At 48.6% G+C, this 57,521-nt stretch carries 55 protein-coding genes (1 of these 55 running past the window's edge); 18 read left to right on the top strand and 37 right to left on the bottom strand.

Going from position 1 to position 57,521, the window contains the following annotated elements; genetic code table 11:
* Positions 1-616: the 5' portion of a metalloregulator ArsR/SmtB family transcription factor gene (locus H6F72_RS13835; protein WP_190436381.1), read on the bottom strand. It extends 95 nt beyond the left edge of the window; only the first 616 of its 711 coding nucleotides appear in the window; its start codon is at positions 614-616; its stop codon lies off the left edge, out of view.
* A 142-nt stretch (positions 617-758) separates the two neighbouring features.
* Between H6F72_RS13835 and H6F72_RS13830 the strand changes: the two genes are divergently transcribed.
* Positions 759-998, top strand: a complete 240-nt coding sequence (locus H6F72_RS13830) for a hypothetical protein (RefSeq protein ID WP_190436379.1) — start codon at positions 759-761, stop codon at positions 996-998.
* Positions 999-1,080: 82 nt separating this feature from the next.
* Here H6F72_RS13830 and H6F72_RS13825 read toward each other — a convergent pair whose 3' ends face one another.
* The 4 genes from H6F72_RS13825 to coaD form a co-directional block, all read right to left on the bottom strand.
* On the bottom strand, positions 1,081-1,767 hold the full coding sequence (locus tag H6F72_RS13825) for a GDYXXLXY domain-containing protein (RefSeq protein ID WP_190436377.1): 687 nt from the start codon (positions 1,765-1,767) through the stop codon (positions 1,081-1,083).
* Positions 1,767-3,245: a DUF2157 domain-containing protein gene (locus H6F72_RS13820; protein WP_190436374.1), complete on the bottom strand. Its 1,479-nt coding sequence runs from the start codon at positions 3,243-3,245 to the stop codon at positions 1,767-1,769. The genes H6F72_RS13825 and H6F72_RS13820 overlap by 1 nt, the downstream gene beginning before the upstream one ends.
* Positions 3,246-3,451: 206 nt before the next feature.
* Positions 3,452-4,087 carry a hypothetical protein gene (locus H6F72_RS13815; RefSeq protein WP_199299087.1) on the bottom strand — a complete coding sequence of 212 codons (636 nt, stop codon included), beginning with the start codon at positions 4,085-4,087 and terminating at the stop codon, positions 3,452-3,454.
* 17 nt (positions 4,088-4,104) lie between these two features.
* Entirely contained in the window at positions 4,105-4,647 is a 543-nt protein-coding gene (gene coaD / locus H6F72_RS13810) for a pantetheine-phosphate adenylyltransferase (RefSeq protein WP_190436371.1), read from the bottom strand.
* 253 nt (positions 4,648-4,900) lie between these two features.
* Here coaD and H6F72_RS13805 point away from each other — a divergent pair, with 253 nt between their 5' ends.
* Entirely contained in the window at positions 4,901-5,728 is an 828-nt protein-coding gene (locus H6F72_RS13805) for a hypothetical protein (RefSeq protein ID WP_206755440.1), read from the top strand.
* Position 5,729: 1 nt separating this feature from the next.
* Here H6F72_RS13805 and H6F72_RS13800 read toward each other — a convergent pair whose 3' ends face one another.
* Entirely contained in the window at positions 5,730-6,227 is a 498-nt protein-coding gene (locus H6F72_RS13800) for a GNAT family N-acetyltransferase (RefSeq protein ID WP_190436368.1), read from the bottom strand.
* Entirely contained in the window at positions 6,227-6,826 is a 600-nt protein-coding gene (locus H6F72_RS13795) for a tRNA-(ms[2]io[6]A)-hydroxylase (protein WP_370527498.1), read from the bottom strand. The genes H6F72_RS13800 and H6F72_RS13795 overlap by 1 nt, the downstream gene beginning before the upstream one ends.
* A 219-nt stretch (positions 6,827-7,045) precedes the next feature.
* Here H6F72_RS13795 and H6F72_RS13790 point away from each other — a divergent pair, with 219 nt between their 5' ends.
* Positions 7,046-7,939 carry a phosphodiester glycosidase family protein gene (locus tag H6F72_RS13790; RefSeq protein ID WP_190436363.1) on the top strand — a complete coding sequence of 298 codons (894 nt, stop codon included), beginning with the start codon at positions 7,046-7,048 and terminating at the stop codon, positions 7,937-7,939.
* A gap of 56 nt (positions 7,940-7,995) precedes the next feature.
* Here the strand turns inward: H6F72_RS13790 and aroQ are convergent, their stop codons facing one another.
* The 5 genes from aroQ to glyA form a co-directional block, all read right to left on the bottom strand.
* On the bottom strand, positions 7,996-8,445 hold the full coding sequence (aroQ, locus tag H6F72_RS13785) for a type II 3-dehydroquinate dehydratase (RefSeq protein ID WP_370527501.1): 450 nt from the start codon (positions 8,443-8,445) through the stop codon (positions 7,996-7,998).
* Positions 8,446-8,476: 31 nt separating this feature from the next.
* The gene (locus H6F72_RS30250; RefSeq protein ID WP_199295979.1) at positions 8,477-8,608 is read right to left on the bottom strand and encodes a DNA topoisomerase I; all 132 of its coding nucleotides are present in this window, start codon (positions 8,606-8,608) and stop codon (positions 8,477-8,479) included.
* 134 nt (positions 8,609-8,742) lie between these two features.
* Positions 8,743-10,023 (bottom strand): competence/damage-inducible protein A, encoded by a 1,281-nt coding sequence (locus H6F72_RS13780; protein ID WP_199299086.1) that lies wholly within the window; start codon positions 10,021-10,023, stop codon positions 8,743-8,745.
* A 99-nt stretch (positions 10,024-10,122) separates the two neighbouring features.
* On the bottom strand, positions 10,123-11,199 hold the full coding sequence (locus tag H6F72_RS13775) for a glycosyltransferase family 4 protein (protein WP_370527497.1): 1,077 nt from the start codon (positions 11,197-11,199) through the stop codon (positions 10,123-10,125).
* A 73-nt stretch (positions 11,200-11,272) separates the two neighbouring features.
* Positions 11,273-12,556 carry a serine hydroxymethyltransferase gene (gene glyA / locus H6F72_RS13770; protein ID WP_190436358.1) on the bottom strand — a complete coding sequence of 428 codons (1,284 nt, stop codon included), beginning with the start codon at positions 12,554-12,556 and terminating at the stop codon, positions 11,273-11,275.
* A 750-nt stretch (positions 12,557-13,306) separates the two neighbouring features.
* Here glyA and H6F72_RS13765 point away from each other — a divergent pair.
* On the top strand, positions 13,307-13,783 hold the full coding sequence (locus tag H6F72_RS13765; RefSeq protein ID WP_190436355.1) for a Tic20 family protein: 477 nt from the start codon (positions 13,307-13,309) through the stop codon (positions 13,781-13,783).
* 56 nt (positions 13,784-13,839) lie between these two features.
* Here H6F72_RS13765 and H6F72_RS13760 read toward each other — a convergent pair whose 3' ends face one another.
* Positions 13,840-14,628, bottom strand: a complete 789-nt coding sequence (locus tag H6F72_RS13760) for a fumarylacetoacetate hydrolase family protein (RefSeq protein ID WP_190436352.1) — start codon at positions 14,626-14,628, stop codon at positions 13,840-13,842.
* Positions 14,629-14,934: 306 nt separating this feature from the next.
* Between H6F72_RS13760 and rpsF the strand changes: the two genes are divergently transcribed.
* From rpsF to H6F72_RS13740, 4 genes are all read left to right on the top strand, one after another.
* Entirely contained in the window at positions 14,935-15,261 is a 327-nt protein-coding gene (rpsF, locus tag H6F72_RS13755) for a 30S ribosomal protein S6 (RefSeq protein ID WP_190436349.1), read from the top strand.
* A gap of 189 nt (positions 15,262-15,450) precedes the next feature.
* On the top strand, positions 15,451-16,452 hold the full coding sequence (locus H6F72_RS13750) for an NAD(P)/FAD-dependent oxidoreductase (protein WP_190436347.1): 1,002 nt from the start codon (positions 15,451-15,453) through the stop codon (positions 16,450-16,452).
* Between the two features lie 5 nt (positions 16,453-16,457).
* Positions 16,458-16,991, top strand: coding sequence for an Npun_F5560 family protein (locus tag H6F72_RS13745; RefSeq protein ID WP_190436414.1), 534 nt, complete (start codon positions 16,458-16,460; stop codon positions 16,989-16,991).
* Complete coding sequence (locus H6F72_RS13740) at positions 16,991-17,824, top strand: hypothetical protein (RefSeq protein WP_190436344.1); 834 nt, start codon at positions 16,991-16,993, stop codon at positions 17,822-17,824. Before H6F72_RS13745 ends, H6F72_RS13740 begins: the two co-directional genes overlap by 1 nt.
* Here the strand turns inward: H6F72_RS13740 and H6F72_RS13735 are convergent.
* The 4 genes from H6F72_RS13735 to H6F72_RS13720 all read right to left on the bottom strand — a co-directional run bounded on the left by H6F72_RS13735 (position 17,821) and on the right by H6F72_RS13720 (position 22,194).
* Positions 17,821-18,213 (bottom strand): STAS domain-containing protein, encoded by a 393-nt coding sequence (locus H6F72_RS13735; RefSeq protein ID WP_190436341.1) that lies wholly within the window; start codon positions 18,211-18,213, stop codon positions 17,821-17,823. The two genes, H6F72_RS13740 and H6F72_RS13735, sit on opposite strands and share 4 nt — an antisense overlap.
* Positions 18,214-18,536: 323 nt before the next feature.
* Complete coding sequence (locus tag H6F72_RS13730) at positions 18,537-19,460, bottom strand: nucleoside hydrolase (protein WP_190436338.1); 924 nt, start codon at positions 19,458-19,460, stop codon at positions 18,537-18,539.
* A 24-nt stretch (positions 19,461-19,484) separates the two neighbouring features.
* On the bottom strand, positions 19,485-21,617 hold the full coding sequence (locus H6F72_RS13725) for a mechanosensitive ion channel domain-containing protein (RefSeq protein ID WP_190436333.1): 2,133 nt from the start codon (positions 21,615-21,617) through the stop codon (positions 19,485-19,487).
* A 10-nt stretch (positions 21,618-21,627) separates the two neighbouring features.
* The gene (locus H6F72_RS13720) at positions 21,628-22,194 is read right to left on the bottom strand and encodes an FHA domain-containing protein (RefSeq protein WP_190436330.1); all 567 of its coding nucleotides are present in this window, start codon (positions 22,192-22,194) and stop codon (positions 21,628-21,630) included.
* 293 nt (positions 22,195-22,487) lie between these two features.
* Between H6F72_RS13720 and H6F72_RS13715 the strand changes: the two genes are divergently transcribed.
* Both H6F72_RS13715 and H6F72_RS13710 read left to right on the top strand, forming a co-directional pair.
* Positions 22,488-24,464: a tetratricopeptide repeat protein gene (locus H6F72_RS13715; RefSeq protein ID WP_190436327.1), complete on the top strand. Its 1,977-nt coding sequence runs from the start codon at positions 22,488-22,490 to the stop codon at positions 24,462-24,464.
* 173 nt (positions 24,465-24,637) lie between these two features.
* Entirely contained in the window at positions 24,638-27,232 is a 2,595-nt protein-coding gene (locus tag H6F72_RS13710) for a PAS domain-containing sensor histidine kinase (protein ID WP_190436324.1), read from the top strand.
* Here H6F72_RS13710 and H6F72_RS13705 read toward each other — a convergent pair.
* Both H6F72_RS13705 and H6F72_RS13700 read right to left on the bottom strand, forming a co-directional pair.
* Positions 27,229-28,095: a prohibitin family protein gene (locus H6F72_RS13705; protein ID WP_190436321.1), complete on the bottom strand. Its 867-nt coding sequence runs from the start codon at positions 28,093-28,095 to the stop codon at positions 27,229-27,231. The two genes, H6F72_RS13710 and H6F72_RS13705, sit on opposite strands and share 4 nt — an antisense overlap.
* A 111-nt stretch (positions 28,096-28,206) precedes the next feature.
* Positions 28,207-28,755 (bottom strand): methylated-DNA--[protein]-cysteine S-methyltransferase, encoded by a 549-nt coding sequence (locus tag H6F72_RS13700; protein ID WP_190436317.1) that lies wholly within the window; start codon positions 28,753-28,755, stop codon positions 28,207-28,209.
* Between the two features lie 2 nt (positions 28,756-28,757).
* Here H6F72_RS13700 and H6F72_RS13695 point away from each other — a divergent pair, with 2 nt between their 5' ends.
* Positions 28,758-28,955, top strand: coding sequence for a hypothetical protein (locus H6F72_RS13695; RefSeq protein ID WP_190436314.1), 198 nt, complete (start codon positions 28,758-28,760; stop codon positions 28,953-28,955).
* A 46-nt stretch (positions 28,956-29,001) separates the two neighbouring features.
* On the opposite strand, the gene H6F72_RS13690 is transcribed toward H6F72_RS13695, so the two are convergent.
* The 3 genes from H6F72_RS13690 to H6F72_RS13680 form a co-directional block, all read right to left on the bottom strand.
* The gene (locus H6F72_RS13690) at positions 29,002-29,913 is read right to left on the bottom strand and encodes a glycosyltransferase (protein WP_190436312.1); all 912 of its coding nucleotides are present in this window, start codon (positions 29,911-29,913) and stop codon (positions 29,002-29,004) included.
* Between the two features lie 544 nt (positions 29,914-30,457).
* On the bottom strand, positions 30,458-31,639 hold the full coding sequence (locus H6F72_RS13685; RefSeq protein WP_190436309.1) for a hypothetical protein: 1,182 nt from the start codon (positions 31,637-31,639) through the stop codon (positions 30,458-30,460).
* Between the two features lie 427 nt (positions 31,640-32,066).
* Entirely contained in the window at positions 32,067-33,326 is a 1,260-nt protein-coding gene (locus tag H6F72_RS13680) for a DUF4912 domain-containing protein (protein WP_190436306.1), read from the bottom strand.
* 812 nt (positions 33,327-34,138) lie between these two features.
* Between H6F72_RS13680 and H6F72_RS13675 the strand changes: the two genes are divergently transcribed.
* Positions 34,139-34,966 carry a DUF2993 domain-containing protein gene (locus H6F72_RS13675; protein ID WP_190436412.1) on the top strand — a complete coding sequence of 276 codons (828 nt, stop codon included), beginning with the start codon at positions 34,139-34,141 and terminating at the stop codon, positions 34,964-34,966.
* A 46-nt stretch (positions 34,967-35,012) separates the two neighbouring features.
* Here H6F72_RS13675 and H6F72_RS13670 read toward each other — a convergent pair whose 3' ends face one another.
* From H6F72_RS13670 to H6F72_RS13660, 3 genes are all read right to left on the bottom strand, one after another.
* A complete protein-coding gene (locus tag H6F72_RS13670; protein WP_190436302.1) occupies positions 35,013-35,885 on the bottom strand; it encodes a phosphatidate cytidylyltransferase in 873 nt (290 codons plus the stop codon).
* Positions 35,886-36,072: 187 nt separating this feature from the next.
* Positions 36,073-36,675, bottom strand: a complete 603-nt coding sequence (gene cbiT, locus H6F72_RS13665) for a precorrin-6Y C5,15-methyltransferase subunit CbiT (protein ID WP_190436299.1) — start codon at positions 36,673-36,675, stop codon at positions 36,073-36,075.
* Between the two features lie 161 nt (positions 36,676-36,836).
* Positions 36,837-38,363, bottom strand: a complete 1,527-nt coding sequence (locus H6F72_RS13660; RefSeq protein ID WP_190436296.1) for an aminotransferase class I/II-fold pyridoxal phosphate-dependent enzyme — start codon at positions 38,361-38,363, stop codon at positions 36,837-36,839.
* Positions 38,364-38,451: 88 nt separating this feature from the next.
* Here H6F72_RS13660 and H6F72_RS13655 point away from each other — a divergent pair, with 88 nt between their 5' ends.
* Positions 38,452-38,679: a hypothetical protein gene (locus H6F72_RS13655; protein ID WP_242016931.1), complete on the top strand. Its 228-nt coding sequence runs from the start codon at positions 38,452-38,454 to the stop codon at positions 38,677-38,679.
* Between the two features lie 51 nt (positions 38,680-38,730).
* A complete protein-coding gene (gene ychF / locus H6F72_RS13650) occupies positions 38,731-39,819 on the top strand; it encodes a redox-regulated ATPase YchF (protein WP_190436294.1) in 1,089 nt (362 codons plus the stop codon).
* Between the two features lie 180 nt (positions 39,820-39,999).
* On the opposite strand, the gene H6F72_RS13645 is transcribed toward ychF, so the two are convergent.
* Genes H6F72_RS13645 through H6F72_RS13635 form a run of 4 tightly spaced genes read right to left on the bottom strand, consistent with a single transcriptional unit; the run spans position 40,000 to position 41,487 of the window.
* Positions 40,000-40,233 carry a hypothetical protein gene (locus H6F72_RS13645; protein WP_190436292.1) on the bottom strand — a complete coding sequence of 78 codons (234 nt, stop codon included), beginning with the start codon at positions 40,231-40,233 and terminating at the stop codon, positions 40,000-40,002.
* 23 nt (positions 40,234-40,256) lie between these two features.
* Entirely contained in the window at positions 40,257-40,388 is a 132-nt protein-coding gene (locus H6F72_RS30770; RefSeq protein ID WP_255527340.1) for a hypothetical protein, read from the bottom strand.
* Positions 40,382-40,642 carry a hypothetical protein gene (locus H6F72_RS13640; RefSeq protein WP_190436289.1) on the bottom strand — a complete coding sequence of 87 codons (261 nt, stop codon included), beginning with the start codon at positions 40,640-40,642 and terminating at the stop codon, positions 40,382-40,384. Before H6F72_RS13640 ends, H6F72_RS30770 begins: the two co-directional genes overlap by 7 nt.
* A gap of 20 nt (positions 40,643-40,662) precedes the next feature.
* On the bottom strand, positions 40,663-41,487 hold the full coding sequence (locus tag H6F72_RS13635) for an ABC transporter permease (RefSeq protein ID WP_190436287.1): 825 nt from the start codon (positions 41,485-41,487) through the stop codon (positions 40,663-40,665).
* Between the two features lie 140 nt (positions 41,488-41,627).
* Here H6F72_RS13635 and H6F72_RS13630 point away from each other — a divergent pair, with 140 nt between their 5' ends.
* Positions 41,628-42,185 carry a DUF3172 domain-containing protein gene (locus H6F72_RS13630; protein WP_190436286.1) on the top strand — a complete coding sequence of 186 codons (558 nt, stop codon included), beginning with the start codon at positions 41,628-41,630 and terminating at the stop codon, positions 42,183-42,185.
* 128 nt (positions 42,186-42,313) lie between these two features.
* Here H6F72_RS13630 and H6F72_RS13625 read toward each other — a convergent pair whose 3' ends face one another.
* On the bottom strand, positions 42,314-44,695 hold the full coding sequence (locus H6F72_RS13625) for an AMIN domain-containing protein (RefSeq protein WP_190436284.1): 2,382 nt from the start codon (positions 44,693-44,695) through the stop codon (positions 42,314-42,316).
* A 547-nt stretch (positions 44,696-45,242) separates the two neighbouring features.
* Between H6F72_RS13625 and H6F72_RS13620 the strand changes: the two genes are divergently transcribed.
* Positions 45,243-46,430 (top strand): TRC40/GET3/ArsA family transport-energizing ATPase, encoded by a 1,188-nt coding sequence (locus tag H6F72_RS13620; RefSeq protein ID WP_190436281.1) that lies wholly within the window; start codon positions 45,243-45,245, stop codon positions 46,428-46,430.
* Positions 46,431-46,583: 153 nt separating this feature from the next.
* Here the strand turns inward: H6F72_RS13620 and H6F72_RS13615 are convergent, their stop codons facing one another.
* The 5 genes from H6F72_RS13615 to H6F72_RS13595 form a co-directional block, all read right to left on the bottom strand.
* Positions 46,584-47,093 carry a PD-(D/E)XK nuclease superfamily protein gene (locus H6F72_RS13615; RefSeq protein ID WP_190436277.1) on the bottom strand — a complete coding sequence of 170 codons (510 nt, stop codon included), beginning with the start codon at positions 47,091-47,093 and terminating at the stop codon, positions 46,584-46,586.
* 7 nt (positions 47,094-47,100) lie between these two features.
* Positions 47,101-48,030: a DNA adenine methylase gene (locus H6F72_RS13610; protein ID WP_190436406.1), complete on the bottom strand. Its 930-nt coding sequence runs from the start codon at positions 48,028-48,030 to the stop codon at positions 47,101-47,103.
* Between the two features lie 212 nt (positions 48,031-48,242).
* On the bottom strand, positions 48,243-49,433 hold the full coding sequence (gene dnaN / locus H6F72_RS13605) for a DNA polymerase III subunit beta (RefSeq protein WP_190436274.1): 1,191 nt from the start codon (positions 49,431-49,433) through the stop codon (positions 48,243-48,245).
* 612 nt (positions 49,434-50,045) lie between these two features.
* Positions 50,046-51,455, bottom strand: a complete 1,410-nt coding sequence (gene dnaA, locus H6F72_RS13600; RefSeq protein WP_190436271.1) for a chromosomal replication initiator protein DnaA — start codon at positions 51,453-51,455, stop codon at positions 50,046-50,048.
* 334 nt (positions 51,456-51,789) lie between these two features.
* Positions 51,790-52,110, bottom strand: a complete 321-nt coding sequence (locus H6F72_RS13595; RefSeq protein WP_190436269.1) for a hypothetical protein — start codon at positions 52,108-52,110, stop codon at positions 51,790-51,792.
* Between the two features lie 563 nt (positions 52,111-52,673).
* Between H6F72_RS13595 and H6F72_RS13590 the strand changes: the two genes are divergently transcribed.
* Positions 52,674-53,804: an HhoA/HhoB/HtrA family serine endopeptidase gene (locus tag H6F72_RS13590; RefSeq protein WP_370527500.1), complete on the top strand. Its 1,131-nt coding sequence runs from the start codon at positions 52,674-52,676 to the stop codon at positions 53,802-53,804.
* An 88-nt stretch (positions 53,805-53,892) separates the two neighbouring features.
* Positions 53,893-54,432: a peptide deformylase gene (def, locus tag H6F72_RS13585; protein WP_190436265.1), complete on the top strand. Its 540-nt coding sequence runs from the start codon at positions 53,893-53,895 to the stop codon at positions 54,430-54,432.
* A 33-nt stretch (positions 54,433-54,465) separates the two neighbouring features.
* Here def and argS read toward each other — a convergent pair whose 3' ends face one another.
* Both argS and nadC read right to left on the bottom strand, forming a co-directional pair.
* Positions 54,466-56,223, bottom strand: a complete 1,758-nt coding sequence (gene argS / locus H6F72_RS13580; RefSeq protein ID WP_190436262.1) for an arginine--tRNA ligase — start codon at positions 56,221-56,223, stop codon at positions 54,466-54,468.
* 53 nt (positions 56,224-56,276) lie between these two features.
* A complete protein-coding gene (gene nadC, locus H6F72_RS13575; protein WP_190436257.1) occupies positions 56,277-57,158 on the bottom strand; it encodes a carboxylating nicotinate-nucleotide diphosphorylase in 882 nt (293 codons plus the stop codon).
* Between the last annotated feature and the right edge of the window lie 363 nt (positions 57,159-57,521).

The following is a 57,521-nucleotide window of genomic DNA, read 5'->3' as shown; positions in this document are numbered from 1 at the left end:
ACATTTCCAACTCAGAACCACACAGTTTTTGGCACGTTTGAGCAGCCGCACAGATGGGACAATGATTCTCGACTAGCAGCCAACCTCCTTCGGCCTCCAATACCCCAGCCATGTAACCTTCTTGGGTTCGGAGGTGAGCCAGATGTCGCACTGGTTCAGCAATGCCTGCTTGAGCAATCCACTCTTGCCAAGTTGACTCTGCGATCGCTCCTGATATCGCTTCTGGCAGTTTTGTCGCGTAGGTTTGCAATTGGCGACGCATCCGGTCGGCCAATAGTTTTTCTAAACCTGCTGTGCCAAACAAAGTTTCAACCCCTAGGAGCAAGTCAGTCATGAGGTCAGCATGACTGTCAGGAAATAATTGCAGCGATCGCTCTGTTAGTTGCCAAAGCTTGACAGGACGACCCAAGGGACGACGCTCCTCTTGATAAGTTACCCATTGCTCGGCTTGTAGCACCTGTAAATGTTGGCGTACTGCCATCGGAGAGACTTGCAACTGTTCAGCTAGAGTTGTGGCAGTCTGAGCCCCCTGAGTTTTTAGCAGATGTAAGATTTGATCTTTGGCTTTTTGTTTATCCTCCAGTGATTCTGGGGAAGTCGTCGAAGAATGTTTCATAAAGTCTGGATGAAGGCCAATAGGCTTTTAAGCTGAATTTAGAAAAAATGCTTAGATCTCAGTGAAGCTACGATGGAATTCGCCTCTAGAATGGGTAAATTGAGATAGCTCTAGATCAATCTATCAGGTTCAACCTCCATCTATGGGTATAAAAATTAATCGCTCCATCCTCTTTATCGTCACTTGCAGCGCTGTTGGCGTCATTCTAGGAGGAACTGCAAGCTGGGCAGATAGCAATAGCTGTCTCCAGGCTGAAACGCCGACGAATACATGCTTGACTCAGGACCCAACGGTTAAGACGATGGAAGGCATGAGTAGTGGTTTAGTTGCAGGTGCTGGTGCAGCCCTAGGTGCAACTTTCCATCTCAATCGCAAAGATTAACTTCATCACCTTAAGCATTCATGTAGGGAATTTCATAGTGAGGCAGGGCTTCACTATGTTTCCCGTTTGCTAGGACAAGCTATCAGAACTGATAGTGATAGGTCTGCTTTGCAGATGCTTTACCCAAGGTTACCCAAAAACTCAGGGGTACAGCATTGCCTTGAGCATCAACCTTGACCTCCACCACAATCGGTTGCGTGGCTTGGTTCGCTTGCGCCGTATTAATGTTTTGGTTGATGGCATCTCGCTGGTCTTCTGGAATGTAATAGCGCTCTAAGCCGTACTGAACCGTATTATTACTGGTTCGACCTTGGAGTTCTAACCCATCCGGAACCGTATTATTGCCGATTTGACCTCGGAGGATGACCTGATTCTCGACTAAATTAGTGGGGCGATCGCCGCTGATACGAACTGCTCGCCAAGGTGACGGCGGATTAGTACTAGCAACACCCGGAGCTTCTAGCACCAGATAGAAGAACCTAGTCGCAGGCCACTCAGAATTCGCAGATCTTTGTCTCTCAAACTCGCTCCAACCTGGAAGCTGACGCAAGGTATCTACTCGGGAAATGTCATAGCTGAGTGTGACTGAGTAGCCGCGCAACAGGTCATAGGGGTCTACAGGAGCCGTCTTTAGAATTACGGTTCGACCTGTGAGTTGGGTGTGCAGTGATTGAGCTGGAATCGCCAGAATAAGAGCGGCTTGGCATACCAATGGTAGCCAGAATCTCCAGCTCGGCAATGTTCTAGAAGCTGACGGAGTGGGTGCCATCAATTTTCCCCCTCGGTTGGGTTAGGAGTGACTGAGAGCCGTGAATGGGTGCTGAGCGTGCGAATGTAGCGCTCGTACCAGAGACCGATGGCAATAACCCCAAGGCCACACAGTAAGAGCACAAAGGACTTAAAGACTAAGCTGGTGCTGTACTCAAACAACCGACTCAAAGTTTGTAGGACGAACAAAGTCATGCCGAGCCAGAAGTTGCGGCGTTGACCTGAAGCGATTCCCTCCCGAATCAATCCTGCTCCTAGCAAAAACAACAGAACATTCACAGTGAAGGTGGCGATCGCTGGCATGAATTCTCCCCCTTGGGGCAAAAACGGTAGCCCAGCAAGGATGCCAATAAAACTAGCCATCACTGGCGTAGAAAGCTCCAAAGGACGGCGCGGAGAACGTCCCTTGGCTTGGCGAGCTAAGTATAACCACTCCAGCAAGGTGAGTCCTAAGAGCACGGTTACGTTTGCCCACAGCGCATTAAATGTTTCAGGGATTGTGGTGGGGTAGTAAGTAACTTGTCCATCCCAAAACCCGTGAAACGAAAGCCAGTACAGCAGCACACTCAGAAATAGCAGTGCTAAGCTACGCGCGAGCCAATGAAAAGGACGGTGCGTCTCCAAATTGGAAAGTCGATGTTGGCCTCCTTCGGCCCAAAATGTATCATCGTAGGCCCAGAGCAAAGCGGGCGGTAGGGCAAAGGCGATCGCGCTGAGCCAAGGGGTTTCAGCGATTAGTCGGTCATAGTTTAAGCCTAGAACGCTTAAGTTGCCTTCAAAAGCCGAAATCACTGCGATCGCGCCTAGGGCAAAAATGACGCGAGAACGACACCAATAAGCGAGAGGAACGGTAAGCAAAGCAATACAGAGCGGCATGTACTGCAAAAACCAGCGCAGCCAAATGCTACCTAGTTCTAGCGTTCCCCAATTAAAGAATGCTTGCCAGTATCCCAAGCCTAGTAGCAAAATTGCCACGACTCCTAGGGAAGTAAGGCGCAGGCTATAGGCCATCGCCATAACCCCCAAACCCCAAACCAAATACAGTTCATGGCTGGGGCCGTTTACCTGAAACATCTGAGCCATCAGCGCCAAGTTTGCGCCTAAAACTAGAGTGCCGAGGAGTAGTAAGCCTTGGCCGAGCCGTTGCTGCCAGCGCTCCGTACCGAAAGTGTATCGCTGCCGCCAGAGGTAAAATCCAGCGGTATTGACGCCTACGAATAAACTGAGCAACAGCGTCATCTTGACGGATCGGGGCCACTCCTGCCAGTTGGCTGCCACAAAGGTAATGACGGCTAAACCGACTAGAATACTGCCGAGACCAATCAAAACCAGCGTAAAACGATTGCGGGCTGCCGTTTCTAAAGTGTTGAACTGATAACGCTCAGCAATTTGTTGGTATTGAGTCGCATCAATTAAACCATCTCTGCGCCAGTACTCTGCTTCCTGGCGTAGCTGATATCGAAATTTGTCTGAAGGCATAAGAACCTCCTGCTTAGGCTGACTAATAGGCCATAAGCAGTTGAATGACAGCAGGATGCAAGCTAAAGAACCAGACGATGAATTTTTCTAAAATCGTTGCAGTTCTAGCTTGTTTTTACTGTGTCATTAGCAGCCCAATCAACAGACATAGCTAGACCAGATTCTAGACCTCCACAACCCAGGAAACGGATTACTAGAACCTGACGTTAGGAGTTCTTTTTGTTAGAAGGCGTGGCAGGTCGATTGGGCGCAGGGTTGCTGGGGGTTTGCGGCCTCGGGGCAGGGGTTTCTGGGTGCAACTGCTGCCGACCATTGCGAATAATACGGACCATTTCGCTCAATTGCTGCTCCATATCGCCTAGGACGCGATCGGCGTAGACATCTGCACCTTCTTGGATGTCTTCACACTCCGCGATCGCCATTCGTCGCATTTCGTCTAGGTCTTGCTGAGCTTGACGACGCATGCGGTCAATTTCATCCATCGTCTGCTCTTGCATGGCTTCACATTCCTGCTGCACGCGCTGGCGAATTTGTCGGGCTTCCATCTCGGCTTGCCGAATAATGCCTAGCTCATCTAGAATCTGGGCTGCCCGCCGTTCTGCTGCTTCTACGAGTTCTTGGGCATATTGCTCAGTCTGCAACAGAATGTCATCTTTATGCTGCAGCAAATCTTCTGCATCTCGAAAAGCAGTCGGTAAGTTGAGCCGCACCAAATCTAGTTGGTCGAGCAACTGCTCTTCATCAATAAGCGTGCGGCGGCTCAGGGGAATACGAGGGCTATCTAGAATCATTTCTTCTAGCCGATTCAGCTCTCGTTGAATATCTACGCTGCCTGCCCGCACAGCATCTCCATAGGAGTTTACGCTTTGGGATGATCCAGCGTGGAGATTGGGTCCATCACGGTCGGGGCTGCTACTGGATGAGTCTTGGCGTAACATCGGCTGTAAATATCTAGGGCAACATGTTTAGGAACGAGATGATCGACAGGACCACCAAACTTGGCAATCTCTTTCACCAGACTACTACTTAGGAAACTGTATTCGTTAGAAGTTGCTAGAAAAACTGTTTCGATCTGGTCCGAAAGTGTCTTGTTTGTGTGGGCCATCTGGAGTTCCTTCTCAAAATCGGACAGTACCCTGAGGCCCCTCAACAGTACTTTAGCCTGCCGAAGATGAGCATATGTCACGGCTAATCCATCAAAGCTATCCACCTGCACTCTAGAAATATGGCTGGTTGCCTGCCGGATTTGCTCAATCCGCTCCTCTACAGTGAACAGAGGCATTTTATTCGGGTTGCGTAGTACTGCCACAATTACCGTGTCAAAAAGCCTCGCCCCTCGCTGAATAATGTCGAGGTGGCCAAAGGTAATGGGATCGAAACTACCGGGATAGATAGCAATCAAAGCAGATGGTAATAGCTGAGGTTTAAGCAATCTAGGATCAGGCAATCAAAGCAACAAAGCTTATTTTGCTAAGACTAGAAAATTCAGTAGATTCAGTAATAGTAAAGCTTTTTTAGTCTCGTCTGTTGTATCGCGGTGAATAGTTTGAATTGCCTGAGCTGGAATCACTGACGCTGGCACTGTAGGACCCGGTACACCCGCTTTTTTGACATTTCAAGATATTCCCCGCTCCAGAAGGAAGCAGAGACGATCCATGACTCATCCACCCACAGGCGCTCCATTGCCCAATCTGGCCTTGATTGATCAAGCACAGCAAGCGATCGCAGACTTTGAGCGCTCCGTGGCTCCAGGGATGTGGCCTTACCTGGATAAAGCGACAGTTGTGGCGGAAATGCGATCGCGAATTACTGACCCTTTTCAAATTAATCAGGGAGGTCAGCCGTTTTGTGGGCCTGCTGCGATCGCCTTTGAACTTGTGCGGAAGCAGCCAGTACGTTATGTCGAAATTTGTCGCAGCTTGTATGAAGTGGGCAGTTTTCAGTCCAAAACTCGTCGGGTAGAAGCCACGAGCCGCCTGCGCCAGAGCCAAGGTCGCCTCCGCATGGGCCAAGCAGATTGGATGCTGCTTTCCACCCTACGCGATTCTGAAAACTTGCTGTTTCCCGTTGATCCCGGTGCCCCTGATGTGATGCGCAATTTGTCAGGCATGACCAAATCTTGGGAAATGAAAGGCTGGGTGCGCGAAATTCTCGGCTACCGCGATGTGAAGTATGACCACACCTATTTGTTTGGGGAGTTTGAAGCCCTCACCGAAGCCGCTGATGTGATTGCGGCTGGAGGTGTAGCGTTTGCTTTGATCACAGCGGAAGGGCTTTTGCAGAATAAAAAACCATTATTGCCCTATCCTAGCCACTGGGTCACGCTTGTAGGCAATATCGTCATCCAGAAAGGTCAATTTCTCCAGCACGATAGCGGTCACTTTAGCTGCGAGATTTACTCGTGGGCTAAAAAGATGAAGCTGGATGCAGACGAGGGGCCATTTGAGGATTATTTCTGGGGGGTCGTGCTAGGTCGCCCTTAGTTCAGCGTTTAGTGCAGCCTTGGAGCCGTTTGAGATAGACGCGATCGCACCGGGCAGTTTCTACCCCAGTGGCAGGCTGATAACCACTGCTTTCGTAGAGTTTGACAGCCTCAGCTAGAACACTGGCAGTCTCGATCCAGATAGTTTGGAACGGTTGCGCGGCGATCGCTTGCTCCAATTGCTGCAATAAATACTTGCCCAGTCCTTGTCCTCGCACTTCGGGCAGCAGGTACATTTTGCGAATCTCAACCGCTGCTTCTCCGCGCTCCACTGGGGAATAGGCGGCTGTCCCTACGACTCGATTTTGATGCTCTACCACCCAGAATTCACCGCCCACTGCTTGATAGCAAGCTTCAACTTCTAAGACATCGCGATCGGCTCCTTCCGGTTCCCAGCCCAAACCATACTCCGCCAAGACGACACGAATCACTTCAGCCGCAGCAGTGCGATCGCGCGGTTGCCAAGCCCGAATCACAAAATCTCGATAGCACCTTGGCATTAGCTATGAATCCTGGGCTCTGGATGTAACATCGCTAGCAACTGACTTTCAACTGTTGCCAACTCTTCTAAGCGTTGCTCCACCAGCGATCGCTCATAGTAGGTCGTCGCCAAGACCCAATAGGCTCCATAGTGTCTTGCTTCTGAAGCCATCAAGACTCGATAGAATCGCGCGAGTTCTGGGTCAGGAACATGAGCCGCTAACAAGCTCAGACGCTCGTGGCTCCGGGCTTCAATCAAGCCACAAACCAGTAGAAAATCTAGCAAACGCTCTGGTTCATTGCGACGAATTTGCTGATTTAACCCTGCCCCATAAGGCGGGGCAGACAGAGGCCCTAACGGTACACCGCGTCGCTCCAGAATTTGATTAACTTGCTCAAAATGTTCTAACTCTTCTTTGGCGATCGCCGTTAGAGCCTTTACCATCTTGGTGTTAGACGGATAGCGAAACATTAGATTCAGCGCCACACCTGCGGCTTTGCGTTCACAGTGGGAGTGGTCGAGCAGAACCGTATCTAAGTTAGCCAGAGCTTGCTCGACCCAAGCAGAGGCAGTGGGTTGCTGCAAAAACTTAATTTTGGGTAATTCGGAGGCCACCACGGCGGCGATCTAAACCAAAAACACAACAATTTGCACCATAACAGGTTTCCCCGAGAGATGACAGGCGTGAGCTTGAAAGGAGAAGGCGCGATCGCTTCACGAAAATTAGTCTCCGATCTCCTGAGTCTTGATGTGTTGCAAGGAATTAAGTCTTGATAGCGAAATCGATCGCTTGCTGGGGTCGCGGGAACCCTAAATCAGGAGCTTTAGGAGTTGTAAATGTTAAGTCAGAACGAGGCGAATAGACCCCGTCAATTTTCCCGGCGGGCGTTTTTAGCGTTAGGAGGTGCGGCCCTCACCCAAGTCTTTGCCCAAGTAGAATCTGTGGATGCAGCGCGTCCAGCTCGTGTGATTCGGCGTCGAGTCGCAGGCATTCCTTTCTACCAAACCACGATCGACTTAACTGACCCCAAAACTTTCATCACGATTGGCTTACCTCATCGGGCTCCTATAGCCAACAGCGCTCACGTTTCTTACGGAGACGAAGCTTTTGGCAGAATCGTGGCTCGTTCCCATGCAGCAGTCGTGGCGAATGGCACCTTCTTTAGCACTGACGGAGAGAAGCGAGTCATGGGCAACGTGGTGGCAGAAGGCCGATTCCTCAAGTACAGCCCGTGGGAGAACTATGGAACCACTTTGGGCCTAAGAGCAGGAAATGAACCAGAAATGGTAACGGCCAGAGTGGATGGCAAGCCTGACTGGCAAGAGCATTGGTTTTCGATTACCAGTGGCCCTAGGCTACTGAGACAAGGCAAAGTTTGGCTGGCCCCCAAATCAGAAGGTTTTCGAGATCCGCGCGTGTTGGGAGTGGCGTCACGAGCTGCGATCGGTTTCCCCCGCGGCGGCAAAAAATTAGTTCTAGTTACCTTTCTGGCTAACTTATCTTTAGAGCGAGAAGCCAAAATCATGCGAGCGATCGGCTGCTACGAAGCCATGAATCTAGATGGGGGCTCCTCTCTAGGACTAGCTAGCCATAGCAAAATTTTGGTCCGTCCAGGACGTGAACTCACCAATGTCATCGTTGTTTACGATGCCAAGCATCCTGCACCTACAGCTCTAAAGGATTCTTGGACGATGTTTCAACGAGGTGATCGCCCTACCTTACGTGCTTAAGCTATCCAGGTTTCTGAGTTAGCAACTGCCACTTAGCATTCAGACCGAGTTCGAGGTCAAGTGGCAGGTAGCTGCTGAAGATGATGTACTAAGGCATGTAGCCCTAAGCGGTAGCTTTCAGGGCCAAAACCACTAATTTGCCCAACAGCCACAGGTGCGATAAAGGAATGGTATCGAAACTCTTCGCGCCGATAGATATTACTGAGATGCACCTCAACGGTGGGGAGATTAACTGCGGCGATCGCATCTCGTAGGGCCACACTTGTGTGGGTATACGCGCCAGCATTGATTAAAATTCCCTGATGATGTCCCTGAGCAGCATGAATGGCATCAACCAAAGCACCCTCGTGATTTGATTGCAAGGTAGAGATCTTGACTTGTAGGGCTTGCCCTTCCTGCTCTAGCGAACGGTTAATTTCATCCAAGGTCACACGACCATAGATCCCTGGTTCACGCTGTCCCAGGAGATTTAGGTTAGGCCCATGCAGAACTAAAACGCTTAGCAAGCGCATCAACCTATACTTTTACAAGTTGGCATTAACGACGACGATCGTTAACGGGAATTGGAATTGGCTCTGGCTCCGGCTGAGCTTCTGGCCCCAGCAGAGCATCAATTAGCTTACCAACTAACTCTTTTAGCTTTTCTAGGACTTTGTCAATCAAATCCATTAAACCAGTAGCTCCTTCTAGTTAGCCTACAGCTTTTGCTCCAAAGACAAAAATAGCGGCTAAGTTAACAGAGGGTTTTCTTTACTTGATCATAACCAATGATCAAAAATGATCAAGGCCAGAATTGCAAATCCTTAAAAAGCTAAGTCTTCTAGCAGCGATCGCGTCAAAAGCTTACGTCGCAATTGATCCAGGGCAGTACAAGCGCTAATTCGTTGAATCCAACTCCGCCCTCGGAAGGAGCCAAATTGATATTCGTAGCTCTCTATTTCATCCTGGGGGCCTGCAAGCCCAATATAGACTAAGCCAACAGGTTTAGAGGCAGTACCGCCTCCAGGCCCCGCAATGCCTGTAATGCTGAGTCCCCAAGTCGTGCCTAAGCGCGATCGCACCCCAGCGGCCATTTGCTTAGCGATCGTATGGCTCACCGCTCCGTGCTGTGCTAGGTCTTGCGCGTTCACACCTAGCAGCGAAATCTTGGCTTGGTTGTCATAGGAAATGACCCCACCCATAAAATAATTTGAGCTGCCAGGGATGCTGGTAAGCATTTGGCCCAGGCCACCCCCTGTGCATGACTCAGCTGTACCCAGGGTCTCATGAGCAGTTTGCAAGTGCTCGCCTACCACTGACGCTAAGCTGTCTTCATCAGCACCGTAATAGTCTAGTCCACCAATTTGGCGCAGTTGGTGCTCTACAGGTTCGATTAATTGGCGTGCTATTGCTTCTGACTCTGCTCGCGCAGCAATCCGCAACTTCACTTCTCCGTGATTGGCATAAGGCGCGACTGTGGGATTGCTTAAATCCAGAAACGGTGCAACTTTTTCAGCCAAGGCTGATTCAGCAATGCCCCAAAATTTCAGCATGCGGCTGTGAATAATTTCTTGTCCCCAGCCTTGTTGTCGCAGGTAAGGCACTGCCGTTTCTTGCCACATCAACTGCATTTCCGAGGGCACTCCCGGAAAGGTGAGAATCGTCAGGCCTGTGCGGGGTTGCCATATGACTCCTGGAGCACTGCCTGAGGAATTAGGGAGCACTTCAGCCCCCTCTGGCAACAAAGCTTGCTTCCGGTTGCTCGGAGACATCTGCCGCCCCCGACGCGCATATTTCTGGGTAATATCTTCGAGAATTTCTGGATGCTCGACCAGCGGCACATCAAAGAAGTCGGCTAGCGTCTCGATAGTGAGGTCGTCAGGTGTTGGTCCCAAGCCTCCAGTGAGGATGATCAGGCGCGATCGCTCACAGGCAATAGCTAAAACTTTTTTGAGCCGGAGGGGATTATCTCCCACTACAGTCTGATAGTAGTGGGGAATCCCTAGCTGAGCTAACTGCTGCGCTAAAAATTGCGCGTTCGTGTTCAGAATATCTCCCAAGAGCAGCTCAGTGCCAACACAAATCACTTCAGCACTCAGACTCATAGACATTCCTCTATAAAACTTCAGCAGTTAGCCACTATTTTTAGTTGTGATTGGTGCTCAGCCTGAGCACCAATCACAACCTGCTAGGTGCAAATTTGGTTAACGGGCTCGCGCTTGCTTGCGTACTTGCCAACTGGTGTAACTCAGCAGCGCAGTCGCACCGAAGGCATAAGCAATACCACTGGGCATACCAGAAACAGCCAGGGCAATACTACCAACCCACAAAGTTAACGAGTAAATAAATAAAACCGTTAAGCGATGTGAGAGTCCTGCTTGCAACAGTCGATGGTGCAAATGGCGCTTATCAGCCACAAAAGGAGACTTACCACTCCGCAGACGGTCTAAAATTACCGCCGACATATCCAGAATAGGCACGGCCAAAATTAGGTAGGGCAACACGACCGCGACAGTAGTGACACTCTTAACCAAGCCGATGACACCTACCCCAGCGAGGGTGAAACCGATGAAGTAGGCTCCCCCATCACCCATAAAGATCTGAGCAGGATTAAAGTTGTAGCGCAGAAAGCCCAAAGCACCTCCTGCTAAGGCCGCTGCAATTAAAGCAGCCGCGGGTTGGTTCATGAATAAACTGGCAACCAGCATGACTACGGCAGCAATCCCGGACACTCCTGCTGCTAAGCCATCCAAGCCATCAATCCAATTAATTGCATTGGCCATGCCCACTAGCCAGATTACGGTGATGGGTAGGCTGATCCAATCGGGTAGAGAAACTAGACCGTCGAAAGGAATAGAGAGAAATTCAATCTGTACACCCACCTTCCAGGCTAAGCCAGCAACAACGGCTTGCACAATTAGGCGGGTCAGGGGCGACAGACCAATTAGGTCATCGGTCAAGCCAATTAAGAAAAAGGCCAAACCACCAATGGTGACTCCCCAAACTTCATATTCTTTGTCAGGGGGAAGCAGACCGAATCCGCCCGTCCACCAAACAATCAGCAAGGCAACGAGGGTGCCTGCGAAAATAGAAACACCTCCCAAGCGAACCATGGGTCGTTGATGAACCTTGCGATCGCCAGGGAGGTCTACTCGTCCACTTTTGAGGCCAATTTTTCTAACAATTGGCGTACTCCAGAGGACGATGAGGGCGGAGACGAGAAATGCAACCAGGTGATAGAGCTGGTATGGCATCAGGAAAATAGAGTAGGGTTCAGCCAAAAGTACTGTCAGGCAGAGTCTACTATATTTCAGCCAGTTACAGGCGAATAAATCCGGACGCCAAGATAAATTTCTATGCCAAAACTGGCACAGGAATGCTCAGATGCGGATAAAGCGGGAATCCAGCGCACAAGGTAGCGACTCGTTGACGGCAAGCCTGGGCGATCGCCTCGTCTTCAGGATTTAGCAGTCGATCGGCAATGATGTTGGCAATTTCCGCAAACTCAGTGGTTCCCATACCACGAGTGGTCATAGCGGGGGAGCCGAGTCTGAGACCGCTGGTGACAAACGGTGACTCTGGATCAAAGGGCACCGTATTTTTGTTGGCTGTGATGTTAACCCCACTCACCAACTGGTCTGCTCTTTTGCCAGTCATGCCGATCGAGCGCAAATCTACCAGCATCAGGTGGTTGTCGGTGCCACCTGAAACAATTTTGAAGCCTCGTTGCTGTAGCTGGCTAGCCAAAGCTTGAGCATTTTCAATCACTTGGCCTGAATAAGTTTTGAATTCTGGCTTCAGGGCTTCCCCAAACGCCACTGCTTTAGCTGCAATCACATGCTCTAGAGGCCCGCCTTGAGTTCCAGGGAAGACCGCCTTATCAAACTTTTTGCCGAGTTCAGGATCGCGGGTCATGATCAATCCACCTCTGGGTCCACGCAGGGTTTTGTGGGTGGTGGTGGTAACAACATCGCAGTAAGGCAGGGGATTCGGATGGTGTCCAGTCGCGACTAATCCAGCAATGTGGGCGATGTCTGCGAGTAGGTAAGCGCCAACCTCATCGGCAATCGCCCGGAATTTATCGAACTGGATAATCCGAGGATAAGCGGAGTAGCCACAGACAATTAATTTAGGCCGATGCTGGAGTGCTAACTCGCGGATTTGGTCGTAGTCCAGTTGCTCAGTTTCTTGGCTGACGCCGTAATGACAAACTTTGAACCACTTGCCAGAAACGTTGACCGGAGAGCCGTGGGTTAAGTGGCCACCGTGAGACAAATCCATGCCCATAATGGTGTCGCCTGGTTCTAGCAGAGCCAAGAAAACAGCAAAATTGGCTTGCGCCCCTGAGTGGGGTTGGACATTGGCGTGGGCGGCACCAAAGAGTTGCTTGATGCGATCGATCGCGAGTTGCTCGATCTGGTCTACATATTCACAACCACCGTAGTAACGTTTTTGGGGCAAACCCTCGGCGTACTTATTGGTTAGCACTGAACCTTGAGCTGCTAGCACGGCGGCAGAGGTAAAGTTTTCACTCGCAATCAGCTCTAAGTGATCACGCTGGCGCTGTAGTTCTTGCTGGACTAAATCAGCAATGTCGGGATCATTGTTGGCTAGGAAGTCTAAATTAGTTTGAGTCACAGAGCGAACCCCTAGTGAAAGTAATGTCAGAACGGCTGCAAGCTCAGGTTGGCTACCCTTCAGTAGTAATTACTATGGTGCCAGCTTTGGCAATTTTTTCCTGAATCAATAATCATAACTCCGAAGGACAGAGTGAGAAAGGCAGTTTATTAGTTACCAACGCTTGATCCGACTTAAGGCGTTAGCGATCGCAGGGTATGAAGTGAGGGATCAAGAAGTTTTGGCAAAGTGATGCCAAGAACACTACTAGCTAAAAGTGAGGAGACTAAACTTCAGATTAAGCTCTGTATGCTTTACTCTCATTTCCCCTGGTGACGACTTAAAATACAGGCAGTGGGATCGGGGAACCACCGGAGGTAGCGAATGCTAGTCATCTTGATAGGTGATCAATTACTCTCCCCTCAGCAAGTTTGCCAAAGTTGCCTTTTAGCAGATCGCAGCGGCCAACCTCGTTGGAATCAGGGACGGCTGCGCTGTGGTCACGCGATTCATAAACTGAGCGAGAGCCAACCAGACCAATACGAATGTCAAATGGGTTTTCGTATCGCTAATATCGAATGAGCGCGCAATCTATTAGCCAATGCGCCCAGCTAGTTGCGATCGCCCGCCTACCAGATTCAGTTTTCACTTCAGCCCGCGCATCTGAACCTTGAGGCGTTGAGTTTTAGCTCAGACGGCACCAGTCAGAGATTGGAGTTGCGTTATCCTGAGCTTAGTAATCATTATCCGACAACTCTTAGGAGCCAAACAATGACTTGGCGCGGATCAACCAGTGTTCCTGATCGCATTTTTGCAGCTTTACCTTACCTACTTCCGCTCATTGATGGATTGCGATTTGGTGAGTTTTTGTTCAGCCAATTTCCCGTCCTCCAGCTGATTTTCCTGCCCATCTTGCCAATTGTTCAAATCTATCAAACCGTTCCCTTTGCAGGTCTCATTGTTTTCTTTGCCTTGTTTTTCCTCGTGGTTAGAAACGAGCGAATTAATCACTTCATTCGCTTCAATACCATGCAGGCTATTTTGATAGATATTGTTTTAATGCTTTGTAGTCTAGTATTACCGTTCTTAGTGAGAGCTATCCCAGTCACTCTAATTGTAGAAACGCTATATAACGTTGTCTTCTTGGGTGTTTTAGCTGCCTTTGTTTACGCAGTCGCTCAATCCCTATTCGGACGTTATGCCGAAATTCCCACTATTTCAGACGCGGTGTATATGCAGGTGCGTTAAGACCTAGGGTTTAACCTGCTATTAGCTGCCGTGCTTACTTGCTTATAGCTTCGCAACTACAAACGTGCCGCTTTCCGCGCGACTACCCAGTTGTCAAGGCTACCAATACCTTCAATTTCTACCCGCACGCGATCGCCTACTTGCAGCGGTCCGACTCCTTCTGGGGTTCCGGTTAGCACCACATCGCCTGGAAGCAACGTCATGATCTGGCTGATGTAAGACACCAGTACATCGGGAGTAAAAACCATCTGCTCAATCAAAGCCGATTGGGCAGGTTCTGGGTTTTCATTCACAATGGTTTGCAGCCTTGCTCCTGGACTCAGTTCCCGGACAATCCAGGGACCCAGAGGACAAAACGTATCAAACCCTTTTGCCCTTGTCCATTGACTGTCTCGGCGTTGCAAGTCTCTAGCAGTGACATCGTTAGCAATGGTATAACCCCAGATTTTGCTCTGGGCTTGCTCCGGGGTGCAGTCTACGCAGCGCTCCCCAATGACAACGGCCAACTCTCCTTCGTAATCCACTCTTTCAGTTTGGGAAGGGTAGTTGATTTCTGTCCCCGCTGCGGTAACAGCCGTTGGGGGCTTTAAGAACAGTAGAGGTTCTTGCGGAACTTCCCCTCCCATTTCGGCTGCATGTTTAGCGTAATTCTTGCCTACCGCCACAATTTTAGAAGGGGCACAAGGCGCTAAAAGCTGATAGCTGTCTGGCTTTAGCTCTAGATCAGTGGGTTGCCCCTTTAACCAGGGAGGTGCATCTAGCACCTGCACGCCTCGGTTTAGCTGCAACAAGCCGTAGTAAATTTGGCCTTCAGGTGTTTGAACTCGGACATAGCGCTGTGCCATAGGAGTGACTTGTACCCCGCTGTGTAATCCCTGAGTGTTTATTAAAGCAAGCCAGCTTGGTTAACTATTCAACCTCAGGACGGCTTTTAACACAAATTGCTGAGCAACTATTCAACATTCTGGCCCAAGTCTGAGATAATGGATGATTGTGCATTCAACGCACTCACGTATTTTATGGCACCTGCTCGTCAAGCTTGACCTTTGCGTCATAAGTTTATACAGCAGTTGCTCACCCTTCCTTGCTTCTTTAGTTGCCCTTTCGGAGCAGTTTGAGGAAGCCTGACAGTCCACAAGGAGATTTTTGGCATGAGCTACATTTACGAGACAATGTATATTTTGCGTCCTGACTTGGGCGAAGAGCTAACCGATCAGGCAATCAGCAAGTATCAGAATATTTTACGGGAGCAAGGTGCCGAGCTACTGGAAACTCAGCATCGTGGTAAGCGCCGCCTCGCCTACGAAATCAAAAAACAGCGTGAAGGTGTTTACGTGCAAATGAACTACAGTGGCCCCGGTGGCGCGATCGCAGTTCTAGAGAGAGCCATGCGTTTGAGCGAAGAAGTAGTTCGCTATCTCACCGTTAAGCAAGAAGTAACAGCTGAAGCAGCTCCCGCTGAAGAAGCTGAAGCGTAGTAATGACAGATTTAGCAGCTTATACCCACCTAAGCTGAGAGCCTAATCATCAAATCGGGTTCAAGTCATAAATAAAGACTGGAGAGTTGGACATCATTGACTCTCTAGTCTTTTCCCATATCTACCCAAGCTTTGAATTAGACTGGCTATAAGGCAGTCGCTAATGTCTCTAGATCACTGAGTAGGCCGATGAAGCTTTCCAAAAAAAATTTAGATCAAAAGCTAGATCACGTTTATGACGTCATCATCGTCGGAGGCGGGGTAGGTGGCCTTTCCGCAGCAATCTACTTACAACGCTATCGCCTCTCTTGTCTGGTGATTGAGAAAGGCCGAGGTCGTTCCTTCTGGATGCAAGACCTCCGCAATTACTTAGGTTTGCCACCCACCACACCAGGCAGAACATTGCTACAGCAAGGGCAAGAGCACCTGCTATCTCTAGAAGGTGATTACTTAGCGGGTTACGTTGAAGACCTTCAGGATGAAGGCGACACCTTTGCTGTCAAAGTCAAGGTTGGCAAGAAAGACAGCGTCTACCCCGTATTTCGTTCCAAGTACCTGATTGCTGCGAGCGGCATTATTGACCATTTGCCCAAATTTGAAGACATGCAGAATGTATTTGACTACGCGGGCTACAACCTGCACGTCTGTATGATTTGCGATGGCTACGAAATGGCTGATAAGAAATGTGGTCTCTTCGTCGCTTCAGAAGCGGCCATCAACACCGCTTTTGTCTTAAATTGGTTTACTCCCTACATCAGCGTCTTTACGCAGGGCTTGTTTGACGTGAGTCCAGAAATGCGTCAGAAACTTCAAGAGCATGGCTACCCTTTGATTGAAACTCCCATTCAACGCTTTCTGGGACATGACCACGAAATGAATGGGGTTGAGTTGTCTAATGGTTCAGTGATTGAACTTGAGACAGGCCTGATTGCGATGGGTTCCCATTACCAAAGTGAGTACCTGAAAAACTTGGATTTGGAGTGGAATGGTGGCAATCTCAAAACTGACTCCATGTGCCGCACTACCCACCCTCGCGTTTTTGCCGTGGGGGACTTAAAGGAAGGATTGAATCAGGTGTCAATTGCGGTCGCAGATGGTACATTAGCTGCAACAGCAATTTGGCGAGACATTCGGCGGCAGTCGAGTCCTCGTATTTGGCAAGACAACTTAGTTGGAGCTGCAAAAACGTGACCCCGATGGATACAGGCAATTTTCAAGAAGTGCAAGCAGAAGTGGCTCATCTGCGTGAAGAATTGCAGATGAGAGACCAACTGGTGCAGCAGTTGTCTCAGGAACTGTTCCGGTTGGTAAAGGGCAATACAGGCTTTATGCCAAGCCCAGAGGCCTCTGAGCGTCATATGACTGAGATTCGGGCCTTACGTGAGCAATTACAGGGTGTAGAGCAGCAAGTTACGTTCTACCAAGAACAGATCACATCACGGGATACAGAGATTTATCAGTTACGGCAGTCGGTGCAAGAACTGACCGATCGCAGCCGTATGTTGGAGCAAGTGGTGCAGGAACTCCCGCGAGTTTACCGAGAAAAGTTTGCTGAGCGCATTGCTCCTGTGAAGGAAAAGCTGGCGATGCTGCAACGAGAAAACCGCCAACTTCACGCTGAGTTGCAAAGCGTTAGCTATCGCTTAGCAGTGAGAACTCGTCGTGCCTCCGGTTTGGATTTGCCTAGCTTTCCTCGACCAGGTTCTGCTACTTTGCCCAACTTTGGCTAATGCGTGAGGTTGTGATTGTAGTAGATGCTGAAATTGATGCGTCTAGGCAACCAGTTACATCTCCGTCTACCACTGCAAGAATGGTTGCGGCCTTAAAGCGAGCCATTTTAACTGAAGCGACAGGGTCATCTACAAGCCGATCTCATCTTGACAACTCGGCTCAGTCTATTTCGGTCATTCACAACATTCAAGTTTGCTCAGTGACTCAGCTACTACAGCTAGAAGCCATTGTTAATGCTTTGTTACCAGATGTAGGTGTGGAAGCTACAGAATCTGAGTCTCTACTGTTGTGCCCGTTAACTCTTAATTTACCGAATACTTTTGCTTGGGCAAGACAAACCATTTACCAGCAGTGCCGAGATGTTGACGGTTTACAGCAACTGGTAGAGCAGCAATTGGGATGCTCTATAGGGCAAGGTGGCTATTGGCTACCTATTGTCTACACAAAGAAAGGCCCCCTTTATGGGGAGGCCATTACCCTAACGAACGAACAAGTTTTTGAGGAATCCTTCAATACTCCTCCACTTGGCTATTCTCAACCGTGCCATTTGTCTGACGCTTGGCGGCAACTACTCTATGAGCTAGGCTATCGGCTCTTGCAGATGTTATCTGCTCCCCCGGCTACCTACCTGCTCCAGTTTGGGTTTCAGGGGCAAGCAATTTGCTTTGATCGACTTTGGCCGTTTCCAGCCGCACCTGCGATCGCGAGTTTGGGTGTGCAAACTCCTGACCTATTTGCCTGCCATTGGCGCTGCCTTACAGGTCAACCCATCCTAGATTTAGTCGTGCCCGCTTCAGCCCGATACCAAATCTATAGCGGTGAAGTGACTTAAGCTGCTACAGGCCCAGAAGTCTTAGACGGCGCTGCTTTTGCCGCAACTAACTTCATCACCGGGGGCAGTTCAGCAAATAAAGTTTCAATTTCTTCCACAATCTCGAAGACTTGGTCGAGCTGAGTGATTTCAAGGATCAGCTTCACCGAAGCCTGCAAATTACAAATAATCAGGCGGCAATTACACTCGTTTGCAGTGTTGAGTCCGGTAATTAATGCCACTAATCCAGAACTGTCAATAAATTCAACGTCGGTCAGATCGAGTATCCAGCAGCTATGACGCTCGGATGCGATCGCCGCGATTTGGCGTTGTAGAGCTACACTACCCTCAAGGTCTAAACGGCCCTGAGGTTGAAGTACTACTGTTCTGCTTAGTTTTTGATCAGTCATAGTCCTAGCACGGTGAATGGCATCTGGAATGACAGAACTGCACTTGCAAGCAAGTATGGCTCTGGGACTTAAACCCTGAAACTATTACCTAGAAGGACAAGCTGAGAAACCTCAGCTATGTTTGTATGATTCCTAGAAAGGTATTAGCCTGCCCTCAATATAGAAGTCTCACTCTCAGAAGCTCAGTAATTTCCCTTAACTTTGCTGAATCTTCATCTCTATTTCCGGTTTGATGAAATTTTAGCCTTGAAGCTTTTGCCGCTAGCCTACGTAGCTGTCTCAGCATCTAATTGCTGGCTTACCCAACTTGCTGGCTCACTAGACTAGCGGGACCACTGCTGGAGGATGTAAGTGTAGAAGCGATCGCGATCAACTTGAGTCATCATGCGGATTTTGCGGCCTCCGGGGGATAGTTGGGTGCGGCCTTGGCTGGGTCCGGTGGTGGCGATCGCCGTTTCGACTTCTTGCAGCTCATAGAATTCTGGATGAGCCAGATAAGCTGTCGCGAGGACATCCCAGAAGTAGTAATCCTGCGGAATCACTAAGGCGTAGCATTGCCCAGCGAAGTCGGAGAGTCGATATTTGCGTTGCTTGGCGAGACGGTGAGCAAACTCTGAGGTGACAGGCACTTGATTGGTGATGTCTAGGGAGCACAGCACGATGGGAATATTGCTGCGCCAAACGCGATCGACAGCGATAGGGTCCCAGTAAGCATTCCATTCGGCTGAGCTGTCCTGACCCGGTTCGATCGATTTCTCTACATTACCTGGCACCTGCACCGCACCGCCCATCCAGACAATCTCCTTGATTTTGGCTTCGATGTCTGGGGCAGTATCTAGGGCGATCGCGACTGTAGTTAATGGCCCTGTGACCAACAGCGTTACTGGTTCTGGAGCCTCCCTCAGCGATCGCACCATAAAGTCTTGTCCGGACTCAGGGACTAAAGGCGTTTGAATGGTTCCTGCCTCATTCAAAATGGGCAAGTGATCTACAACCCACGAATCTCGCCGATAGAGGCGGGGAAAGGGATTGATGCCTCGGACTGTACTGACTGCCACCGGAACTTCCTCCCGACCCGCCAGATCGATAATTTTGCGCGTAGCACTAACGGCAGGCTGAATGTAGCAATCGGCTGGTGTCACCACGACTCCTAGAGGGTGTAGGTGCCCCATCGTCATCAGTAGCAGCGTTGACAGATAATCATCAACGCCTCCATCGTGATCCAGCAAAACTAAGGGTTTAGACATCCTGGTTCTTAGTGGATAAACGACTCAACGATCGCTGATTTCTGTCTCATCGGTATTCTCTCCATCAGCATTCTCCGCATTGGCATTTTCTTCATCGGCATAAAAGCGATAGAAAACATAGCCATCTTCAAACGGACGCTCATCTAAGACGTGGTGAATCACGCCTTGCTCGATCAAGCTCTGGCCTAGTTGAATCGCTGCCTCACGGGTACAGTTTTGGGTTTGCACAAACCACTCCACCGCTTCGGCCCCCGTAAAGCAGGCAGGATAAAGATTCAGGCGATAACGGCGGTCTTGAATTTTGAGCCCTGCTGGCCCTCGCATCGTTGTGATTAAGGTGTCCAGATCTGAGTGGCTGGAGTCGTCAAGGGCGAGCATGGTGACAGCAGCTCCAGCAAATCCATCGGGAGATTCAGGCAAAGTGGAAATGGGGCGATCGCTAGATTTATTTCCGTTTGATATTGATCGCTGGGGTTTCCAGGACGGGAACGGCGGTGGTTGCAACGAGGCCAACAACTGCTTGAGTTCGGGCGATCGCACATGCAGATCTCGCTGCGGAAACGGAATTTCAATCTCATTGCGGCGCAGCGAAGCTTCAATGCGGTAGTAAATATCGCTTTTGACTCGAAACTGTTTTTTCGGCTCTCCAGTCCACACCAGCAACTCAAAGTTCAAAGAATTGTCGCCAAAGCCTTGGAACCAAACTTCGGGTTGCGGTTTCACCAACACCTCGGGATGGCTCTTGGCCGCCTCCAAGAGCGCTGCCTGAACCTGCTCGATGTCTGAGCCGTAGGCAACTCCTACAGCCAGCTTCAATCGCGAAACTGGATCACCGTGGCTCCAATTGATTACCTCACTCTCCAAGAAACGAGAGTTGGGCACAATAATCGTTACTTGGTCGAAGGTACTAATCTCTGTGCTCCGGGCCCCAATCCGTTTCACCGTGCCCAATAGCTCATTGACTTTAATCAGATCGCCGACTTGGATCGGTCGCTCTAACGTGATGATCAGACCACTGATGAAGTTGTTGGTGATGTTCTGAACGCCGAAGCCAATCCCCACCCCCAGGACGCTGGCCAGAATGGCTAAAGAACGGACATCTAAACCCCAGATTTGCAACAGCACAATCAAGCCTAAGAAGGTCATGACGTACTGGGTTAAGACAGCTAGCAGTTCTTGCACTCGCGGTTCAGCGCCCGTCCGAGCGAGGACGTAGAACCGAAACAGGCGAGTTAGGCCGCTGACAGCAAACCACAATCCTGATGTAAAGGCTAGGAGCAACAACAGTTGCAGCGCTGAATAGTTACTCTCGCCTAAGCTGACCACAGGCACGGTCAAGAAGTTGAACAGACGATAGCGCCAACTGCGAGCTTCGGGAAAGAGATCTGTCACGTACCAGGCCACCGCAGTCCAAAGCCCTGCTTGCAAGCCGATTAAGGCTAAGTGCAGCAACAATTTAGCAGGCTGCTCCCAAGGATGGAGAGACGAAGCAGGATGCCCTAGATGCCGAGCTAACTGTCGGACTAAGAAACGTTCACCCACCCATAAAATTAGCTGGATGGCGATCGCGCCTAACAACACAACTGAGCTAAATACCAAAGCTTGCTGAAAATAAGCAGAACCACGCTCTAGCTGGCCTTGCCGTACTGCCGCCTCAATCAAACGACTCCAAAATCGGCCTTGACTAACTGGGTTCGTGCCTTGCAACACATCCCGCTCGGTGACGGTAAGCAAGGTGCGATCGTTGGGTTGGCTGCGAATAATAGTTTGTTGATTTTCTTCGGCTACCTCAATCACGGCGGGTTGAGGAGAGCGCACTTCCTGCTCTAGCGCTGCATTGACAATCGCTGCCCGCTCTAAGGCAGTGAAATTGCCAAAATTACCAACTTGAAACAACACCCGACCATCGAGCACCACAGGGGATTGGGCAGCTCGATTACTGGAGCTAGTCTGAGCCAACCCTGAGCTGGGGATGAATGTGAGCCAGAGCGTTAGCCAACAGGTTAGCAACCCTAACCACAGCCAACCCCAGCGCCGTTGCACCCGCCGCGATCGCCCATCGTGCCATAAAAGCCGTCGCCGCCATCCTTGCCACGCTCGTTGCAGCCTTGAGTCATGCGATCGCAGGCGGCAAAACGTAGGCTTCGGAGCAGTCATCAGAGAATCCTCACGAATTAGGAGCAGGACGAGTGGGGGCAGGGGTTTCTGGGACTTGAGGCCGCGATCGCTCTAGCAACGTGCTAACTAAGCCCCAAGCTCCTACTCCCATCAACAACAGCACAATACCGCCGATCAGCCAAATTACCATCGTGTTTTTGTGCAGAGCGCTGGGCTGTTGGTCAAAATGAGTGCGCTCTCGGTTCAGAGCGGTGGCATTGGGGTCACCTTCCCCCATGACCGTAGCGATAATTTTGTAGGGTCCGATGCGAATGGTATCTTTACTAGAAAATGGATGACTGCCGGGACGAATCGCCCGACCATTCAGAAAGGTACCGTTAGCACTGCGATCGGTGATATAAAGCTGAGAGTTCGCGACTGTGATCAGGGTGTGAAAGCGCGAAACTTCTTTGTGGGCTAACTCTAGATGGGAGATTGGTTTGTCGCCCAGATTTTCTGGCATTTGGTCCCGTTCTCGACCAATTGCGATCGGCGCAGCGAGCAATGGTTGCTGCACCTCTCCACTTGCTGTGTCTTCCCAAACTAGTTGTACATACACAGACTCATCAGTAGACATGGCACGCCTTCTAGCAGCTAGTTCCTACTACTTCACCACCTTGGATTTGTGGGGTTGTTGGACTAGGCAAAGCCCACCGCAAACAACCCAAATCAACAAAGCTAACGGGTGGAATACTACTTGATTACCGTCGGTATGATAAACCATCGAGCCTGAAATGCGCATTGGAACTGGAAAGCGATCATTGCCCAGTGAACTAAGCATGGGTAACTCGATTGAAACTTTTTCCGTAGAAAACTTTCAATTTACTAGCGGCAGGTTAGTAGCAACGACTTTGAGGCACAGGGCATAGCATGGGCTTAAATCTTTTACGGTTACTGCAATCACCGAACCCTGACAAACCCCTCGGCGGACGTTATAAAGTCCTGAGCAAGCTGGGAGCGGGAGGTTTTGGGCAGACGTTTCTGGCAGAAGATATGCATTTGCCCGACCATCCTTGCTGCGTGGTCAAGCAATTGAAACCTCAAGTCACCGATGCCAGCAGCCTGCAAACTGCCAGGCGCTTATTTGATACCGAGGCCAAAGTGCTCTACCAGCTCGGTAGTCATGACCAAATTCCTCGGCTCATGGCTCACTTCGAGGAAGACCAAGAGTTCTATCTGGTGCAAGAGTTTATTGATGGGGCATCCCTTTCCGAGGAGCTAATTGCTGGACAGCCTTGGCCCGAAGCGCGAGTCTTGGCATTGTTGCAAGATATTTTGCACGCGCTTGCCTTTGTGCATGAGCAGCATGTGATTCACCGCGACATTAAGCCACCTAATCTGATGCGTCGCCGTCAGGATGGCAAAATCGTGCTGATTGATTTTGGTGCCGTGAAACAGGTGAGTACCCAAATTGTCACTGCGAAGTCTGGACATACGAATCTCACCATTTCGATTGGCACTCAGGGCTACATGCCCAACGAGCAACTGGGCGGCAACCCTCGCTTCAGTAGCGACCTTTATGCAGTCGGGATGATCGGCATTCAAGCGCTCACAGGGGTTCATCCTCGACATCTCAGTGAAGACGTTAAAACTGGAGAAATCCAATGGCGTGACCGTGCTACTCATGCGACTCCTGAGTTAGCAGACCTTCTCGATCGCATGGTGCGATACGATTTCCGGGCCCGCTACACGACTGCAAGTGATGCCTTGGCCGCGTTACAAGCTTTACCTGCTGAATTATTAGCCGCGATCGCTGTCTCTGTCCCCCCTAACCCGATCGCTGAAAATACAGCAGATGTAAATACAGATGTAGATACAATTGCCATCCCAGCTCAATCGACACCCCCTACAGTCACCGCTCCTACCCTGGCTGTAGCAGGTCCGCCTGCGAATCAGCCTGTTCATGCTGCGAGTAATCCGCTACCTTCGACTACAGCACTCCCAGAGACACAACCTTCTCCCTCGGCTAGAAGTTCCATACCTACGGCTGTTTTACCGAGTGCCACCCAGAGCCAAAGCGTGAAGCCTAAAGCGATTTTGGCAGTTTTAGTGGCGATCACTGCGACTTTCTTGGTTGCCAAAGCTTTATTTACCGCTAAGCCTGCTACACAGACCGCCTCTACTTCAGCCACCACTGCCCAACCTGCTTCCTCTCCCTCCGCCAATCCCACTCCTGCTGCGACTCCAGCCCCCTCTGCTCAAGCCACCGCTCCTCAAACCGCATCCCCAACCCCTGCTGCGGCACCGATTCCCACCGCTCCCAGTGCCGCCCCCGCTCAACCTCCGATCGCCCCGCTCTTGGCACAAGCGGATGGTTTGCGCAGCGTCAATCAGCCAGAGAAAGCTTTGGCTCTTTACGACCAAGCGATCGCCCAAGACCCAACCAACGCCGCTGCCCAATGGGGTCGTTGCTACAGCTTGAACCAATTGCAGCGGCCCGGAGAAGCCATTACTGCTTGTGACAAAGCGCTAGCAAGTAATCCTAAATCTCCAGAAGCTTTGTGGAGTAAGGGTTATGCTTTAGATCAGCTCAAGCGCCATTCGGAAGCGATCGCCCTCTATGACCAAGCGATCGCCCTGAAACCCAACTTTGCAGAAGCTTGGAGCAACAAAGGATCGGCACTACTGCTCCTAGATCGGCCTGATGAAGCAGTTGCAGCCTATGACCAAGCCACCACATTGAAACCTGACTTAGCTGAAGCTTGGAATAATCGCGGTGTAGCGCTTTGGAGCTTGCAGCGCTTTGATGAAGCGGTGACCTCGATTGATAAAGCCATCCAAATCAAGCCAGATTATCCAGACGCCATTCAAGTACGGCAGAAAATGCGACAAAAGTTAGGGCGCTAAACAAGCTAAACATACAGGGGCACCTTTTCTCAGGACTGTTTACTGGTACAAGTTGTTTAGGTATTCGTTATCCTGATTTAGAACCGACCTGAACGGCAGGTTAGATGTTTGAGCCTACCTAAATATTCGTTTAGCTAATTTTAAAACTTATTTCATTAAACTTGATCTCATTCATGCGCACTAGTACAGAAATTTCTACAGAAATTGAGGAGAAGTTTGGATTTGTTCCACCTTTTTTCTCACCTGCGTTAGCAACTCCAGCAATCTTAGAAAACCTTTGGCAGCAAACTCTAGCAGCCTATCTTGAAAATCCCTTGCCCGCATTATTTAAGGAAAAACTTTCAGGTTATCTTTCCCGCTTCTGTCCAGTTCCCTATTGCCTCATCTGCCACAGTTGCTCACTTTATGCACTGGGTATGCAAGCGCCAGAAATTCTAGCTTTTCTTGAATTAGCGCCTCCCAACCAACAAGAGATCGATCGCCATCTAGATCGGCTAGCGGCACAAGCAAACGTAGCGCAGCTTTTCTCAGAGTTGAGTTCAACTCTAAGTGAAAGTCTTTTGTGCTGTGCCATCTTTATCGCGTTACAAGCAGACCGTGCCGAAGATTGCCGTCGAGAGCTGCGCCAGCTTTTAGGCAATGAGAATTATCACTATCTTGTCACCTTCATCGCTTACATTAAGACTAGCCATGAATGGATGAAAGCTCACCCGGATGTCACCTATGAAGCTGACAGACGCTTTCAAGAAAATTTTGCGACTTTGGTTGAGCAAGAGCCTCGGCTAGCAGATTTTTTCAATACTTATTGGCTAAGAGTTCAGCAGGAGTTGTTAGGCGGGGCGGGCTGGATGCAACCCCAAGCAACCAACGCGGCGGAAGCGGATAGAGAGGCGGCAATGGCGATCGCCAATGTCAACTTTGCTCAGGCGATCAACTCTGCCTCGGATGGCATCTTATTGAGCGATCCTAACCAGAGCGATAATCCAATTATTTACACCAATCCTGCTTTCTCTCGAATTACGGGCTACTCTGCCACAGAAGCTTTGGGTCGTAACTGCCGCTTTTTGCAAGGCGAAGCTACTGACCCCCACACAGTCGCTCAGATTCGTCAGGCGATCGCACAACGCCGAGAGATCCAAACCACAATCCTGAACTACCGCAAAGATGGCCAGCCTTTCTGGAATCAACTCAGAATTTCTCCAGTGTGTACCAAGGGCGGTGAGCTACTTTACTTTGTTGGCCTCCAAACAGACATTACCGAGCGCGAGCAAACGGAAGAACAAATTCGCGAACATGCGTTGCTCTTTAACCATTCCCAGGATGCCATTCTGGTTTTAGATCTAGAAAACCGCATTCTCTTTTGGAACAGTGGTGCAACTCGCTTGTTTGGTTGGGCAGCCAATGAAGCGATCGGACATTACCTGGATGAATTGCTATTTGACGAACTGGGTCCAAGCCTCCAATCTGCTCAAAAAGCGGTGAATCAACAGGGAGAGTGGCAAGGTGAGTTGTGTCAACGCACAAAAGACGGCAGGCAGGTGACGGTTGAGAGTCGTTGGTCTCTAATTCGGCAAAACCAGATCCCTAAATCAATCTTGATCGTCAATACTGACATCACGCAGAGAAAACAAGCAGAGAATCAACGCTTACGGACTCAGCGCTTCGAGGGCATCAGCACCGTGACTAAGGGACTGGCCCATGATCTCAACAATGCGCTCGCACCCATTTTGATGGCAGTCCAACTGCTCTCTCAAAAGCTGCAAGATGAACAGAGCCAACAACTCCTGGTGATGTTAGAGAAGAATGCCAAACGGAGTGCTAGTTTGCTGCAACAGGTACTGGATTTCGTCCGGGGAATTGAGGGCGAAAAGCGAACCATTGACGTGAACCAATTAATTTCAGGGGTTGAGCAAACTCTTAAACAACAGTTTCCCCGGAATATCCTAATTCGGACTAACCTAGCGGTTACAGACCTTTGGCTGATTACGGGAGACACTGAGCAACTGCATCAAGCCCTAATCTGTCTCTGTGATAACGCTCAAGATGCCATGCCTAACGGTGGGATTCTTCGCCTAGTTGCAGACAACCTCTGGATTGATCCGAGTAATATTTGGGCACACCCAGTCTCTAAGCCTGGTCCCTATGTGGTGGTTACGGTGGCTGATACGGGGCTAGGGATTTCTGGAGAAAACCTCCACCGTATTTTTGACCCCTTCTTCACCACCAAAGCCTTTGGTCAAGGCACAGGCTTAGGGTTATCAACGGTAGTAGGCATTATCAAAGGGCATGGAGGAGCCGTAGATGTATCCAGTGCTGTCGGTAAAGGGTCACAATTCAAGGTGTATTTGCCTGGCATTCCTCGTCCTACCCCCGGCAATAATTCACCCTTGCTCAGCACCGAAAGTAGCTTAATTCTAATTGTCGAGGGCAATTCGGATACTCGTGAGCTGAGCAAAACGCTGCTAGAGAGTTGTGGTTATCAGGTTTTAACGGCAGGTGATGGCATAGAAGCGATCGCCCTTTACGCTCATCACTGGTCTGAGGTTTGCTTAGTGGTGATCGACATGGCCGTTCCAGAACTTGATGGCCCCACCGTGATTCAGGCATTGCACAAAATCAACTCGCAGGTTTGGGTTGTTGTCAGTACTGACAAGCCACTCCCTGATCTCGTCAGTACTGAGCTAAGAAGCAATATTAAGGCCGTGCTCAATCAGCCTTACACGCACGAGGAACTGACGAACACGCTACAGACCATTTTTAGGCGCTAAGTGCCTTCCGATCTAAGTTTGGGTGCTTGCTGTAAATTACCTAGGTTGAACAAGAAAGGGACGTTATTTCCCTTGTCACCCATGACTAACACTTCAGGCATTTGAGAGCCACCCTGTCGCCAAGCTTCGATCGCTTCTTTTTGAAGCACGAGTTGGCCTCCCTCGGCTTTGAGGGTTTCGGCTAGTAGGCGTTGGGCTTCCGCTCTGCCTCGCGCTCGGTTAATGTCTGCTTGGGCTTCTTGCTCGGCTTCTTGCGCCACATATACGGCTCGCTGTGCCCGTTGCTCCGCGATCTGCTTTTCCTCTACGGCTCTGGCAAACTCTGGCGAGAAGGTAAGATCTACTACGCTCGTATCGATCACCAAAATGCCGTACTTTTCCAATCGCTGACCCAGGGCTGTGTCGAAGTCTTCTTTGAGGTCATTGCGCTTGGTAATAGCTTCTTCGACTGTTCTTCTCGCTGCCGCAATCTTGAAGGATTCTTGAGTTTGCGGCGCAATGATTTTGGAGACAATGTTTGCCAAGGTGCCTTGCTTACGCCGAATCTCTACTACTTCGGCTGGATCAATCCGAAAGTTGATGGCAAAGCGGGCCGATAAGTCTTGCAGATCTCGAGTGGAGCTTTGGGCAGGCACTTCAAATTTCTGCACAGTCAAATCGTAGATCGCCACTTGGGAAACCAGCGGCGGTTTGAAGTGCAATCCTTCTTCGAGTACCCCATCTTTGGCCTTACCCAAAATGCTCAGTACTCCTGCTTCACCAGGATTGATGACAATAAAAGAATTGAAACTGACCAAGACTAAAACGGAAACGATAACCCCTAGCACCAGTGATTGCCAGATTTGTAAATAGGAGCTTTTCAAAATTTTATTGGCTACGACCAGCCTTGAGTGCGATCGCCCCTATTATAGTGAGCCTCAAAAGATCCTGTGGATGACTCACTCCAGCAGTGACAACTAAGAAAATTCTGAGCGCTACAAATACTGACGTTCTTGAGCCAGCAACGCCTGTTTACGTTCTAAGCCCCAACGAAAACCACCCAGCGAACCATCACTTCGCACCACTCGATGGCATGGCACTACTAGCGCTACCGGATTAGTTGCACAAGCCCGCGCCACTGCCCGCACTGCTTGTGGTTGCCCCATCATTTCGGCCACTTGTGAGTAGGAGCGAGTGTCACCGTAGTTAATGGAACGCAGAATCTGCCAAACGCGCCACTGAAACGCTGTGGCTGGGATATCCAAAGGTAAATCTAGGCGCGGTTCCTGCCCTGCTAAGTGTCTCAGAAGGGATGCACTCCAAGCTTGCAGATGTGAATCATCTGAATGAATGTTAGCCGCAGGAAAATCTTGGCGTAAGGCAGCTACCAGCTTCTCCTGTGAGTCACCCAGCGCAACGGAACACAGACCTTTTGGCGTGGCCGCAACCAGCAGTAACCCCAACGAGCAGGACGCAGTACTAAAGCACACTTGTGCTCCTTTACCCCAACGCTGGTCAGTTGCTGGAGTTAGGCCCAACGCCAAAGATGATTGTTCCTCTAGAGCAGGAGTTAAACTGCAACCCGCATCAAAGCCTACATTTAACACTGATTCACCTGTTGGCAGTTTTGTTAGCGATCGCCTTCCACAACTTGGCGATCACCCCTAATCATAGTTCTCCTCAAACAATTCCTGTAGATTGCTCTATGGCTTTGCGATCGCCTTCACAAGAGCCAAAACAATAACCAAGCCTAGAACTCACGATATAGACTCGGATTGAATAAAAGCACCTTACGATGAAAGACTTTGATTTTTTTGCGAGTATTGGGCTCTTCTAGCCAAACGGATCAGAAATGGGGAAAAAATATTTACTATTTTTCTGAATTTAACTTTTGGAGTATCCCAACTTCGCCTCGACAAAACTACATTCAAAGATTCTGTGAAAAATTCTTTAGAACCTTCCAACAATCTTTTCTTCGGCAACTCAAGATTTATGCAAAACTCTTCACTGACTCTATTGGTGGGTTGCCATGCAGCAGCAACATCAAACTTTGTCCTCACATTCATATTGTGAGCGGTCATTAACCACATAGGAGTAGTAAACACATGACAAACCTTATAGTTTGAGATTTGATCATGACCATACTTCAAGACAGTTTCAAAATTCTTACGATCCTCAATCAAGGTGTAGCATGGTGCAGTTAGCCACTCTCGCAGAAAAGCCTTTTGCTCTTTTAATTGATATAAATAGCCAAAGGGGAAATTAATAAACTCAGAATCTTGCTCCCGAAACTGATTTTGTATAGTGGAAATAAATTTTCGGGATACAGCATCGTCACTATCCAGGTTAGTAGTGATAATGTGTGTAGTTGCTTTTGAAATTTTTTCAGAGATCGCTGCTTTCAACTCACTTAAACAATTTTCTTTGCTGCTGATATAAACAGGCAGAATTTCAATATTAGAGTGAGAACGATAACTTTGAATTCGTTCTCTGAACATGCTTGGCAATTCAGCGTCCAGAAGTATTAGCCAAGTAAACTTTTTTTCTGTTTGTGCCTTAACAGATGGATAGCAAGTTTTCTCAAAAATATCTAATCTGTATTTTAAGAAATCTATGTTATTCCGCTCTTGCTGCGATCGCGGTTTGGAGATATTCCAATCTATATTGATTCGTGTAATCAAAAAATGCTGAAACCTGCTCATTGTTTCAAAGCTCCAAAGTTTAGTTAGACAACTTCAGACATCTCTCAACGCAAGATTGACGTAGATGCTCCAGACAAACCAACTATTTATTTGGACTGAAACCCTAACTATGTAGTTAGGCTGGCTAATTTAATGAATTTTCTTTACGCCCTTCTTTGTATAGAATATTTAACCTACGTTCTACATACTCCTTTGGATAGAACTATGTCTGCATTTATATGCATCTCCATACATGACTACGAGCAGCAATACTACGCTCAGCAGCGAGTTTGATGGCATAACGGTGGAGTTATGCGATCGCTTTTGACTAGCCCACAACCTAGCGATCGCACCTATGACAATTCATCAAAAACTACTGCGATCGCCCTCTACAACCCCGCAACCTAGCGATCGCATCCCATCAATTGAATTCCGATTAAGTCCCCACCGAGAGCTTGCAGTATAACGGTTCGGGCCAGCAGTTACCAGAATTTTTGCATTCCACCCAAACGGCTTCGGTCAATCCGCTGCACCCGAGTTGTTAGCTGTTCATAGCTCATTGTGTTTACTTAGGCAACGATCTATCATCAGTTGTCATTTTTTGCATGAAAATGCTGCGTAAAATATAACTCACATACTCTTTCAGATTTATCGGCAATATAGAAGTCTGTATCCGACAGCCACTATCAGATGCAGGATCGAGTTGAGGTATAGAAGCCCCTATATAGCTTGAATCTGAAGACAACACACCGACATGTAAGTATTTTGACCTTGCTGAATAATAATTATCAATGAACCTTTCAATATATTCATTCAAATGCGTTCGAGTTAGTTCCTTAACCCTTTGCCTTATTGAATATTTCTTTTGACCACACTCTTTGCACGTTGAATTTTCTAATGGATATAGTTCTGTAGCAACTTCAAGAGCTGATACGTACAGGACACTAGAAAGTTCTATTGTATTTTCGACAAGAGAAGAGCTTGTAAGCCAAAGTTTCTGGGCAGAGTGAAAATGGCTGCTAGACCTTAGAAATGGATGGTTCAGCTCAATATCATTTACCAAAATCTTATCCAAAAAATCCCTTTGAATCTCCCAGAGTGCCAAATTTTTCTCAATTCTGGGATAATCATCTATCCAGTCAAAATCTTCAAAGAAAACCTCATGAATATCTGAATTAAGTTGATTTTTGAATATTTCTGTACTTGTAGAAGTGAATACAGAATTCGTACATACGGATAAAAAATCAAAAATTTTTGGAATAATTTTTTGAGCTTCAGTCAAAGCATCTATCGCATCAAAGCCTTTTACCTCATATATGATACGGTTTGTTTTCTCATCTATTGCATAGAGCCTGAAATGAGAGCCTGAGTAGTTCCCTATTGCCATAGGAGTTGATTCGAAGTCAGTCTGAACATAGTAGATTCTTGGACTTCTACTTTCTGAAATAGCCTTGTCAATTGCGTTTGATAGCTTTGCCTCAATTTCTGGAGGAATTCTGTTGAAATTTTGCTCAAGAAATATTTTTTTGATAATATTTTTTCGTTTATATGAAATCGATATTCCAATAGCTCCATTGAGCCCAAGATCGACGTAGCCAAAGTATATACGATTCTTTTTTCCATCCTTATAAGGAGAATACTGCCATGCACACTTACCAAAAGAGTAACGAAACTCTGCCCACAATGCTCTCAGAAAAGCATTAGACTCTTGGTTAGATGTAAGATTTAGTGCTATTTCCACTTTCAAAAAGTAACTGACTAAGAACGTATTTATTATGCAATCATCAAGTTCGAATCTTCGTCGTCCATCGAAAATTTATGTACACAATATTCTAGAAGTTAAGACAGCCAACTATTTATTAGATGTACTCTTTCTACATAAGATCCCAAATCGGGTATTTAAGTGTACTTGTTCCGCCTAATTTGCCAGTATAGGTATTTAGGTGGAGTGTGTTTTCATATATTATCCTCGTTTTAACTTTTAGGTAGAAAGGTTCAGGATATCTTTTAGCGTTTTAGGTTGGTGAGTCAGCCTAAAATCCCTTAGCTAGCGGTTATGCAGAAAATGCTTGCACAAAATATTGAGTAAAAGACTAAATTGATAGCTTTAAAAACAAGAAACCCCAGATCGCGTGACCAGGGGTTTTGTTTTTTAGTTTTGTAACTTTAAGGAATTAGGACAGCCATTCGGGAACGGCTTCTTCCTTCGTGTTGGTATTGCGAGAAGGCGTTTCGCGAGTGAAATTCATGTGGATCGATCGCGTTTGTTCACCATCTGCTGCCACCGCCATAATGGGGTAGTCGATCAAGCCATCTTGGAACGACATTTGGAAGCGGAACGTGCCATCGGGGTTGAGCTTGATGGGGCGACCGCCAATCGTTACCGTCGCGTCGGGTTCGGTAGCACCGTAGACGATTAGTTCCGCATCCGCAACTAGCCAGAACTGACGAGGGCGAATGGGAGGGGCGGAAGCGAAGCCAGCTCCAGACATGCCAACACCAGACATATTCAAGCCAGAAGCCGTGGGGACTGCCCACATGCCGACACCAGAGGGGAAGACATAGGAGCTAACTGCTTGCTCGTGTACAGGCACTTGCTGCATCGAGCCGTAGAGCGAACCCGCGACCCGCTGAGCTTCCGTCGTTTGCGCCATACCAAAAATGGCATCGTAGATGGGGTTGCCAGCAGCATCGATCGCGGCACCTGCATCGTAGCCAGTTGTAGCCGCAGCAGCTCGCTTAGCAGGTGGAACCAGCTCTAGGAAGGTCTTACCGCGTAGGTCTTCTTCCCAGCCGAGTGAGATGAACTGATCTTCAATCCAGTCAGAAGGATACACGGGAGGCACCCGCACCGGAGCAGAACGCGCCAACACCAACCAGCGACCGTCCGCACAACGATAACCGATGTCTACTACATAGTCGCGATCGCTGACTGGAACGGGTAGATACCACTCACGCGCCAATTCATCGCTGGGAAACTCTTGAATGCTGTGGGGACTCTGGTATTCCAGGCTTACATCTGTCACATCATAAAGACGCAGAGCCAGTTGTTGACCACCTTGACGGCGCAAGTCTTCCTTGTGCTCATTGGGGATATCCCAATAGGTGTAAGCCCACTGTGGGTCACGAGGCATCAGAACAATGCGGCTCTCCCCATACCCCTCAGGGAGATCAGCCAATCCTTCATCAACGGCAGCTAGCGAACCTCCTGTACGGTCTTCTTGACCTACATCAAACTTTGCTGCTTCCACTTCTTCTTGGGCCTCCAGCGTGCGAGATGGACTGAGAGAAAACTTGGTGCGTTGCACTTCTTGAATCGCTGCTAGCAGCTGATCTTTACGCATGCGGCTATAGCGAGAAATATTGCATTCGCTAGCCACTTTACGTAGCTGCCGCAGAGTCATCTCTTCTAAAGGTGGACGTTCCTTAGCCATGAGTTAGGGTCTCCAAATAGTTTCAACGGCAAGTAGATCACTAGATGACTTGACGCATAAGCGAGTGATGCATGCCTGCTCGTAGACTCTGCACAATCGTTACCTTCCGCTCTGTAGCCCCTCCCTACTTGCAAAACGAAGATGATCGATATGAGGCAATGTTCTAGCTCATTGGCTAGAAGACTACGCCCAAAAGCAGGCTAGTGAGTTCAAAAAAACTCTACATTCCTTGTGCGAATTCCTGAGTAACCCAGTGATTGATCCCGCGATTGCTAAAAAGTATTGAGGATTGATCCCCGTTGCTTTTTTCCATCGTCAACGGTTTAGGAAAAGTGGTTAGTAAACCAGAATTCGTTTGGGATCGCTGGGATCGTTAGGTTACTCATATGTTGCAGAAAAGATTTAATTGGGTCAAGGGGTAAAAGTGGCAATTTTAAGCACTTCTACGCATTTACAAGGTGACCGGGGATCATATGTCATGATTTTATGACATTAGTTGAGGAGTGGGGATCAAGTACCTATACACTTTGGCGATCGCCAGCTCGCCAGGCTCAGCGCTCAGTTATGAATTGATGACAATTGCTTCACCAACGTCATGGTGGGAATTTTGCGGCCTTCCTGTAAGCTTTTTTGCAGTGGAGGTTACATGATGCACGCATGGCTCTGCAACCTTTTGGGCTGCAACTAACGTCATTGCTTGCAGTACGCAATCTCGCTCTATCTAATCGCTTGCTATTCTCAGGTTGCAGTCTGAGCAGACAGTTACGGCGACATCATCTGTGTTCTCTACCCTTTTCTCCAGTTCTAAAGCAATGGATTCTAGCTCCAGTTCTCCTAAAGTGGGTCCTCCCGCTCCTGACTCTGCTCAGCCCCAATCTCCTGTAGATTTAGCTGCCAACTCACCCACCCCAAAGCAAAGCCAACTGATCAGCAAGGTGTTGTCGCCCGCAGTTAGGCTGTGGTTGCGATCGCAGGTGGAGCAGGTTGAAGAGTTGCAAGTCAAGATTGAAGGGGGCGATCGCCGCATCCTGACGGGTCAAATTCAGCGAGTGGGGATCACAGCTCACAAAGCGATTTACCAAGGGCTGCATCTCAGTCACTTGCAGCTCGTCGGAGAAAACATTCGGATTAATTTGGGTCAAGTCATGCGGGGCAAACCGCTGAATCTGCTAGAACCGATCCCCGTCACAGGCAGCTTAGTGCTAGAAGAAGCAGACCTAAATGCTTCACTGTCCGCCCCTTTATTGGCCAACGCCTTAGCAGAATTCTTAGCCACTCTGTTGAAATCAGAAATTCAAGCGGTTTTAGATGCGCCCTTGCCTGGGCACCAAGCAATCAACTTGCAAAATTCGCAAATCATTATTGCTGCGGGTCAACTGACGCTCAGTGCCAGTCTAGTCGCTGTGAGTGGAACGCTTACCCCAATTGTGATTCGTACTGGGTTGCGGCTCAAAAACGGTCATACTTTGCAGCTCGATCGCCCCCAGTGGTTGACTCATCTACAAGCGAAGCGGGGTCTGCCTTTAGGCGATCTGGACGGCTTTGAAATAGACCTAGGACCAGAAGTGGACCTTCAAGAATTGTCTTTAGAAAACAGCACCCTAATTTGTCGCGGTCGCATTATGGTCACGCCAGCATAGAAATCAGAAAAAGGTAATGCCCTTGGCATTACCTTTTTCTCTTTATTTAAGTCTGAGGTAAAAGCGGCAGTAGCAGCGTCACGAAATAATAGACCAGTGGCGCTGTGAACACGTAACTATCGGCGCGATCGAGAATGCCACCATGTCCAGGGATGAGCTGTCCCGAATCTTTGACTCCCGCGTCTCGCTTCATCATCGATTCTGTCAGGTCTCCTAGTAAGCTAGCAATGCCGATCAACAGACCTAAGGCAAAGCCAGTCAGGGGCCACCCGGACCAATCTAGCCACCAAGAACCAGCGATCGCAACGGCAATACTGCCAAACACCCCAAACACTGCTCCTTCTACTGTTTTCTTGGGGCTGATGTCTGAAAGGCGGGTGCGACCAAAGAATTTACCAAAGGTATAAGCGCCAATATCAGCAGCCCAAATACAGCAGAACGCGAGCAAAGTTGCCGTCAAACCTTGGGGTAGCGCCTGCAAATTGGTCCATTGCTCAGGCCAGTAGCCCCAAAGGGGAAGATTGCTGTGCTCAATCGTGCCGAGCGATCGCAGCCTCACCCAATAGCTCGGTAAATAGCCTCCATAAAACAGGCCCATGATCGAGGCGGAAATATCGGCGATCGTGGCAAATTTGGGCTGAAACAGAAGATAGAAACAGATAAACGTACCCGCAACGGGAAACACAGCGTCTGCTAAGTTTGGGGCGATTGTGGAGAGCACCAATAACGCTTGGCTGACGACCAGCGTAGTCTTAGCAGCAGGTAATATCCCTTTAGCCCGAACTAGTTGAAAGTACTCTAATTGGCCTAAATAAATGAGCACACCAAAGGCCAAGGTGTAGTACCAGCCCCCCACAACTGTCAAAGCTAGAGCCAGGGCGATCGCAATAATTCCACTAACAATCCGAGACCAAGGCATAAGATAGGTTTCTTACATGAATTGTTCACCCCGCAATTCCTACAGTATGGAACTTTTCTAGAGCCCCTGAGGAATCGGTAGGCACACTCCAATCTGGCCTCAGTCTAGGCTAGAGCCGAATCATAAGGTTAGCTGAAGGTTAAGAATTACTTTGGCACACTTTAAGCAATTCGGAGCAAATTCAAGCTCACTCTAGCTTCTCGCCGCTGAGGACAAAGATCGGATCTACTGAAGCAAAGGTTTGATTCATGCCTCGCTTCTCTAAACGGTTCATGGCCGATTGCACCACTTCAATATTGCGAACCTGCAATTCTGAAAAGCTCTCGGAGGCGGCATACAAACCTTCTAAGCTAGAAGCAGTCACAACTACCCGCCCCTGTAAATCGAGATGTTCCCATGCAGCTTTTAGGATGGTTTTAATCGAACGGCCTCCTTCCAGGCAAACACGGTTGGGTCGGTGCTGAATGTTTTCCAGGCACTCAGGGGCACTGCCTTCCACAATTTCCACATTCTTGACCCCAAAGCGATCGCAGTTCCGCCGAATTAAACTCGCGACTTCCTCATCTCGCTCGATCGCCACAATTCGTCCCTTTGGGCATAGCAATCCTGCTTCCACCGGAATCGTGCCTGTCCCCGCCCCAATGTCCCACAGAATCGAGTCTGAGCATAACCGCAGATGAGACACCAGCAACAACCGCACCTCCCGTTGGCTCATCGGAATCCCAGGCAACCGCTCGAACAAATCATCAGGAATGCCGGGAGTCACATAGGGCCAGAGGGGAGAAGACATGGCTTTAAAGGATGAAGGATGAGGGAGGAAGGATGGAGGTCAAAGAAGCGAAAACAAAGAAAATTAAAGGAATGGCTTCATCGTAATTCCTACCAGTCTAGAAAAATTAGCGCTAGCCAACACTGAAGTTTAGAGGTTTAGCTCAACCTTTATCTATTGCTTCAAGCTTTTTCATTTCTTATCTTTCCTGCTTCCTCTTTCACCACTTTTAGGGTTTGCAAGCTAGCATCCGCACAACCTGTGATGAAACCTCCGGCAGCTAAGACTTGTTGTATATAGTTGATTGCTTCTGATGCGATCGCTTCTCCTGGCACCAAGACGGGGATTCCGGGAGGATAGGGGCAAACCAGCTCAGCACTAATGCGATTGACGGCTTGGGCGTTCGCCACCGTTTCAGTAGGGGCAAACCAAGCGTCACGAGGAGTGAGGAGCAAGGAGTAAGGAGTGAGGAGGGGAGTTGGCTCCTTCGTCTGCGAATCAACACGGAGCAGAGGGTAAGTTCGTGGTTGGTTGCGATCGCTCCGTGTTGCTAACTGTTGCAAGGCTGCTACTAAATGTTGAATATCAGCTTCAGTGTTGCCTAGGCTAATGATGAAAGTGAGGTGTTGTAGGGAGGGAAGTTCGGCGGTAACGCCAAATTCCTCGTTGAGGATTTCATCGGCTTCAAAACCTGTCAAACCTAAATCTGAAACTGTCACAGTTAAGCGGGTGCGATCGAGCGCTGCAAATCCGGGAGAGCCAGCTTGCTTTGGTTGCAAAACTTGCAGGCCAGGAATTTGGCTAATTTGGGTTCTTGCTAAGTCTGCGAGTTGCAAGGTCTGGGTCATCAGTGCTTGGCCTTGCGTTGCCATCTGTTGACGTGCCGCATCTAGTGAAGCCAACAAGAGATAGCTGGGGCTGGTGGATTGGACAAGTTGCAAAGCTTTGGTAAGGCGATCGCGATCTACCCGTTCTCCCTGCACATGCAACATTGCCGCTTGGGTCATGGCTGACAGCACTTTATGAATCGATTGCACTGTCAAATCAGCTCCAGCAGCTAAGGCAGCAGTTGGCAACTCTGGATGAAAAGCAAAATGCGGCCCGTGGGCTTCATCAACTAATAAAGGAACGTTGCGATCATGGGCGAGTTGGGCGATCGCCTGGACATCTCCACAGACCCCGTAATAGGTGGGGTAAACCATTAGCACGGCCTTGGCATCGGGGTATTGCGTTAGGGCAGCAGCCACGCTAGCAGGGGTAATACTATGTACCAAATCCAAAACCGGATCGTACTCTGGCTCCACAAACACCGGAATTGCCCCAGAGAGAATCAAACCTGAAATTGCAGATTGGTGAACATTGCGCGGCAGAATAATGCGATCGCCCGGATTGCAAGTTGCAATAATCGCAGCAATCACACCACTAGTAGAACCATTTGCCAAAAACCAAGTTTGCTCCGCTCCAAAGGCTTGTGCAGCTAGCTCTTGCGCGGCTTGGATTGGTCCTTGAGGCGCAGATAGGTTATCTAATTCCACCAACTCTGGTAGATCAGCTCGAAAGACTTGAGATCCTAAGAGATTAGAGAGTTGCGATGGAATTCCTTGGCCGCGCTTGTGCCCCGGTGCGTAAAACGGTGTGTTGGGTCGTTGAGCACAATGCCGTAAAGCATCAAGCAGAGGCGTTTGGTGTTGTAATTCGACAAGATTCACAGAATTTATGAGGTCGTTACTTATGAGAGATGGCAATAGTGCGATCGCCCTTTACCGTGGAAGCGTTATCTAACGGAGCGCGATCGCCATGTACATGATTAGCATTCCAGAGCCACAAATCCCCACACCGGGTCCGGGTCCACTAGAACCAAACCCAGGCCCGATGATTCCAGAACCCATTCCTGGTCCTGTGCCCGAACCGATTCCCCAAGTAGTCCCCGAAACCATTCCTAGCCCAGTTCCTGAGCCTGTTCCCGCACCAATCCCACAAACAGTCCCCGCGCCAATTCCGCAAACGATTCCGGAACCGCAATAAAATCAATATCAGCCCATCTGCTGAATTGTTTACTCACGCAACCGAACTGACATGCTAAGAGCCGGGATTGTTGGATTGCCCAACGTCGGAAAATCAACTTTATTCAATGCTTTGGTCGCTAATGCCAAAGCTCAAGCTGCCAACTTTCCTTTCTGCACCATCGAACCAAATGTTGGCGTGGTTGCAGTTCCTGATGAGCGACTGCAAGCCCTTGCTCAGATTTCTAGCTCAGCAGAAATTGTGCCCACACGGGTTGAGTTTGTAGACATCGCTGGATTGGTGAAAGGTGCTAGCAAAGGGGAAGGGTTGGGCAACCAATTTCTCGCCAACATTCGTGAAGTCGATGCAATCGTGCATGTGGTGCGCTGCTTTGAGAACGACGACATCATCCACGTCTCCGGTTCGGTTGATCCAGTCCGCGACATCGAAGTGATCAACCTAGAACTAGGATTGTCTGATCTATTCCAAATCGATCGCAAGATTGAGCGCACTCGCAAAAATGCCCGCACCAGCAAAGAAGCTCAAATTGAGTTAGGCGCACTGGAAAAACTAAGCGCCGCCCTCAACGAAGGCAAACAAGCTCGCCAAGTAGACCTAAACGAGGAAGAAGAAATCATCGTCAAGCCCTTGGGTCTGCTAACTCGCAAGCCGATCATCTATGCCGCCAACGTTTCAGAAGATGACCTCGCGACGGGGAATGCTCACGTGGAGCAAGTACGGCAGTATGCAGGCTCAGAAGCGCAAGTGGTGGTCGTTTCGGCTCAAGTTGAGTCAGAACTGATCGAGATCTCCGAAGATGAGCGCCAAGATTTCTTGGCTTCCTTGGGTGTAGAAGAAGGTGGCCTCAAATCCCTCATCCGCGCCACCTACGAACTCTTGGGTCTCCGCACCTATTTCACCACTGGTCCCAAAGAAACCCGCGCTTGGACGATTAAAGCTGGCATGTCTGCGCCTCAAGCTGCTGGTGTAATTCACTCCGACTTTGAACGCGGCTTCATCCGAGCTGAAACAGTTGCGTACAAAGATTTGACTACCACAGGTTCGATGACTGCTGCTAAGGAAAAAGGCTTAGTTCGCAGTGAAGGTAAAGAGTACATTGTCCAAGAAGGCGACGTACTGCTCTTCCGCTTCAACGTCTAAGTTTTAACGATTCAATAATTCTGGAGGTGGGCGATCGCTCACCTTTTTTGTTGTCCATTCACCCCCATAGGGCGCGTTGCAACGCACCACTCTAAGAATTTATGGAGGCGATCGCTTACCTCTTTGGGGCATCACTCGGGAATTGAGTTCGGTGCGTTGCAACGCACCATAGGCGATCGCCTATTTTTTCTTCTTACCCTTTTTCTTAGATTGCTCAGAAGAAGATGAGCCAAAACCTGTGACTTCTGGCTTGGGTTGAGCGACTGTAGAGAAATCAACCACGGGACGTTGAGCGGCTGCAAATCGGCGTTGGCGCAACTCTAGCTTGGAGACCATGCCTAGATCTAACTGCACCTCCTCCCAATCACCCGCGATCGTTTCATCGACTCGATTAGCAGCAAAAGCTCTTTCCATAACCAGGGCAGCTTCCAGCGCCTTCAGGTCCAGCAATGCTGCAACAGCACGCCGTTCAGCACTGGGTTGTTCTTGGTAAACTGCTCTAGCTGGTGAGCGATCGCGGCAATAGATTGCTCTCGTGTTTCTAGATACTGCTCAGCAATCTTTACCAAAGCCTCAGATGCTGCGGTTCGTGCCGAAAGCCCATGTGTTTTATCAGCCAGGTAAGTACTAAGAGCTGAAATAGCTGCGGCTGCAAGCATGCCAAAACTTCTGGCAATTCTTCTCCGATCCATTCATTGCCTTCGTCATCCATCCGGTGCAGCAAGCTCAGCAAAGGCTCGATCGCAGCTTCAGCTCGCAATTGTCCCAGCGATCGCCAAGCATGGATCGGTGCCCAAATCTCTAAACCCTCGGACTCTAGCAACCATCATTCTTCGTCAGCGCTTAATCCTGTTGATGAGAAAATTTGTACGCTCCAATCGCGGAGAGAGCGATCGCCGCTAACAGTAATACCCCAATGCTATACCAAGGAAACTGGCTCAGCGGTAAGTAAGCCGCAGCCCTTAACCCAATGCTGGTATAGGTCAGCGGCAGCAAATACACAATTCCCTTGAGCGCCATAGGTAAGGCGGCGGGATCGAAAAATGTGGCTCCGAGAAATGACATTGGCACAATTAAGAAGTTGTTGTAGAGACCCACACTTTCGAGCGATCGCACGCTCAAGCCCACAATCACACCCAAGCCTGCAAACACCGCACAATTTAGCACTAGCAATAGCAGAAATAGTGGATTTAAGAAGCTCCAAATCTTGCCGGTAAATAAGATAGCCACCAGAATTACCGAACCTGAAGTCATCAAGCCTCGGATAACACCCGCTAGCATCTTGCCGAGAAACAGCGACAAAGGATGCACCGGGAGCAACAGCATCTCTTCAAACGTCTTGGTAAATAGCCGCTCTCCACAAATCGAGAAAGTGGTGCCGCCAAAGCTAATCGCCATTGATGACAACGCCACCATTCCAGGCAGAATAAATTGCAAGTAATTTTCGCCTGCGGAGGGTTGAGCCACCTTGTCCAAAGAGCTGCCTAAACCCAAACCAAACGCCAAAATATAAATTAGGGGCGATACTAAGCCAGATGCTGCAATTTGGGCAATCCGGATTCTTAAATCTAGCCAATCTCCCCACAAAACCGTGAGGCTATCTCCCAAAATGTTTTGAGTGGGTGAATTAAAAGGTTTTCCTTGTCGAAATGGAGATGAAGAAGTCACGGTTAATCGCTCAAAAACTTGACCACACAAGCCTTCCTATTGTCACACGGCTCAGATTGCCGAAAAATTAACGGCATACTGGGAGAAGAAGCGCAGTTGCAACGTTACTTTGTTAATCACTCAAAATTCAATCAGTCGCCATGAATCGCAGACCTAAGCCTTCACCACCTCCAGCTCGTCCTGCTGCTAGTCCTAGCCGCAACGGCTCATCGTTTGCTTCGGCGTTAAGCGCCACGACGCTAGCAATTTTGAGCGGTGTCTTTATTTTAGGGATTGGCATTGGCATTGCGTTTAGCTCTGTGGCTAGCTCTGGGCCTGAGAACGTGGCTACTCGTGAGTTTATTGACCGAGCTGCTCCTAACCCAGAAATCTGTGTGCAGTACGGCGCTAGCGCGATCACAATGGACACCAGAGTGTTTGTGACGCTCAACCCCTTTAGTGTGTATATTTCTCAACCCAAGATGCAGCCAGGATGCGTCTTACGCAGCAGTAACTGGGAAGTCCTCCGGCAACGTAACTTAATTTCCGGGGATCAACTGCGTGAATGTAAAAACCGAATGAATACGTTTGGTTTTACTGGAACCCTGGAAAGCTCACCCCAAATCAGTTGCATCTATCAAAACGACGCAGCACAGAACCTCTTCCTGAATCAGTCTGGTTCTGGCGGTGCGCCCTTACCCGAAAGCGACAAGTTCTAATCCAATACGCGTAATTTAGTTAAACAGAATTCCGCTCTAGTTAGTCTGGCAACGCTGCAACTAGGGCGGAATTTTTTATGGATTCAATTTGCTAGTGAAGGAACTTGTGTGAAGCATAGGCCAGGGGGTTAAGGCGATCGCAGCACTTCCGTCAGGCGTACTTGTAGAACTTGACCTGGTTGGAGCTTCGCAGGTTTGGGGGAAGCTAGGTAAGTGACTGCCGCCCCCGCTGCTGCACCCCCAATCACCTCTTCGCCAGATAAACCGCCCACCAAGGCTCCAGCCAAAGCTCCTAGAGCTGAATTTCTCACAACTTTATCTTGTGAAACTTTCAGTTTGCCTCCTAGAAGTGCTGACTCAGCCGCGAGCGGTACATTTCGACCTTGTAAGTTGATGGCCTGCGCCACAAAGCGGCTACCACCACTCGTCGTTTCAAAGCGTCCAATGACGGGTGCCCCATTTGGAGCCAAGATGCTACCGTTGCGATCGCGAATCTCGGTTTGCAACAACAGCACTTCTTGCTGCGGCGCTCCTGGCCTTAGTTCCAAAACTTCAGTCCCAGAATATTGCAGTTGTAATGTGGTGCCAGTGGGCAACACAATTCCGTCTCCTACAGCCACCAAATTAGAACTTTCTGCTTCTATATTTGGCTGCGATTTAGACGGTAAGTCGGAGGGACGCTGAAAATCCAACTCGGTGGATGAGGAGTTAGCAGTTGAACGCGGTAACGGTGGCACTGTTACTGGAGCCGTTGCTCTAGCACTGATAACACTAGGAGTTTCTGTGGGCAGATCTGTTTCCGACTCCAAAGTTGGCAAGTTAGGAGGTGTCGCAGCGGCAGGCGTGGAGCTGGTAGCTGCTAAGGGTTGACCAAACTCAATCACCCGCCCCGCAGCTTCATCTACGTTCGGGGTTCTTGCTAGTTGAGGCGATTCCAATGTCACTGCGCGGGTAGGAGCAGGCTGTATCGAAGGGGATGACAAAGATGGCACGGTTACAGTGGCGCTGGGCTGTGGCGTAAAAACCGCTGGAGGCAGCCCTGGGTTAGGCTCCGTATTAATAGTGGTAGTTGGCACGCGATCGCCTAATTGAGGCACCTGGACAGAACCAGCAGTACTGTTCATCGGCGGCACGCTCACGGTTACAGACTGCTGCGATCGAAAGTTAGCAGGGGGTAATACTGCTGTCTCTAGGTCTGGTGTCGGTCGAGGCAGATTTGCGGTAGGTTTCACCTCCGGTTGAACAGGTGCAACAGGAGCCGTTTCTATTGGCTCTGCTACAACGGGTACTGCTGGTGGCTGAGGTTCTGGCAACGGTTTAGATACAGGAGTTACCGCAGGAGTTGGAGCGATCGCTGTACTTGTGGCCCGGTTGGGTTGAGCTGAGGGAGCGGGTAGGGGCGGCTTGATTGCTGACTGTGCTGTTGGTTGGGTGGCTGTTGAGGGTGCAGGCGATTTTGGCGGCGCAGATGGTTTTGCTAGCGTAACTGGAGATTGGCGATCGCGAGTTGGAGCGCTCTGAGTCGGTCTGGGTGCCGGCGTAGGCGTAGCAGTAGTCACCTCGGGCGACAACCGAGGACTAAAGATGGCTGTGTCTGAAGGTGCTGGTGCTGGCCCTAATAGGTCAGATGGTAGAGGAGATGGTGCTGTTGGAGCTGCGATCGTAGGGGACGATTCCGGTGAGGGTGCAGATGAGTTATCAAATGAACGATCGCCAGGTGCTAATAGGTCGGCAGCATTTCTCGTAATTCGACTTCTTGGAGCAGCAGGGGTAGTTGGTTGCGATCGCTCATTTGTGACCGCAGGTGGAGAGGGTTGCGAAGTGGGTTGCGATCGCTCGTTTGTGACCGCAGGTGGAGAGGGTTGCGATCGCTCGTTTGTGACCGCAGGTGGAGAGGGTTGCGATCGCTGAGTACTGGATGCAGCAGGGGCAGATGGCTGTACCGATGGGGGAGTAGGGGCAGCGGATTGGGGTTTGGTAGCGACGGTAGCTGGGGCAGCGGGTTTGGCAGCAACGGTGGGCGTAGAGGTACTACTACCAGCGATTAAAGGACGCAGCACCCAACGAGTCCCTGCCTTGCCAGTGCCAGCCTGTTCTAGCTTCACCTGACCGGGCGCAAACACCACATTAGGAGCAAGTTGCATGACGATGCGAGTAGAGCCAGCTTGCTGCTGTGAGACCCGAATTTGCTGCACCGGGCCAGACAACGTTTGCTCAGTTGGCACTGAACCCATCTGTGTGTTGGGTAAGTCCAGCACAATGCGGGCAGGTTTCGCGAGCAGGAAATAGCGGGGCTGAGTGCCTTCTGGGACCGTGATTTCTAGCTGATTGGTAGTAGAGTTAAACTGCCATTGAGTCAGGATGGCTGCCTGAACTGGGGTTGTCTGGGCGATCGCTCCTATCACTCCAGCGCTAACCCCAAGCGTCGCCCAGAGGCAATTGCCCGACAGCGCCAGCGAAATCACTTGTTGCCGCAACGGTAATCCCCACACCGATTTCTGATTTTGCATCGCTTTTAAGCTTCTGACTAAGCAAGACCCAATCTTGGCATTCAGGATAATCGTACTGCCTGAGATTGCAATACTTAAATTTAAGAAAGTTTTTCTAGGTAATTTTTAGCTGCGGGGCGTAAAGACTTTTAGCGCTTTTAGCTGGCACTTAGAAGCCTCCCTCTAGACTGAAACAGCACTCCAGCAAGACTTGCTAAGGTGTAAAAGGACGTTTAAGTCCAATTTGGCAAAACCTATTGTCAATCTCTCTTCTCTCGACTCGTTATCAGTTTAGAAGTTTAGGAGCCGCTAATGTCCAATCACGATTTACTGATGCTCGTCATGCTACTCACACCTGGAATTCTGCTTTCGGCCTTGATTATGGCGGCTTTTGCAGCAGGTGGTTAAGTTTGCGACAGGTTTGCAATAGGCTTGCGATCGCACCCTAGGCTCTGTTGCCAGTCCCTTGAGCTTGGTAGCTGAGATTGATCCCTCACTCCGGGCTTTGTAAAGTAGGGATAATTAAGTAAATGAATGTTAATCATTCTTAGATAAGGCAAAATTATTCATGCGCGTAATTCTCATGACTGGCAAGGGAGGCGTTGGTAAAACCTCTGTTGCAGCAGCTACTGGGCTGCGCTGTGCCGAACTGGGCTATAAAACCTTAGTTCTCAGCACCGACCCTGCTCACTCGCTTGCCGATAGCTTCGACATGGAACTGGGGCATGAACCTCGAACCGTTCGTCCCAATCTCTGGGGGGCAGAACTCGATGCCTTAATGGAGTTGGAGGGCAACTGGGGTGCGGTTAAGCGCTACATTACTCAAGTCCTGCAAGCACGAGGCTTAGAAGGAGTCGAAGCCGAAGAACTCGCCATCCTACCGGGCATGGATGAGATTTTTAGCTTGGTGCGGATGAAACGGCACTATGACGAAAACGAATTCGATGTGCTGATTATCGACTCTGCCCCCACCGGAACAGCCTTAAGACTGTTGAGTTTGCCGGAAGTAGCAGGCTGGTACATGCGGCGCTTCTACAAACCGTTACAGAAGGTGTCTGCTGCCTTGCGTCCTTTGATTGAGCCTTTTTTCAAGCCCCTGGCTGGCTTCTCGCTGCCTGACAATGAAGTCATGGATGCACCCTACGAGTTTTATCAGCAGATTGAAGCCCTCGAAAAAGTCTTAACTGACAACACTCAAACTTCGGTTCGCCTTGTCACCAACCCAGAAAAGATGGTGATTAAGGAGTCCTTGCGGGCGCATGCTTACCTTAGCCTGTACAACGTGGCAACTGATTTAGTCATCGCCAACCGGATTCTGCCGGATGAAGTCAGCGATCCATTTTTCCAAAAGTGGAAAGCCAATCAACAACAATATCGCCAAGAAATTCACGACAACTTCAGTCCACTGCCCGTTAAGGAAGTGCCCCTCTATTCGGAAGAAATGTGCGGACTGGCCGCTTTAGAACGCTTGAAGGACACTTTGTATAAGGACGAAGATCCAGCGCAGGTTTACTACAAAGAAACCACTTTACGAATTGTGCAAGACCAGAATCAATACAGTTTGGAAGTGTATTTACCTGGAATTCCTAAGAACCAAGTGGAACTGAGCAAGAACGGCGACGAACTCAATATTCGCATCGGCAACCATCGCCGGAACTTGGTACTGCCTCAATCTTTGGCTGCTTTGCAACCCGCTGGAGCCAAAATGGAGGACGATTTCTTGAAGATCCGCTTTGCTGATAGCGTCCGAGTTTAACGTTCGTTTTCAGTTAAGACAATGAAACGGACAGTTGATGCAACTAATCAATTGTCCGTTTTTATCATTGAGTTCTTGTCAATCTTCAGTTTTGCATGCCAACTTATTCCTGATAGGAAGTTTTGATTACAGGGGTAGATACAAATTCAGTATTTATTTGAATACTCTATTTGTCCAGCGAATGAACTCGTCTAAAGAAAACACAGAAATATTTTTATATTGAATAGTTTCTGGAGCGTAAAGCTTTGTCTCAATGGCATTTTTAAGCCACTGTATGGAACCTAGCTTATAACCACCTCCACCAATCACAATAACTATATTTTGCTCAGGCATTGCTTCAAGGCAATTTAGATATAGGTAGGGAAACTTTTCATCTACTGAGCCCGGGGACTGCTGCCATTTACACTCGATTCGTACTTCTAGGTTGTATCTTCTAGATCTAACCAAAAACTCTGTGTAGCCACGATGACCGTAAATAGTTGTATAGGGTACGTGCTTCAGGAGTAGCTCTTCTCCATAGCCTTCCCTTGCTTTTTCCCATTTATTGTATGAAACAACTTCAAAACCACGGCTTTGGAATGTTGGAACTACAGTGCTTTCCAAAATTCTTCCCTGTTTATTAGCTGTTCCTCCTCCTGAAATAGGAATTTCATCTTGATTCATAAAAATATTAGTAATTAGTTATAATAACTTCTTTGATTTTCCCCCGTTTTTCTGCCTTTGAATTAATCAAACGTGTTGCTTCAATGACATCTATATTGAAACTTTTATATAAATCTAGAATCAATGAAGTGTGAGAATTTGATACCATAAACTTTATACGTTTTTTATCGAGTTGCGTACAGAAGCTTGCAAGCTCTTTTTGCATCTCTTCGCCAAACCCATTGAGTGTATACTTGGTGAAATCTGACGTGGAACTAATAGGGGCATAAGGAGGATCAAAATATATAAAGTCTCCTTTTTTGACCTCATTCTTTAAACCTGTAAAGGTACTCAATTCAATTTGAGTGTTTCTCAAGGCTTTGCTGCAAGCAAGTAGATTTTTCTCATCGAAGATCCTAGGATTTTTGTATCTCCCAAAAGGGACGTTAAAAAATCCCTTTGAGTTTACTCGGTACAAGCCATTGAAACATGTTTTATTGAGGTATATAAACCTACTTGCTCTTTTGATATCACTCCACTCACTAAACTCTAGCTCTTGGTCTGCATTGCGGAGTGCATAATAATATTCTTCGTCATAGATATGATTTAATAGATCTTCAGCCAACTCCTGAACTTTATATTTGACAACTTTATAGCAGTTTATTAGTTCTGAATTTATGTCTGATATGTAAGCTATTTTTGGTTGTAGCTTAAAGAAGAAAGCTCCACCTCCAATAAATGGCTCGAAGTATCGGTCGAAGTTTGAAGGAATACGCTTACCTAGCTCAGGTAGTAGCTGCGTCTTACCCCCAGCCCACTTTAGAAATGGTTTACAACTTAACCGATTGTCAGTTCTATTTTCAGGCGACGGGGAATAAAGCTTCTGTGAATTGCTACTGATATAGCTAGTTTCGTCACTTGGTGGAAGTGACACTACATCATTGGGGTCAAATATCATTACCATAGCCCATATTATGAGCTTCTCTCAATAAAGTTCTTTATTATAGCAACTTCCCTTTAAATACAGGTCTATGCTTACATATAAAAATGATATATATCTTGATTTATATCAGTAGAAAATTTATCGGAAATAAGTAATGTTCTTTCTGTCTACAAAGTAGGAAAAGTTGGTTTTACTTCTTATTATTGGAGTACATACAAAGTTCACTCTCAATTCCTAATTTGTACTGGCATGACTAAATAAGTCATTTTAATGCTGCCTAACGGAGTCAAGACTACCGGAGTCGTTGCTGAATTGAGTTGCATCTGAATTTCAGAAGTATTCAGGGCTTTTAAGCCATCCATCAAATATTTGACGTTAAATGCCACGTCCAAGCTATCACCGCTTTCACTCGATACTTGAGCTGGAATCACTTCTCGACCATTCCCCACATCTTGGGCATCCACCGAAAGCGCAATCTCCTGCTGCTCCAGATCTAAGCTAAGCTTGACCACATTATTTTTTTGGTCTGCTAAAACTGCAATTCGCTCCAGCGCACCCAGAAACAATCGCCGTTCTACCGTCATTTGCCGAGAGAACTGGCGAGGAATCAGTTGACGGTAGTTGGGATATTGGCCTTCCAACAGGCGGCTGGTTAAGCGTTGATCAGCCCATTCAAAGACCGCTTGGCTGGGGTTGAGGTGCAATGCCACGGCATCTTCGGCTGGGCGCATTCCCACCATGCGCTCTAACTCGCGCAGCGTCTTAGCAGGAATCGTGACTGTAAGTTCAGTATCTGCGATCGCGGCTCCAGCTTGAGCATCTGGGGTTTCTCCCGTCGTCTGCACCACGGCTAAGCGATGACCATCAGTTGCTGCAAACTCCAAGCTTCCTTGCTGCAAGGTCAGATGCACACCCGTCAGAATTTGCTTCGTTTCATCCGCACTGGTGGCAAACAAAGACCCCTGCAAACCTTGCACCAATGCTTCCACAGGCAAGTAAACCACTTCACCGTCTTCGATGACAGGCAACTCAGGAAACTCTACTGCACTGAGCCCCCGCATTTGATAGCGGCCAGAGGAACAAGTAAGGGTTGCTTGCAATACATCGCTGGGTTCACCTGAGGCATCGGCGTTTCCTGCTTCATCAGCTAAATTAATTTCCCCTTCTGGCAAGCGCGAAACGATGTCATTCAGCAACTTGGCAGGCAGTGTAATTTCCCCTCCAGTTTCCACATGGGCCGCAAAACTGGTTCGAATTCCCAAACTCAGATCAAACGCCGTCAAGCTGACTCGTTGTGCAGCAGCATCGGCAATGAGTAGCACGTTAGCCAAAACTGGATGAGTCGGTCGCGAAGGAATGGCACGGCTAACAAGCGACAGATTAGCGCTGAGATCACTTTGGGCACAGAACAATTTCATGGAAGTTTATTTAGCCGAGTTCTTCTCAGGAGGGTGTGACTTGAGCAATCTTGGTGGGGAGAACGACATCGTATCACTCTCAGCTTGAACAAGCTAGAGCACCTATTTTCAGCTTTGCCCTGATAGTCTATCTACTCTTCTCTTTAAAACTATTTTTTAAAGTAGTAGTAGTAGGGCCTGTGGAAAATGTGGAAAAACTTTTAAAAGCTTTATCCTGTCTAGATTTGAACCAATATTGTCCTGTGGAAAACCTGTGGAAAAAATAGCCGACTTTTCCACAGGGTATTTATACTTATCGAAGTTTTCCACCGATATTCAGAACTTTCCACAGGTTTTCCACAGAGTTTTCCACAGAAATAAGGGAGTTTTCCACAGGCAAGTTTTGCTTAAAAATACTTAATGAACTTCTATTAAGTTCACTCATAATCGATTTCATCTTGTAGTATTTAGTACTGATGTATTGTATTTAGCGTACTACAAACCTGCAAGTTCTCCTCCATCTTTTCTATAAAAGTTGGGAGCTAGAACCTAGGAGCAGCACAAAAGTTCTGGATTCTGGCTCCTGGTTTCTAGCTCCCAACGACGAGCTGCTGTTATTGAAGGTGGGTGAGTCTACGATCGCTCTTTGCTTTGACTGGCTAAATTAATGCGATCGCTGAGTTGACGCAGAGTTTGGGCCATACCGGGATCGCTAGTACGGAGTTGAGCAATTTTGTCGCAGCTATACATTACAGTCGTATGGTCTTTGCCGCCAAATTCTTCGCCAATCTTCGGTAGGCTCAGGTCTGTGTGCTGGCGCATCAAGTACATACCAACCTGCCGCGCTAAGCTAATTTCTCGGCGTCTGGACTGGCCTTTAATCTCTTCTACCGCAATATCAAATACATCAGCCACCGCATTCATGACAGCTTCCGGTGAGGCTTCAATCTGCTCTACTGGGGGATTAAGGACGGCAGCAATATTTTCCACTCGCATGGGTAGCCCGGAAATTGAAATATAAGCCACTGCTCGAATCAGCGCCCCTTCAAGTTCCCGAATGTTGGAAGTATAGCTAGAAGCGATGTACTCAATCACCTCGCGAGGCAGGCGCATATTCTCGTACTCTGCTTTCTTTTGCAGAATCGCCATCCGAGTTTCCAAGTCGGGGGATTGGATATCGGCAATTAGCCCCATTGAGAATCGAGAGCACAGACGTTCTTGCAGGCGTGGAATGTGGTTAGGAGGGCGATCGGACGCGAGAACTACCTGCTTACCCGCTTCATGCAGGGTATTGAAGGTGTGAAAAAACTCTTCTTGGGTATATTCCTTGCCTTCAATGAACTGAATGTCATCTACCAGCAACACATCGGCAGCGCGGTAATGCTCCCGAAAGCTTTGCATGCTGTCTTTGCGAATCGCAGCAATCAAGTCGTTGGTAAATTGCTCGGTAGAGACGTAGAAAATCTTGGAATCTGGGCAAATTTCTAACCGATAGTGGCCGATCGCCTGCATCAGGTGAGTTTTTCCTAGCCCTACCCCGCCGCACAAGAATAAAGGGTTGAACTCACGCCCAGGCGACTCAGCCACCGCTAAAGAAGCAGCATGGGCCATCCGGTTGTTGGGACCCACCACAAAGCGCGAGAACACATATTTAACGTTGAGTTCCTTCGGCTTCGACTGCTGATTAGCGTAGGCTGCACTCGAACTACTGGCGTTGCTGATAGCACTGACGGCGGGTGTTTCGTTAGGAGAAGACCACAAAACCTCAGAATCGCCGTTGGTGGTTGCATCTCCCTCAGCAATAGTGATGTGAATCTCGACGCTATAGCCCAGAATGTCTTGAGCCACGTCGGCGATCGTCTTGACGTAATACTTCTGGAGCCAATTACGCGCAAAGGGGTTAGGTGTGCGAATGACTAAGCAATTATTTTCTAGCTGCTCAACGCTGGCAGTTTTGATCCATGTCTCAAAGGTCGGGCGGCTCAGTTGCAGCTGTAGGCGCTCTAGTATTTGATTCCAGAGACTTTCAAGAGTGATTTCCACCGCTAACCTCTACCGCTGACGCTCAGGAGAACAAACATGAAGAACTAACTAGTAAACTATGCACCGAATCGACCTGGCAATAGGGAAATAATCCAACATCACCACGACACGAACAGGCCGCCGGGCTTGCTGCTCAACATACCTGAAGTTTAGACTAATCTTCTATGTAGTGGTTCAAAGCAGGTTTTTGTTAGCAAACCACTATACATGGAGTGATTCGGTAAGGATCAAAAAGCATTGAAAGTGGCGATCGCAGAGAAGTAAGCCATTTAACTTACCAAGATGCTTCAGTATAATTACGGCTTGCCAACAGTGGGAGGCGCTAAGATCGCCTTTAACGATAAAACTTAAAACTAATAGCGATCGCAATAAACAAATAACTTATCGAGCACTCAGAGCTAGGCCAGGGTGCCTTCAGTAAAATATAAATGTATTCCTGAATACTTATAGCATCTCCGGGGAGCCTAAGAAACTCCGACCAAACTTTCTGGCAGAAATGGCTAGGACTAGGGACAAAGGCTGTGGCGTGATCGTCCTGAAGAAAGTTTCTAAAATAAGAAGAGCTAAGTAAGGAAGGAGCAGGCGATCGCTGATAGCCATGTGATTGAGCATGAGGATTCCCAAAAGCTAACAGCAATCGGCCTGTCCGTGCCATTCATTCACCTGTGTTTATAAGCTATCAATTGAGTTTGTCAATCTTGTGTTCTCGAGATGAAATTGAAATGACGAATTGTGAGCGGCGTGGTGAGATTTTTCTCAAGATACATTGGGGGCGTTACGGGAGCAAAAAGCCGAATAAGTCAGTCTAATTCTTTGCAAATTCCTGAAAATAGCTAGTTTCATTAACCTGGAATAAGAGTGTCACCCCAATGTCACATCGGTTTCTTAGATTAAGAATATCTAGAGTCACTAACATTCAAGGGCTCTAATCAAAAGCTGTACATCAATCTAGCCAAGTCTGCGGGCATGAAGATCGACGTAGAACCTAGCGTGAAAACGCAGACACTTTGCAAATTTGAGTTTATTGTTACCGAGGACTGAAGATAAATGGCAACAAATCACGACTCTGAGTTGCGTCGCTCTGAGACTCAGGATGGGGTAGAACAATCTGAGTCTGTTACAGTTACCCCTGCTACTCCTAAAAACAATGCTACCAGTCCAGCCATCTGGGCCAAGCCTGCAACTTATCTAGTGCCTCTCATGGTGGGAGCTGGATTGATGTTTGCGGGCGATCGCTGGTTCGCCTCTAAGCCTTCGCTAGCTCAACAAGCTGTAGCTCCCACCACAGTCGCTCAAATCCCAGCTTTACCAATTACTGCTGGCTCCAACTTTATCGCCACCGCAGTAGAAAGAGTCGGTCCTGCCGTAGTCCGAATCGACTCTGCTCGGACTGTGACCAGACGGACCCCAGCAATTTTCAACGATCCATTCTTCCGGCAATTTTTTGGAGCCGAGATTCCTTCTGGACCTGCTACCCGGGTAGAGCGCGGAACTGGTTCTGGTTTCATTATCAAAGCGGATGGGTTGGTTTTGACCAATGCTCACGTAGTAGATGGAGCCGATACTGTAACTGTGGCATTGAAAGATGGCCGCACCTTCAGTGGTAAAGTCATGGGCCAAGATCCAGTCACAGATGTGGCAGTTATTAAGATTCAAGCCAGTAACTTGCCAACGGTTGAGCTGGGTAATTCTGAGCAAATTAGACCTGGTGAATGGGCGATCGCGATCGGCAACCCCCTCGGACTAGACAACACCGTAACCGCAGGCATTATCAGTGCGACGGGGCGGACTAGCTCTCAGGTGGGCGTTCCAGATAAGCGAGTTGGCTTTATTCAAACTGATGCCGCCATTAATCCCGGTAACTCTGGGGGGCCACTGCTGAATCAACAAGGTCAAGTGATTGGCATGAACACCGCCATTATTGGTGGGGCACAAGGCTTAGGATTTGCCATCCCCATCAATACAGCTCAGCGGATTGCTAACCAACTAGTCGCCAAGGGAAGCGTAGACCATCCCTTCTTGGGGATTCAAATGGCAACTCTGACGCCAGAGCTGAGAAAAACGCTCAACAGTGATCCCAATAGCAATATTCAAGTGCAAGAGGATCAAGGCATCTTAGTAGCAAGAGTAATGCGTAATTCTCCAGCCGCTAAAGCAGGTCTACGGATCGGAGATGTGATCCGCAAAGTGGATGGTCGGGCTGTGACCTCAGCGGATGAAATTCAACAAGCAGTAGAAAACAGCTCTGTAGGTGGCACGCTCCGTTTAGAGTTGCGTCGAAACGGCCAAACTCTCAACTTGGCAGTGCAACCTGGCCCCTTCCCAACTCAAACCGCTCAGAGTGAATAACCCGCTTCATCTTCGTCCTTAAACTCTTAGCCTTGCTAGATTGATATCAATGCAAGGCTTTTTTGTGGCAATTCACAATCATCAAGTTATGACCCAAGTCCGTGCGATCGCGCAATTAGGAAATCCTGTCCTCCGACAGCAAGCTCAAGCAATTTATGAAATTCGAGATCAGCAATTACAGCAACTAATCGACGATCTACTCCTGACTGTAGAAAAGTCGAATGGTGTCGGGATTGCGGCTCCCCAAATTTCAGCTTCTTGCCGTTTATTTATCGTGGCTTCTCGTCCCAATATTCGCTATCCTCAGGCTCCTAGAATGGAGCCGACCGCAATGATTAACCCACGCATTGTGGCCCATACTAACGAGATAGGAAAAGGATGGGAAGGTTGTCTAAGTGTTCCAAATGTACGAGGATTAGTTCCTAGATACAGAACAATTACAGTTGAGTATTGCGATCGCACAGGGCAATTACAACAACAAAAATTAACCGACTTTGTGGCTCGTATTTTTCAACATGAACTGGATCATTTAGATGGTATTCTCTTTCCCGATCGCATTGAGAGTGAACAAGATTTATTCACAGAAGCGGAGTATCAAAAACTAATCACTGAAGAAATGAGAAGGTAGACAAAAGCCTACCTTCTCCAGCTAAAGCAGCAATTACATTCGCTCTAAAACCGAAATTCCTAACAGCGATAAGCCAAGCTTTAATGTTCTTGCAGTTAAGTCGCATAAAGCTAAACGAGAAGTTCGCGATGGTTCTTCTGCTTTCAAAACCTCGCATTCTTCATAAAACTGATTGAATTTTTGGCCTAATTCGTACAGGTACAGGCAAAGACGGTTAGGCAACAAATCCTGCTCAACTGCCTCAATAGTGTTGTTCAGTTGCAGCAAATGCTTACCAAGCACCAACTCTTTTTCATTTTTCAGAGAAATCTTAGCCGTTTCTCCTAAGTGTGCAAAGTCGATCTCGCCTCTGCGACTGATGCTTTGAATTCGGGCATAAGCGTAAAGCATATAAGGTGCTGTATTGCCTATAGGCGCTAACATCTTGTCGTAGCTGAAGATGTAGTTACTATTTCTGTTCTGACTCAAATCGGCGTATTTGATAGCACTAATGCCGACAACTTCAGCGACATGCGCTTTGAAATCTTCTGATTCCTCGCGACCTTTTTCTTTTAAGTCGGCTTCTAAGTAATCGCGGAACCGCACGATCGCCTCATCCAGCAAATCTTTTAACCGGATAGTGTCTCCAGAGCGAGTTTTCAACCGCTTGCCATCCTCACCCTGCACTAAACCAAACGGCACATGGACAACTTCAACAGTTTCTGGAATCCAGCCCGCCCGCTTAGCCACTTGGAAAAACTGAGCGAAGTGGTTCGACTGCCCTGCATCCGTCACATAAATAATGCGATCGGCTTCGTCTTGTTGAATCCGATAACGCAGCGCCGCTAAATCAGTTGTGGCGTAGTTGTAGCCTCCATCCGATTTCTGCACAATCAGCGGCAATGGTTGCCCATCCTTATTCGTAAACCCTTCCAAGAAGACACACTTTGCCCCTTGGTCTTCTACTAGAAGTCCTAATTTATTTAGGTCTTCAACCACTGCTGCCAGTAAGGGATTGTAAAAAGACTCTCCTCGCTCGGTCAGGTGGATATCTAGGCGATCGTAAATTGTCTGAAACTCCTGCCGAGATTGCTCACACAATAATTGCCAAGCTCTGACTGAGTCTTCTGCGCCAGCTTGCAACCGCACCACTTCTTGCCGAGAGGCCTCCTTAAAGGCTTCGTCTTCATCAAAACGCTGTTTGGCTCGTTTGTAGAAAGCCACTAAATCGCCTAATTCCAAAGCATTGGAAGTCGTCAAGGCTTCTGGGCAGGCTTCTCTTAAGTAGGTAATCAACATGCCAAACTGAGTGCCCCAATCGCCTACATGATTCAGCCGCAGCACATCATGCCCACGAAATTCCAAAGTGCGGGCAACAGAATCTCCAATAATCGTGGATCGCAAGTGCCCCACGTGCATTTCTTTGGCAATGTTAGGGCTAGAAAAATCAACCACTACTTTTTGAGGCTGCTTTACTGGCTCAATCCCTAGTCGTTCTCCCGCCTGCATCGATCGCAATTGAGCGGCTAAATACTCTGGCTTGAGCGTCAAGTTGATAAAACCAGGCCCAGCAATGATGGGGGGAGCACAGAAATCAGAAACATTCAACTGCTGAACAATTTGCTCTGCGATCGCGCGCGGTGGCTGTCCCAACTTCTTCGTCAAGGAGAGTGGCGCATTAGATTGGTAATCGCCAAACTTGGGATTGCTAGCAGGCACCAATATTGGGTCTGTGTCAGCTAACTCAGCCCCAAAAGCTGCAACAAAGGCTTGGCTAAACCGAGCTTTGAGTTGTTCAATCGTAGAGCTCATAACAAAAAATGAGAAGTGCTCAGGGCAAAACTACAAACTATCGCTAGTGGCTATCAATTACAATTATCAACCTCTAGCTTCATACTGAGGTCTAACCAAGTCGATCGCGTGATAGGAGCACTAGTAGAAACGTAGTCTACACCCGTTTCCGCTGCCGCTCTAATAGTTGCCAGCGTAATATTGCCTGAAGCCTCAATCTTAATCTGCTCATTTTTCTGCCGAATTAAACCCACGGCTTGTCGCATTACTTCCAAGGGCATGTTGTCCAACATAATAATGTCGGCCCCAAATTTCAGTGCTGCCTCGACCTGGGATAAAGTTTCAGTCTCTACCTCAATTGTCAGGGGGTAAGGAATCCGCGCTCGGACTTGAGCGATCGCCTCACCAATGCCCCCCGCCGCTGCAATGTGGTTATCCTTAATCATGACTGCATCATCCAAACCCATTCGGTGGTTAACAGCTCCACCTACTTGAGATGCGTACTTCTCCAACAACCTCAAACCTGGCGTGGTTTTGCGCGTGTCCACTAGTTGAGTGGGCAAGTCAGCAATCTTCTCAACATACTGACGAGTGGCCGTCGCAATCCCACTCAGCCGCATCGCTAAATTGAGAGCAACTCTTTCGCCTGTCAGCAGCGCGTCCAGCGGTCCGTATAGCCGAGCCACCACTCGGCCAACGTCACAGTACTCGCCCTCTTCGATGTCCGTCACTAAGCTAACTTGCGCGTTCAAAATCTGAAAAACTCTCGCCGCGATTGGTAGACCAGCAATCACTCCAGCCTCTTTAGCGATCCATTTAGCTTCCCTTAAGTCTGTGGTTTGGCTTAAAAGACTTTGAGTGGTGCGATCGCCTCGCCCAATATCCTCTAGTAACCAGCTTTGCAGCAATTGATCTAAGACCAAAAATGGTGGCAATACGGCAGTTGAATTTTTCATGGAAGTCAAAGTTAAGCAGCAATCCCCTCTTTAACTCATACTCCCATTGAAGTGGGGTACTGAAGAGACAACAGCTTTCCGCCTTACTTACATTTACGAATGAACTTACTGCTAGGCATTTTTCTGGAAAAGCTAGGTTAGAAATAGGCATCCCGGTCGCTATCCACAAGCTGTGATCGCTCAAACCCATGTAGTAACTTGCCTTGAGGCAATTTTAGAAAAACCAGGTTTAAGGGGTTGACAGCTACCAGTGGACTTCGTTATATTGGCTAAGCGGTCGAGAGAGAAGGGGCGCGGAAGCGCACCGAATCAGTCGGCCCCCGCACCTAGAAAAGAAAATAGTTTGAAAGCCAAGATAGCACC

Origin of the sequence: Trichocoleus sp. FACHB-46 (assembly GCF_014695385.1) — a bacterium.
Taxonomy (GTDB): Bacteria; Cyanobacteriota; Cyanobacteriia; order FACHB-46; family FACHB-46; genus Trichocoleus.
This window is presented reverse-complemented; position numbering and strand designations above follow the sequence as displayed.

Coding starts and splice junctions, on each gene's coding strand:
- H6F72_RS13750 (WP_190436347.1), top strand. CDS start 15,451: ATGAAGCTTTCCAAAAAAAATTTAGATCAAAAGCTAGATCACGTTTAT.
- dnaN (WP_190436274.1), bottom strand. CDS start 49,433: ATGAAATTGTTCTGTGCCCAAAGTGATCTCAGCGCTAATCTGTCGCTT.
- H6F72_RS13760 (WP_190436352.1), bottom strand. CDS start 14,628: ATGGCACAGCGCTATGTCCGAGTTCAAACACCTGAAGGCCAAATTTAC.
- H6F72_RS13670 (WP_190436302.1), bottom strand. CDS start 35,885: ATGCCTTGGTCTCGGATTGTTAGTGGAATTATTGCGATCGCCCTGGCT.
- H6F72_RS30250 (WP_199295979.1), bottom strand. CDS start 8,608: ATGGATTTGATTGACAAAGTCCTAGAAAAGCTAAAAGAGTTAGTTGGT.
- H6F72_RS13820 (WP_190436374.1), bottom strand. CDS start 3,245: ATGCCTTCAGACAAATTTCGATATCAGCTACGCCAGGAAGCAGAGTAC.
- H6F72_RS13725 (WP_190436333.1), bottom strand. CDS start 21,617: ATGACTGCTCCGAAGCCTACGTTTTGCCGCCTGCGATCGCATGACTCA.
- H6F72_RS13765 (WP_190436355.1), top strand. CDS start 13,307: ATGACTTGGCGCGGATCAACCAGTGTTCCTGATCGCATTTTTGCAGCT.
- H6F72_RS13710 (WP_190436324.1), top strand. CDS start 24,638: ATGCGCACTAGTACAGAAATTTCTACAGAAATTGAGGAGAAGTTTGGA.
- H6F72_RS13745 (WP_190436414.1), top strand. CDS start 16,458: ATGGATACAGGCAATTTTCAAGAAGTGCAAGCAGAAGTGGCTCATCTG.
- H6F72_RS13645 (WP_190436292.1), bottom strand. CDS start 40,233: ATGGAAAGAGCTTTTGCTGCTAATCGAGTCGATGAAACGATCGCGGGT.
- nadC (WP_190436257.1), bottom strand. CDS start 57,158: ATGAAAAATTCAACTGCCGTATTGCCACCATTTTTGGTCTTAGATCAA.
- H6F72_RS13830 (WP_190436379.1), top strand. CDS start 759: ATGGGTATAAAAATTAATCGCTCCATCCTCTTTATCGTCACTTGCAGC.
- H6F72_RS13690 (WP_190436312.1), bottom strand. CDS start 29,913: ATGAGCAGGTTTCAGCATTTTTTGATTACACGAATCAATATAGATTGG.
- argS (WP_190436262.1), bottom strand. CDS start 56,223: ATGAGCTCTACGATTGAACAACTCAAAGCTCGGTTTAGCCAAGCCTTT.
- cbiT (WP_190436299.1), bottom strand. CDS start 36,675: ATGTCTTCTCCCCTCTGGCCCTATGTGACTCCCGGCATTCCTGATGAT.
- H6F72_RS13655 (WP_242016931.1), top strand. CDS start 38,452: ATGTACATGATTAGCATTCCAGAGCCACAAATCCCCACACCGGGTCCG.
- def (WP_190436265.1), top strand. CDS start 53,893: ATGACCCAAGTCCGTGCGATCGCGCAATTAGGAAATCCTGTCCTCCGA.
- H6F72_RS13615 (WP_190436277.1), bottom strand. CDS start 47,093: ATGAATCAAGATGAAATTCCTATTTCAGGAGGAGGAACAGCTAATAAA.
- H6F72_RS13800 (WP_190436368.1), bottom strand. CDS start 6,227: ATGCCAAGGTGCTATCGAGATTTTGTGATTCGGGCTTGGCAACCGCGC.
- H6F72_RS13630 (WP_190436286.1), top strand. CDS start 41,628: ATGAATCGCAGACCTAAGCCTTCACCACCTCCAGCTCGTCCTGCTGCT.
- H6F72_RS13620 (WP_190436281.1), top strand. CDS start 45,243: ATGCGCGTAATTCTCATGACTGGCAAGGGAGGCGTTGGTAAAACCTCT.
- H6F72_RS13735 (WP_190436341.1), bottom strand. CDS start 18,213: ATGACTGATCAAAAACTAAGCAGAACAGTAGTACTTCAACCTCAGGGC.
- H6F72_RS13730 (WP_190436338.1), bottom strand. CDS start 19,460: ATGTCTAAACCCTTAGTTTTGCTGGATCACGATGGAGGCGTTGATGAT.
- H6F72_RS13595 (WP_190436269.1), bottom strand. CDS start 52,110: ATGGCACGGACAGGCCGATTGCTGTTAGCTTTTGGGAATCCTCATGCT.
- H6F72_RS13740 (WP_190436344.1), top strand. CDS start 16,991: ATGCGTGAGGTTGTGATTGTAGTAGATGCTGAAATTGATGCGTCTAGG.
- H6F72_RS13675 (WP_190436412.1), top strand. CDS start 34,139: ATGGATTCTAGCTCCAGTTCTCCTAAAGTGGGTCCTCCCGCTCCTGAC.
- H6F72_RS13805 (WP_206755440.1), top strand. CDS start 4,901: ATGACTCATCCACCCACAGGCGCTCCATTGCCCAATCTGGCCTTGATT.
- H6F72_RS13695 (WP_190436314.1), top strand. CDS start 28,758: ATGATTGTTCCTCTAGAGCAGGAGTTAAACTGCAACCCGCATCAAAGC.
- H6F72_RS13625 (WP_190436284.1), bottom strand. CDS start 44,695: ATGCAAAATCAGAAATCGGTGTGGGGATTACCGTTGCGGCAACAAGTG.
- H6F72_RS13610 (WP_190436406.1), bottom strand. CDS start 48,030: ATGATATTTGACCCCAATGATGTAGTGTCACTTCCACCAAGTGACGAA.
- H6F72_RS13825 (WP_190436377.1), bottom strand. CDS start 1,767: ATGGCACCCACTCCGTCAGCTTCTAGAACATTGCCGAGCTGGAGATTC.
- H6F72_RS13780 (WP_199299086.1), bottom strand. CDS start 10,023: ATGAGTCTGAGTGCTGAAGTGATTTGTGTTGGCACTGAGCTGCTCTTG.
- H6F72_RS13715 (WP_190436327.1), top strand. CDS start 22,488: ATGGGCTTAAATCTTTTACGGTTACTGCAATCACCGAACCCTGACAAA.
- H6F72_RS13720 (WP_190436330.1), bottom strand. CDS start 22,194: ATGTCTACTGATGAGTCTGTGTATGTACAACTAGTTTGGGAAGACACA.
- ychF (WP_190436294.1), top strand. CDS start 38,731: ATGCTAAGAGCCGGGATTGTTGGATTGCCCAACGTCGGAAAATCAACT.
- H6F72_RS13790 (WP_190436363.1), top strand. CDS start 7,046: ATGTTAAGTCAGAACGAGGCGAATAGACCCCGTCAATTTTCCCGGCGG.
- H6F72_RS13590 (WP_370527500.1), top strand. CDS start 52,674: ATGTTTGCGGGCGATCGCTGGTTCGCCTCTAAGCCTTCGCTAGCTCAA.
- H6F72_RS13680 (WP_190436306.1), bottom strand. CDS start 33,326: ATGGCTAAGGAACGTCCACCTTTAGAAGAGATGACTCTGCGGCAGCTA.
- rpsF (WP_190436349.1), top strand. CDS start 14,935: ATGAGCTACATTTACGAGACAATGTATATTTTGCGTCCTGACTTGGGC.